This window comes from Tenacibaculum sp. M341 (assembly GCF_004337695.1).
In the GTDB taxonomy this organism is placed as follows: domain Bacteria; phylum Bacteroidota; class Bacteroidia; order Flavobacteriales; family Flavobacteriaceae; genus Polaribacter.
Map to the genome: position 1 here is coordinate 57,672 of NZ_SJXJ01000013.1, position 57,671 is coordinate 115,342.

Sequence of the window (57,671 nt, forward strand, 5' to 3'; positions counted from 1 at the left end):
TGAAATAGGATTATTATTTAACTCTAATGTTTCGATTAAGGGAGTTCCCTGAAGGTTTAATTCTGTAACATCATTATTATTACAATACAAAAATTTAAGATTGCTATTTTGCGACAAATCGATTGTAGTAATTGCGTTATCGACATAATTCAATCCAATCAAACTTGTGTTCTGAGTAACATCTAAAGAAGTTAAATTGTTATCATACAATACAACATCTTCTAAATTAGTATTTGTAGATATGTCAATATTATCTAAATCATTTTCATTCACTGCAAGTGCTAGTAGGTTTTCTAATCCCGTAATGTTGATATCTGTTAATCCCATATTCCAACAAAATACCTGGTTTAGATTTGTGTTCGCTGTTAAGTCTAAAGCACCGTTTACAGGATTTCCGTAGGCTCTAAATCTTTCTAGTGCTAAGAAATCTTCTAATCCAGTAAAATCGATGATGCTTTGTTCTTCAATAAATAAAATAGTCAAGTTTTCTATTTTTTCAGTAGGAACCAAATCATCCATAACACCATTTCCTAAACTTCTAGCATCTCCGAAAGAAACACCACCTGTGTTTTCTCGATGCGTTTCTAAATAGTTCTCAAAATTGTCATTTGGCACATAGGTAAATCGACAATATTGTGCATAACTAGCTGCCGCATCTTTAGTCCAACTTGTTAAATAACTAGCTGTTGGATCATCAACTTCGATACAAGTTAAACTTGGATTGTTATCTACTTCAAAATCAGAAATAATAGCGTTGTTTCCATTTTTCACATTCACATAAGATAAATTTGGACATTCATCCATGTACACCTCAACCAACTTAGTATTGTTACTGAAATCTATAGAAGTAATATTCGTGTTGTTTATACTAATATCTTCTAAATTTGCAAGATGACTCACATCTATATCAGTAAGAGGATTTCTACTTACAGTTAAGTTTTCTATTAACGGATTGTTCTCAATATTTATACTTGAAATTTGATTTAAAGAGATAGTTAATCTGGTTAGTAACGGATTATTGGTAACATCTACAGAGGTTAATGTAGTTTCATGTACTTGTAAATCTTCTAATAATACATTTGTACTAACATCTACTCCTGTTAAATTATTGTTTGAAAGTATTAATCTTGTTAAAGCCGCATTTGTAGTAACATTTACTGAAGTTAAATTATTTCTCGGAGCATCTAAGTCGTATAAACTAGTTAAGTCTGTTACATTTATATTTGTAAGTCCCATGTCACCTCCTTGAAATCTTTCAAGTTTGGTTAAACTGGTTAAATCTAAGCTTGAATTTATGACATTACCAAAACAGAATAATTCCTCAAGATTGGCAAAATCTTCAAGACCTGTTAAATCTGAAATACTGGCATTTGCAATAAATAATCTAGTAACATTTTCAATATTAGAAGTATATACTTTATTATCATTAGCTATTCCATTACCCATACTTGTTGGATCACCAACTGAAACCACATTATTATCTGCATCATGAGTTTCTAGGAAATTTTCAAAATTATCATCTGGTGTATATGTTTCTGTACAAGAAATAGAATATATTGTTTGTGCATCTTTTTTAGTGAAATTAGTATTCGCAAAAGTTACATCATCTACCGATACACAAGTAAGACCTAAGTTACCAGTAATATCAAAATCTCTTTCATCTAAATTAGTGTTATTTCCATTTTTAATATTTAGGTATGTAAGTGCATTACGGGCACAAGAAAGATCTTCGAGTATTGTATTTTTAGAGACATCTAAACTCATTAGTTGGTTGTCTTCGACATACAGCTCTATTAATTTTACATTTTTTGAAAGATCTAAACTCGTTAATTGATTTTCATATGCCTGTAAATATTCTAATTCTGAATTTTGAGATACATCTAAACTCGATAAATTAGTATTTACACAATCTAAGTCTTTTAATAATGGAAGATTGGTAACATTAAGATTATTTAATGTTGGATTATCGTAAATAGAAACTCGTTCTAATTTTGTATTGTTAGTAAGATCTATACTACTTAGTTCGTTGTTTGAACAAATTAAATAATTTAAATCTAAGTTGTTAGAAAGATCTAATGTTTGTAATTGGTTTCTAAAAATTGAAATTGTTATTAATTGAGTATTCTGTCTAACATCTATACTTTGTAAGTCATTTCTAAAACATAATAGTGTTTTTAAAGCAGAATTATTAGATATGTTTAATGTTGTTAATGAATTATCACTACAATCTAATGTCATTAATTTGGTAAAATCTTCGATTCCTGTAATATCAGCAATCATACTAGAAGAGATGTTTAGAGAAGTTAGATTTGAAATTTTTGAGGTAGTTACATAGTCATCGCTAGCAATACCATTTCCTAAACTAGTAGCACTTCCTAAAGTAACAATGTTTCCATTGGCATCATGAGTTTCTAAATAATTCTCAAAATTATTGTCAGGCACATAGGTTTCCTGTGCCCAAAGAAAAGAGTTAATTATAAAAAAAAGGATAAGGGAAAATTTTAGTTTCATTAAAATAACTTTTAATTAATTCTCGATACAAAGGAACCTAAATAGCCTTGTAAATACTTAATAATGTCAAGGACAAAATCAGGACAAAACAAGAATGTCATTTGAAGTTGAACTTTTCAATATTGAATTTTATAAGCTATATGTTCCCCGCTGCAATATTCTTACTTTCAATTTTTTTGAACTATTTTTTGTGGTGGCAAAAAGTGGTAGAGTTATTTATGCGTTTGTTAATGAGTGTTTTGTTTGTTGTGGCGTTTGTGCGGTTTTAAAAAGAAATAATGTTTTTTGATAGCCAAGTTTGGAGATTTAAGAGTTCTTTTTTGTGATTAGATAGGAGTATAGAGATAAAAAGATGTTGTCCTATTTTACTAATTTGTAGAGTATGATTTTCAAAATCCATATTCAGTATTATTGTAATCAGAAAAAAGATATATAGAATTATTGAAAGTTAAAAAATTCAAGAATTAGAAGAAGCAAAAGTAATTTTACTGAAGTAACATATAAAATTGAGTGAACAATTTAATTGTGTAATCAAAAATTTAAGGAACTCGATATTGATAAAATTTTACTTCAAAAAAGCAACGAGTTTATCACACCATTACGATTACATTTTCGATTTAAAAAGAGACGAAACTTCACATAAAAAAGATTTTTTAGAAGTTGTAATTTAATAGTTTTTAATTAATGATTTAAGTATTAGCATTAGAAAAAATAATATTTCAAGGAATAAGTGAATCGAGTAATAAAAGTAATGAAATCCTTTAAAATTAAGGTTTTCAGTCTTCTGCACCCTTTTTTGCACCCCTTGTTTTCTTTGCTTGTCATCAAAAATGAAATAATATTGCAGTGGGGGTAGTTAAAATAATTTATAAATAGAGCAGAAGCATTATGGAGAATAGAAATAACAAACAAGAGATGACAAGAAAAGAAGCGCTTCAAAAAATAGGAACTTATAGTAAATACACAGCATTAACAGCTTTAGGTACGTATTTAATTTTAAATCCTAAACAAGCACAAGCTGCTTCTCCAGAACCGCCAGGTGATGGATTTTAAAAAATAAATTAGGGGAGAATAATTGGGGTTTATTTTCAGAGGAGGTTGGTTTTTGGGGATAACCGACCTTCTTTACTTAAAATGACTAAATAAAATGAATGAGATTATCCAAATATCTAAGAAAAAAGAATCATTAATATATGTGTAAATATTACTTTTTCATTTTGTTAATGAATACTGTTGTTTTGTTTTCGCAACAAATCGATATTGATTTATTACAATTAGAAAAAGCATACAAAATAGCTAAAACAGACTCTCTAAAGGTTGAAGCATTGCTCAGTTTGGGAGAGTATCACAAAAAAAGAGATTTTAACAAAGTAAAAAATTACTATAATGAAATAGAAAAAATTTTAGAACGTGTAATCTATGATTACAGAAAACAACAAGCATCTTCACTTCATCAAATAGGTATTTATAAAAGGCGTACTTCAAATTATACAGGTGCACTTACAGACTATCTTAGAGCAAAGAAAATATACGTATCATTAAAAGATTCATTTGGTTTAGCACAATCTTACCACAATATAGCTATGATTTACAGATACCAAAAGGAGTATGATAAATCTGTAAAGAACTTTAAAAAAGCTGTAGAATTAAATCTACTGTTTAAAAATTATAAAAGTTTAGGTAATAATTATAGCATGATGTCTGGTAGTTACAAGCAAGCTAGAAAATTAGATTCAGCCTATTATGTGATTGATAAAGCTATTTTATATTACGATTTATCGAATTATAAAGAAGGAAAAGAACAAGCGATTAGCAACAAAGCAACTTTATTAGTAGTAGAAGGGAGGCATAAAGAAGCATTACCAATTTTATTAAAGTATTTAGATTATGTAAGGAAAATTAAAAAAAAGTTATCTGTTATATCAACACTTACCAATTTAGCAAATTCATACTTGCATTTAAAAGAGTATGAAAAAGCCTTAATATATGTAAATGAGTCTATAGAAATAGCTACAAAAGAAAATGCTAAGAAGAAAATTTTTGATGGTTATTTAATCAGAAGTAGAATATACAAAGCGATGAATAAAGATGATTTAGCGTTAAAAGATGTATTGGAATACTCAAAAATTAATCAAGAAATTTTCAATGTAAAAAATGCTAAGAAATTAAGAGAAATTGAAGTTAAATATCAATTAGAACAGCAACGATTAAAAGATAGTATTGTTCATTTAGAAGAAAAAAAGCGTTTAAGTATTGAAGCTAAAAATAAAGTTTTACAAAGGCAATTATATGCTACCATACTATTTACAGTTTTATTAATTTTAGTTTTATTTATCATATTTGGATATAAACGCTTTCAAAAAGAAACAAAATTACACGAACATAAAACAACAGAACTTTCCGGAAAAATAAACACATTAAATGAAGAGGTTGTTGATGTTCAAAAAGAAGTGAAAGTATTAAGAGATGAAACCATAAATCATTTAGAGAAGAAGGAAAAAATAACCAAAGATCTAGCCAAACTTTCCCAAAAAGATAAAAGTATATCTCTTCAAAATATTGTTAATGAATTAAAAAGTGATGAGCTAGAAGCAGATAGAATAGACGTTTTGAAAACAAATATTTCAACATTAAATAAAGAGTATTTAGAACGTTTGAAGAAGAAGCATCCAGAGTTAACCAAAACAGATATAGAAGTATGTTCTTTTATTAAAATAGGGCTTTCTCGTAAAGAAATTGCAAATCTTAGAAACACAAGTTTAGAAGCTGTAAAATCAACAAGATTTAGATTAAAAAAGAAGTTGAATTTAACTAAAGAAGATTCTTTAGATGTTTATTTACTTAATATGTAATTTTTTAAGAGAGCTTTATTGGGTAAGACACGAAGCTCTCTGATTAGTATTCAGATTGCTTCGTTTTACTGTTTTTAACTAAAGAGATTAATGAAAACATAATTATCATGAATAAAATAGTCTTTAGTTGTTGTGTTAAAACAGCTTGTCTTCCCTAATTAAGGCGGGGGAAATTTTTTTCTTAGAAGTTTATATAGTTTTAAAAAAAGCTTTTACGCTGGTTCAATACCAATAATCATCATTCTATACCCATTAAAAGCTTTTTCCAATTTCACTTTAGATAACCAATGAAGTCTACCTCTGTGAATAATAGGAAGAATTAGAAATTTGTTTGTTTTAATTCTTACTCTGTGTCTTTTTTTTCTTTTTGTAATTAGTCCCATGTTAATATTTTAATTGTTCCCCTGAGTTATTTTCAAACTCGAGGCAAAGAAATATAGAACTTGTTAAAAAGAGAAAAAATAGGGGTGGACAAAAACAGGACAAAAAATAAAAACCTGAATATTAAGGTTATATTCAGGTTTTTTTATTGTGTAAAAAGAATGTTTTTAAGAAGCTTCTAAATATTCAAGAATAGAACTTCCTCTTGGCGCATTAATTTTTTTACGTAATCTAGATCTACTTTTAGTAACACTATCATTAGAAATAGCCAACATACCAGCAATCTGTTTGGTATCTAAATAAAGCTTTTCTAAAGCTAGTAATCGTTCTTCTGCTTTCGTTAAGTTAAAGCCTTTATCTTTTAGTTTATTAAAAAAGTTAGGATGTACTCTATTAAATTTTAATTTGAAAGTGTACCAGTCTTCTTGTGTTAATATTTTTGTGGAGGTTAAATCTTGTATTTTTTCTATAGATTTTTGAGCGCCAATCTCTTCTTTTAATTTTTCTAACTCTTCAGTTAAAGATTCCTGAACCTTACTCTTATTAATAAGTTGTTGTGTAAACTCTTCTAATTCTTTTCTATTCTTTTCAATTTTAGCATTTAAAACTTTTCGTTTTATAATACCTTGTCTCCAAATGTAGTAGGAAATCAAAATAGATAAAAGTACAATAGCGCATATGGTTACCCATAAGGTTCTTCTTTTGGTATCGCTAATAATTTTATCTTTTTCTAATAATTCAATCGTAGTTTCTTGTTTGAAGATTTCATTATCCTTTCTTTCAGCTTCAAATTTTGATTGGTAATACAAGAAAGAGTTGTTTTTTATTTTAGTATCATTAACATCTTTAGCGTCAGCATACTTTTTTAAATAGTCATATGATTGAGTTAACTTACCTTGATTGGCAAGTACATCAGACATTGCTTTATTGGCTTTGATAATTAGTTGCACATCTCCAATCTGATTATTTTTATCAAGTAATTCCGCTAAATATTTTTGAGCCTTTCCGTACTCTTTTTTCTTTTGATAATAGCGTCCTTGATTGAATAATAGGTCATTATTATGATATTTGAGGTTGTTTGCTGATAGTTTTGTTTTTAAAGTACTGATATTCTCTTTAACACTATCTAATTCATTCGTCTTTAAAAAATAACTGATTTTATTTTTAAGTAAACCTATGGTTACGTGATTTTTTTCCCAAGAATTAGAAATTTCAGGAATCATGTTACTTAGTGTATCAAGGTATTTTTTAGCGGTTTTTAAATCATTTTTTTTATTGTAAGATGTAAACAAATTACTATAAGTAGCTACTAAAATTGATTTAAAACCATTCTTTTTGGCATTAGCTATAATTTTGTTTCTTTCATAAATAGCTTTATCGTTAAAATAGTTTCTTCCATAAACAATGGCTAATTCAGCAAGCGTATGATTTGCATATTCGTTATCGCCTAATTTATCGTATAAAGCATACGCCTCTTCATATCGTTTGATACATTTTAAAAAGTTGTCAGATGTAAAAAGAGCCTGACCAGCAAAAAAGCGTGCATCAGCTGCAAAAATTGAATCTCCAGATTTTAAAAATAGATTAGCAGAAGCATCATAATCTATTATAGCTTTGTCTAAAAGTTCTTTATTAAAATAAGCTCCAGCTCTTTTTAATAGTAAATGTCCTTCAGAACTCTCAGTGGTAAATTTGTTTTTCTCTTTTAATAAACGATTAACAATATATATAGCTGTGTCTGATTGACCGCTACGGATATATTTTTGAACGATAAAACGAGTTTTGGCAGCTGCTAAATCATAGTCATTTAACTTTTTTGCTAAAGAAACGGTTTGATTCAAATATTTCTCCTGATCAGGAGCATTCTTCCGAATCATTTGTTTCGTTAATTTGTCTAGAATAACTAGCTGTGATTTTTCGTTCTTTTCATTTGATAACTCTTGTTTTAAAGAGTCGATTTTAGTTTGAGAGAAACCAAATATTGTAATGTGTAGTAGTAGAATAAAGAAAATGAGTCTTGTATTCATATAGTTTTTTAGTGGTGGTTATTTAACTTCAACAAAACTAATATAAAAATAATTTAAAGCTATGCTAATTATTAGCATATTAATGTAACATTTTAAAAAAATTATAGCGATTGAATAAATCGTTCCAGTTCTTCCTTCGGAGAAAGTTGCATTTTCTTTCTAATTCTGTATCGTGCTGATTTAACAGAGTCTAAAGAAGCATTTCTCACAGTCATAATTTCTTTAATAGACAAGTTTAAGCGAAGTAAGGCACATACCTCTCTTTCAGTTTTAGTTAAAGAGGGGTAAAGCTCTATAAGTTTACTGTCAAACCCTTTGTTAACACTTGTAATTCTATTTTGTAAATCTGATAACTTACTTTCAGTTTGTAGTTGTTTTTGTAGCTCTGAGGTTAAAGAGTTGATTTTTTCTTTATTTTCTTTAGAAGCTTCGGGTAAAATTTCTGTTTTTATCTTATTCAACAACTCTTGCTTAAACTCAATACGCATTGTGTTATCAGCAATAAGTCTTTTAGTTTCCTCTTCATTCACTTTAATTTTCTGATCTAACAATTCTTTTTGAATTTGTTCTTTCTCAAATTTCTCATTTAAAGCTTTGGTTTTATTCTTGTAATTTAAAAAAACTAAAACACCAATTATACAGCTACTTACAATGGTAATAATTAATAAAAGTAGATAGAACCATTTTTCAGCAGCTTCTTGTTGAGTAATTAAATCAATTTCTCTTTTTTCTTGATTAAACTTATGCGTTAATTCTAGTTCTTGAATTCGTTTTATATTTTCAACATTAAAAATAGAATCAGAGTGTCTATTAAAAATTCGGTAATCGAAATAAGCTTTTTTATAATCACTTAGTTTGTGAAATAAAAAGCTTCTTCTTAGGTATGCTTTGGAAATTTCTTTTCTAAAGTTTTCTTGTTTTGCAAGCGTTAGCGATGAATCAACATATTGTAAAGAAAGTTGATATTCCTTTTTTAACTTATAAGTAGTAGAAGTGTTGTAATACGCTACTGCCAAAGAAAATATCTTATTCAGTTTTTTAGAGTGCTCAATGTTTTCTAAGTTTAATTTTAAGGCTTTATCGTATTGTTTTTGATCTCTAAAAACGGCGGCTAAATTATTATTAACTCGTTGTACATTTTTAGCACTTTTAATAGTATTAAACAAGGTTTTTGCTTTAGCGTAACACATTAAAGCGCTATCTAATTGTTTGCTCTGTCTAAAAGAAACTCCCATCATATTATAGCCAGAAGCCAAACCTAATGTATCTTTAATAAGTGCTTTTATTTTTATAGATTCTTTGTATAAATCTATAGCTTTATTATGGGCTTTTTGCGATCTGTAAATCATACCCATGTTGTGCAAAATATCGGCACTGTGTGATGAGTCATTAAGTTTTCTATAAATTTCTTTGGCTTTTAAATTGTAAGCTAATGCTTTCGGATATTTTCCTTCTCTTCTGTGTATAATACCTTCAATAATAAGAGCTTTTCCTAATAAATGCGATTGATCTTTTTTTAAATTGGTAGTGTCTAATAATTTAAAAATTTGATTCATTAATTTTTTAGAAGAAGAAAAATCATGTTCGTATTGCAATTCTGCTAATGATAGCATTAATGATATTTTCTTGTTTTTATTAGAAGCTTCATTAATCTGTTTTTCTAGAGAATCTATGGAATCAATAGTTTGTGCAATACCAGAAAAAAATAGAAATAAGAAAAGGGAAATACATAAAACGACTCTCATACTACAAATGTAATTATTTTGTTTACTTTTTACGTTTATTAGATTTTGTAGAAATATTAATTTGTAGTTCTACTAATTGAGGTTTGTAGTAAAAAGAGTATTATTGCTTAAAAGTTATTTTATAATGTTATTAATTAGAGATATTAAATTTTATACTGAAGGAGATGAAATTTTTTCTGAAGGAATGATCAAGTATATTCGAAAAGAATTTAAAATAGCAAGGAATGGACTTTCATTAGAACAGTTAGAACCTATTTTAGATCATATCGTTCTTTTTATAGAAGAAGAAAAAATTCAGTTAAAAGATGGAGAAAGATTAAGTTGTTTTACTTGGGTGATAAAAGTGATGGAGGAGGGAGACTATTTTGAAATATTAGAACCTTATCCTGAAGAGAATGGATTTGCTTTAGGTTTATCGCGTAACTATCATTTTTTTAATCAGCAGAAAACAGTATGTGAATATTTAAAAGTTGATCCTGAATTTCCATTAATAGATCAGTTAGTAACAATAGATCCAGTGATAAAACTAGGAGTTCCTGTACATTTATTTCGCTGGAAAAAGGAGGATCCTGATTCAGGTTGGTATGCAGTTACTAACAATGTAAGTGAAAATGACTTACCACTTTTAGAACATATACCTTTGGGTGAGTTTATGTTGCTTAGACCCGAATGTGTTCAGTTTTTAGCTTTACCTGCAGGTTTTAAAGTTATTTGGGAAGGAAACGATGCAAAAATAGGTTTTGATGAAAGATTGATAAATGGTGAAGTAGACTAAAATTAGTTTAAAAAATTAATAAAGAACAAAAACATCAATAATAATGTTTTTGTTCTTTAATATGAGAGTTTTATGCTTGAAATAACAAATTTGTATTCTTATGCTGTATAAAATTCATTCATCCATGCTTCAAATTTTTCTTGGTATTCATCTTGAGCGTTTTCAACAATTTCATTTGCATTTTCAGTAATCTGAATGTTGTGGTTATCCTTTAACCAATTTTTATAAGTGTCAATATATTTACTAGGTTTATAATCATTTTCATCTTTATAATAATCAATAGCATCCCAATCAATAAAAGGAGCTACGTCATAAGTTAAAATGCTAAGAAAATCTTTTATGTTTTTTGAAACAATATGATAACCACCCTCGCTACCGAAAGCTACAATTGGAGAGTTTTCCAGATTTTCATGTGGATTTCTAACTCAAAACGCATACGTTGAACCTGTTCCGTCTGCTTGAGCAAATTCAATTAAAGAATTTAAAAAATCATTTTCCTCAGAGTACGTTTTAAGCATTTGCTTTTTTTCATCGAAATAGAATTCAAAGCCATCAGAAAACCAATCATTTTTAGAATGAACATTTACAAACCCCAATAATTCAATCAATATTTTAGGAGGTTTCAAGTCGCTAAAAATCTTTTTTAAATCTTCTAATCTCATAACTAAATATTAAAGCTGTTAATTTACAGTTTTACTGACTATATTTTCTATTTTCAGAATCATTTCCATTGCATTTTTATTCGAGCTTTCTAATTCTAAGGCTTTTTCATAAGCTGATTTAGCTAAATCATATTGTTGGTTGGTAAAGTATGCTTCTCCAAGGCTATCGAATGCATTGGATGAATTTGGATATTCTTGCGTATACAGTTTAAATATAGCAATTGATTTTTTTAATTGCTTATTCAGCAAACAACAATAACCAGTAATATTAAGACCTCTTTCAAAATTAATATCTTGATGTTTTTGTTTTATTTGATGAAAAGTTTCAGCTCCGTTTTCATAACTATTTGTAAGGAAAGCCAATCTGATATCTTCATTTAAAACTCTATCTTGTCTCATTAATCGATCATCCATTATACCTGAAAGGTAAGTAATCATATTCGCAATTACAGGTCTGTTTTTAAATCCATTAGTAAGAATAATAATACTTAAATCATGGTTTACGAATTTCATTAACGCACTAACACCACCGCCTGTAAATCCATAATATTGTTTGTCAGCAGGACCATAAACTCCCCATGTATATGCAAAACGAGAACGATTATTCTTGTATGCAAAAGGCGACATCATTTTGAGTTTAGTTTCAGACTTTATGAGTTGATCTTTATCTAATTTGTTATTCCAAACAATCAGACTATTTAAAGTAGCATTTAAACCATTCCCTGCAAGTGAACGATTGCCAGCAGCGTATGTAGTTTTTTCATAAGTATTGTAAACTTTATTATATTGATATTTAGCAACTCTATTTGGGTAGTCAACCAAGCTGTTTGAGGCGAAAAGTACTTCATCTGAAGTATTGTTGAATTGATTTTCTATTACAAATTCTTCAAATTTTTGGTTGGTAACCTTTTCAATTATCATTTGAAGGAACCAATAATTTGTTTGACTGTATTCATATTTATATCCTTTTTCAAAATGTAAATCTTGTTTTGTAAGAGTATTTAATAAATCTTTATCTGAAAGATTTTGATCTAAATTTTTATAATCAGGTAAACCAGAAGAACAGCTTAATAAGTGTGCTATTGTGATATTTTTCCATGATTCAGGAAGTTCAGAAATATATTTTGATATTTGTGTATTTAAAGATATTTTTCCTTCTTCTATTAATTGAAAAACCGCTACGGATGTCATTAATTTTGTTGTAGAATAAGCTCTAAAAAGTGTGCTATCTGTTACCGGAACTTTATGGGCAATATTTGCTAAACCGTAATTTTTTTGATGTACTACTTGTCCGTTTTGCACAATTGCAACAGCCATTCCAGGAATTTCATCAGCCTTTATAATCGCATTTAAATATGCATCAACTTTTTTAATGGTAGGTTCTGACTTAGTATTTGAAGCAGTTTCTTTTTTAGAACATGAAACTAAGAGCAAAAAATTAATAGTAAGTAACAAAAAGGTATAAGTACTGTTTTTCATTCTAAATTTAGATTTAATATTGGTTGATTACTTAGATCGACTTAAATTTTAGAGAGTTGTTACAAACAAAATGAAAAAATAATATACTTGGTTATATAGAGCGTTAAGAAAGTAGGGAAGGAGTAGGTTTAAATATTTTATTTCTTGATTAAATTAATTTCTAGGATGGTTTTCGTTAAAACGTTTAATTAAAGGTCAATTTTCAGTGTACTTTTTAGAGTCAAAAAACTTAAACAGATAATTAATTATACAATACAAAACTAACTTTGCAAACATATTAAAGAAAAACAAAAAGTAAAAAGAATTAATACCAAATAAGGTTGTGTTTGTTTCGTAGTTTATCCATGTGTTTGGAATTTCATTTTTAGCTAATATGATTGCTAGAATATCGATACTTTCAATATCAAATAAAAAAAGTAAGCTTAAAAGAATTCTTAACGAGTAACTTTTCTTAATGAAAGGTATTCTGAACAATTGAGTTAAAAAGAACCATATAGTATATTGAAGAATGATTGAGCTACGATACTCTAATATATAATTGGTCTGAGACTTAGTTATATTTAAAATTAGATCTTGCGAAATAAATAATATGAACCATATAACTCCTATTTTAGGAACTGAATTAACTATTCTTTTATCAATTTCAGTAATACTTTCATCTTTCCATTTAAATAGTTTAAGGGTAAAAATCATAAATGAAAATATAGCAAACGTTGCAAAAAAGTCTATTCGAATTAAGTCTAAGATATTTTGAGTTATATTATTCAATTTGATAGTATTTATATTTTCTTAAATGAAAGGAAATGAATGTAATATTGTAATAAAATCTAAAGATGACAATACTTTTATCTTCCGTGGTATTTCATATTAGGTAGTGTAGTATCGTTTTTTAAATATTTATCAAACCATTTTAGTACCTGTTCGTTTACTTCTTTTTTATGTTCAAAAATACCATGATCACCTCCTTCAAATATTATAAGTCTGTAAGGAACTCTATTTTTTTCAAGCTCCAAGGCCAATGTTAAACTTTGTTCAGATTTTACTCTCCAATCAGAATTTCCGTGTAGCATTAAAATCGGAACGTTTTTTGGAAACTTATCAGCCCATTTGATTGCAGATCTTTTTTCTAATTCTGAATTTTTATTATTTTCATAATCAGGAATTAGTTCTGATAAAACAGCCGTTTCCATTTCTGGTCTATCTTTGATTAAACGAAAATTATCAGACACAGCTCCACCAACTACAGCTGCTTTTATTTTGTTAGACTTAGTCAATGCTATATAGGTCATCATTCCGCCTCGACTCCAACCATACATTCCAATTTTATCAGTGTCAGCATCGTTAACCTCCTTTAAAACTTCTGTTAAAACAGTGATATCATTTACATCTTTTCCTCCGAACTCTTCTTTTCCTTCACTACCTGCATTTCCTCTGTATTGACTAGCAATAACAACGTAACCTTTTTGAGCAATTTGACCAAGAGTAATTGCTCCGTGAGCAATTTTAAGAGCGCCAAAATCTCTATTTCCTCCACGATTATAAATGATACATGGATACTTTCCTTGTTTTTTAGGTTTTACTAAAAGACCATTTATTTTTAAACCATCACTTAAATATTTAATGGCATAAATATCTATACTATCTAGGTATTTGAAATTTTCTTTCCATGTAGTTTGTCCATCTACGTTTTCAGTTAGCCTTTTATAAATAGGAGTATTCTCTGGGGCAGAAATTAATTTTTGTTCTAGTAGTAATTTAGCTTCTTGAGCTTCACAGTTAGTGAAGATTAATAAGAAAATAAATATTTTAATTAATTTCATAGTTTGTGATGTAATGGATTTATGTTAAATGAATAGTAAGCTAGCTATATTTTATCTAATATTTTTGATTCTTTTGATATCTAGAAAAAGGTCTTTATTTATTATTTTTTCTATATGATTAATATCCTCTTCTGAAACAATAAATTCTTTATCACTGTTAGTTAAATTATGATGAATTTCAATAACAGACATATCTAATTCTTTTGCGATATCTTTTAACAGTTTTCTATATTTTAATTTGAGATTGTTTTTATTAAAGTTTTTTAATTCTAGGCTATAAAATTTAGGATAAGTATGTTCATATGGATCTAAAAAATACTTAGATTCTGGTGTTTCAAAACCACGTTGTTCTTTCCACCATTCTGTATCAATTTTAACTTCTTGTTCCAAGTTAATTTTTTTAGCCTTTGGAGATTTAATACAATGATCTATAAAATCTTTAGGAGGTTTAACATTATGTTCTTCTAAATAATGCAAAAAACCTTCGGACCAAATAAAATAACCATCAGATTGTTCCCGACAACCATTATCCTCTTTATTACATAATCGGCAATAACTATAACCACCAGCAACTGCAGGAAGAAAAGGAGCGTTTTTTATGTAGGCGATCACTTTATTTTTTTCTGTCTGATCCCATTTTGAATCAATAAAATTTATAGGGTGTGGAAGTTTCATCTGAAACTGACTTTTCCAGTAACCTATTAACCTTATTGTATCTGTGTTTTTATTATTATTCATACAAGTTATAAATACCTTTCTATATTTTACTTCATTATGAGAAAATCTCCTGATGAAGGTCTTAATTCCTTATTATTAACTCTAACTTCAGTCCAATATTTTTTGTCATCAGTTTCATGATCTTCTATTAATCGATATTCAGAAGAAGGAGTTTTAGTTATTTGTTCAGGAATTACGATGATATTAAAATCTGGATGAATTTGATTTTCCATCCCTTTTTTTAGCCATTTAATAGCATTATCAATATTCTTCTTGTCATTTATAAGTTCTGAATTATTACTTATTCTAAGTTTTTCAATAATCTTATCAGATTCTAACTTTAGAAGGTCAATTATATTTTCATAATTAATATTCATTTGGATTTATTATTTGGTTTTATTTTTAATCGAATGCATCTCCAATTTTCTCAAAATTGTCATTATTCCAATACCAATTATCTCCTTTACCATTAGAACTGTAAAGATTCCAGAGTAGTTCTGTAAAACTCTTAGCTATTATTTCAGACATTCCTTCTTCACCATGAGTAGGTAAATAGCTGTCGTAACATTTGCCAAGGCGTTGGCTTGTTAAATCGATACTAATATATTGATCTAATTCAGGATTTTTTGCAATTAAAAACCATTCATTAGTTATATCACCATCTAACTCTTCCCAAATAATATCATCTTCAGGATATAGATATCTATTAGTAGATATAAATTCTTCTCTTCCTATTATTTTGATTCCAAAAGACTCGTTTTCAAATAAACTAACTCCGTTTGTTAGTTTGAAAAATAAATCTAAATCATCAGGGATTTTTCTATTAATAACGAATTCACTATTGGTTTTATAAACTATACAGTTTGGATCTCTAGAAATTAATTCAATAAGTTTTTCTAATTCTTTCATCTTTTATCTTGTCCATTTTGTTTTTTTGAGTTCTTAATTTTTACAAAAGAGAATAGTGAAGTAGGAGGTAAACACATTCACAGCTCTTTTGCTTGTAAATTTATAAAAATTAAAAATTATCAGTAATGATAAATTAAAGTAGTTCTTTTAAAAACAAAAAGCACCTTTAAAAGGCGCTTTCTATATATTATTCTGTTAATTCTTGTTGTAACTGTTTACTAGTTTTTGAACTTCCGTCATGACTCCAACCTGGAGGCATAAACACATATTTTATTCGAGTAAAAAATGGTAAGTCCTTTTTTCTAACAAAAAAGTCTTTATAAATTTCTTTCCATTCATGGAAAATAATATTAATAGGACCTTTATCTTCAATATTTGTAGTTAAACCAAACTTTAATTTTTCGTATTCAGTTTCATCTTCTTCAGCTTGAAAAGTACCAAACATTCTATCCCAAATAATTAAAAACATTCCCATGTTTTTATCTAAATATTTAACATTAGATGCATGGTGTACTCTGTGGTGAGATGGTGTAACAAAAATGTATTCCCAAACACTTAATAAGAATCCAACAACTCCTTTTTTGTTGTTCTTTTTAATAAAGTTGGTATGACATAAAGTACCATAATTTTGATTCATTGCATAAGCAAACATGATGTGCAAAGGTTGAATTCCTATTAAAATTAAAGGAATTAAAAACATAAATCGATAAAATGGTTGTAATACAGGAGACCTAAATCCTGTTGAAATATTATAGTATTCTGAGTTATGATGCGTTACATGTACTGCCCAAAAGAATCTCGAATGATGATCAACATAATGGTGAATGTAGTATAAGAAATCTTGCCCTACAAAAGCAATAAACCAGTATAAGAAGCCAGTACCTTCCCAATTAATAAATCGATATTCAAAGAAAAAGTCCATTACAATATACGAAACTCCGTACATTAAAGTATCTAATAAAACATTTACTAAGGCAAAATATACATTTGTTGAAACATCTTTAAACTCATAATTTTTAGCTTTTCTTTTGTAGCTAAAGTACATTTCTAAACCAATTGCTATAGCACAAATAGGAACAAACCATTTATAAGCATTCTGATGAGTAAAAATATCCATATTAAAATTTTTAAGTGAAAAAAGGTTTTTTAGCACCCGCCTTTAAACGGGTACAAATTTAAACGATCTATATTTAAAAGAATTTTTCAAACATAGAATTTGTTTATGATAAGATAGATTACAGTCGTTTTTCTATCCAATCTTTAAAACTATAAAAGTTTTGTGGTGCTACTCCATGTCCTACAGGATATTCAGAATACTCGTGACTTAAAGAAAGTTTGGTAAGTAGTTCTGGGGATTTTCTAGCCCATGAAACAGGGATAACTTGATCTACAGATCCGTGAGAAACATAGTAATCAGTAGCAATATCTGTTGAAATTTCTTTCGGAAATAAATCTACATTCATATAACCACTTAAAGCAATTACATGTGCTACTTTATTCGGATAATTTAAACTTAAGGCATAACTTAAAATTGCTCCTTGACTAAAACCTAATATAAATGTTTTGTTAACCGAGTATTTTTGTTGAATCTCATCAATAAAATCGTGTATAAGTTTTAAAGAAGATCTAGCTTGATCTAAATCTGAAAACTTTTCATTTTCAGCAGTAAAATTAATTGCATACCAAGCATAACCGCCATAGCCCATTTCATAAGGCGCTCGAGCACTCACAATTAATAATTCATCCGGAAGCTCTTCCGCAAATGAATATAAATCTTCTTCATTACTTCCGTAACCATGTAATAATAATAACAAGTTCGGATTTTCTACTTCAGTTTTTGGAGGTCTTACTTTATAAAATAAACTCATTCTTTAATGTTGTAAAATCTAGTTTTTTAGAAAAGTGGATTAAAATGTTTTAAACCATTCTTGGAAATGATCACCAAAAATAGGGATTTTTCTTTCTTCATCTTTAATAACTCCTATAAAGCCAATAAACCAAAGTACTAGTGTTATTCCACCAATAATATAAAAGGCAAGGTAGCCAAAGTATTGAAAAATAATCCATTGATTTAAAAATGATAAAATATTCAAGCCAATCATTTGACGAATATGAAATGATGCAAATTCGTTTTTTTTAGAATGATTTAAAATAATAGCTACCACTGTACCAATTATGGTTAGGTAACTAATTACGGCATTGGTTTTACCTTCTTCTATAGAAGTTAAGTTTTTCATAAGATTAAGAATTTAAAACAAGTTTAGCATTGGCATAAATACCGTATGCTTTACCTTTTAACTGATTTCCTATAAAAATACTGTTTTTTGAGGTAGATTGTATGTCATCTAAAGAAAACTCATATGAAGTATCAGGATTAAATAAACTTAAATTAGCCTTTTGGTCAACAGAAATACTTGTTTTTTCTTGCTTAAAAATATGTTTCGGATTATCACTTAAACACTTTACAATAGTCTCTAAATCGAAAATAGAATGTAAAGCACCAAAAGCACTTTCTAAGCCAATACTACCATCTTTAGCAATAGAGTATTCTACTTTTTTATCTTCAATATCTATCGGATCGTGATCAGAAGTAATAATATCAATAACACCATTTTTTACTCCTTCTTGTAATGCTTTTACATCATTTTTGGTACGTAAAGGAGGATTTACTTTTACTTTAGAATCAAAACCAAATAATAAATCATCAGTTAAAAGTAAATTATGTACAGCTACACTACAACTAACGTTTAAGCCTTTTGCTTTTGCCTCTTTGATAAGTTGTAATGATTTGGCAGTAGAAATTGTTGGAATGTGTAATTTACCGCCTGTGTATTCTAATAGAAATAAATCTCTAGCAATTTGAATTTCTTCCGCTAAAGCAGGAATTCCTTTTAAACCTAATTTAGTAGCATTTACACCTTCGTTCGCAACACCTTCACCAGCTATCTTTTTATTTTTAGGAAAGCTTAGTACCAATCCGTCAAAATTTTGAGCATACAACAAGGCTATTTTTAACAAGTTATCGTTTTCAACTGGTTTTTTATAGTCACCAAAAGCAATAGCTCCAGATTGTTGCATATCAAATAATTCAGCCATTTCTACACCTTTACATTGTTGCGTTAAAGCACCAATTGGTAATAATTGTGTTGCTGAGTTAAAAGACTTATGTTTTAAATATTCTACAGAAGATTTAGTATCAGTAATTGGAGAGGTGTTCGGATTTACAGCTACTTTGGTAAATCCACTTTTAGCGGCTACAGATAAACCATTATCAATAGTTTCTCTTTCTTCATAACCAGGTTCACCAAAAGAAACACTAGTGTCAAACCATCCTGTAGAAACATGAAGATTTTCAAGTGAAATTACTTCATATTCATTTTTAACTTCAATAGTATCACTAATTTCAGTAATTACACCATTGGTAATAAGAATGTCTTTTTGTTGTTTATGAAAAGGACTATTTGCATCAATAATAGTAGCCGATTTTAAAAGCGTGCTCATACTTTAAAGTATTTTAAAATCAAAATTTCTGCAAGCAAAGATACAATGGCTATTATTAAAAACCATTTCCAAAGCCAACGAACTTTGTTTTTATCGTCAATTTTTTCAATTGTATTGGTTACTGAATTAGAAACAGCAATGTTATTGTATTGATCTGACAGACTTTTCACGTTTAAAAATTGAAGCGAACTTTCTGTTTTCGGATTGTTATACGCAATTTTTTGTATGGTATCTTTTTCTTTTAAAATAGCATAAAAACCATTTTTTTCTGGCTGATCTTCTGTTGATAATCTTACTTTATTCTGAAAACTTTGTTGCAAAGGAATAAAAGAACCCTCATTATTTTGAATGGAAAGTATGGCATCTTTTTTCAAAGAAGTATTAATTTCAATAGTATTTGGTTTTTTTACGGTATAATACAATTGTGTTAATTGTAAACTTTTTTGAGCTATGTTATAAAAAACAGGTACAATTAAAGGAGAGTTGGTAAAATTACTATTCTCTTTGTTTAAAGGAGAAGCAAACCAATAAATGTTAGCGTTAGCAGCAGAAACTTGTTGTAAAAAGCTAGTGTTATTTTCAAATGTAATAGCGTTACTAGCACTTTTAAACGAAGTAACATATGAGTTGTTAGTGTATGGATATTGAAAGTTACGAACCTTTTTATCGAATACATTTTTAAATAAAGGATGATTAAAATTGATATTCGTAATTTTTAACGAATCTTTCTTTTGAGAAACGATACTTCCTAAACTCATGTTTTTTAAGAAAGCGTTGTAAGAAGTAAGGTTGATTTCTTTATTAGGAATAATTACTAAATGTCCACCTTTACTAACAAAATCACGAATACTAGTAGTTAAACTGGTAGGAAATTCTTTCAGTTCGTTTAAGATAATTAATTGTTGTTCGTTAATTCCGTTGTAGTTGGTGTTTAAAAGAGTTGTAGTTATGTAGTTGAACTCATCATTATTGAATAAACGATCTAAATAATCTGTAGGTTCACCTATAGATAGAACGTTTATTTTTTTGTTGGTGTTGATAGAAAAGTAAAAAGAATTATCAAAATCATAAGCATCAGCATTGTTAAGCACCAGTTTACCTAAAAAAGTATCCGCTTTTTCAACAGTAAATTCTACTGTTTTTTGCTGATTTTCTTCAATTTCAAAAGTTTGTTTACTAATCAATTTATTGCCATTGTAAATAGCTAAAGGAATATTTTTTGCAGCTTCTCCTTGATTTTTGATGATGGCATTGATTTTGAAACCAGCAGCGGCAGTTTGATCAACATAAACACTATCAATTGCCAAATTAGTTCTCTTTTCTGGAACAATTTGTACCAATGATAAATTGGTCTTCCTATCTTTAAAATTATCTTCAGAAAAACTCTGAAAATCAGAGATTAAAATATTTTCAGTAGTGTTTTTTAAACTTTCTATTTTTAGAAGAATTTCTTCAGCAGAAATATTTGTTGTGGTATAACTGATCTTTTTTAATAAATCTTTCAACTCACTACCGCTAATACGTTGATAAAAGTTAGCGTTAGATAATAAAGAGTAGGTGTTCGTTTCAGAAATAGTTTCTATTAAGTTTTGAGCAGCTACCTTTAAAATATTTCCTTTGCTACTTTTTGTATTTGTACTTAAAGAGTTATCTAAGTATACAAAAACATGATCTTTACTTTCAATATTATTTTTATTAGCAAAATAAGGTTGAGCAAAAGCCAATATTGCAGCGGCTAACATTAATAAACGTGTACATAAAACCAGCCATTTTTTTAATTGAGAACTCTTTCGATTTTTAATTACCAAGTTTTTTAAAAAAGCCACATTGGTAAATGGTGTTTTTTTAAACTTACGTAATTGAAACAAATGAACAATTATTGGTATGATTAAGAGTAATAAAAAATATAAAAATTCAGGATACTTAAATTGCATATTGGGTCAATTATTTTGTAAAAATAAAGAAATAGATTAATAAAGTTTTGTTAAGAAGAAAGCGAAGTTGTTTTCAATACATTAAATTTGTTCTTCTAGTCAAAAAAATATTTAGCAAATGTCGTTGATCGATTCTGATTGTAGCACGTATATTCCATTTAAAAAAACAGGTTTTTTCTCAACAATGATGTGTGATTACATCGATAAATCTAAGAAAATTGAACCGTATTATCACAATTTTCCAGATATAAATGGATTTAAAAGTCAGATAGAAGAAAAGCAACAATCTTTTTCAAAAGAAAATAGAACAGTTTTAGTTGCCGCATTAAAAGATCAATACAAAAACATTAATGTTTCTGATAAAACAATGTTTCATATTGATTTATTAGCTGATGAAAATACTTTTACAGTTACTACAGGACATCAATTAAACTTATTTACAGGACCTTTATATTTCTTATATAAAATTATATCTGCAATAAATTTAGCTGAAGAGTTAAAGAGTCAGTTTCCAGAAAAAAACTTTGTGCCGATTTATTGGATGGCTACAGAAGATCATGATTTTGAAGAAATCAATTTTTTTAATTTTAGAGGAAAAAAGATTCAGTGGAATTCAGAGCAATCAGGAGCCGTAGGACGATTTTCAACTGAAGGACTAGAAGCTATTTTAGATGTTTTTAAACAAGAAATTGGAAATTCTGAAAGAGCTAAATATTTACAGAATCTTTTTGAAGAAGGGTATGTAAAACATACTACGTTAACAGAAGCGACTCGCTACATAGCAAATGAGTTATTTGCAGCCTACGGATTGGTAATTGTTGATGCAGATGAGCGTAGTTTAAAGCAATTATTTGTTCCGTATGTAAAGAAAGAATTGTTAAATCAAGTTTCTTTTAACTCGGTAACTAGCACAAGCACAGCCTTAGAAAAGGTGTATCATGCGCAAGTAAACCCTAGAGAAATTAATCTTTTCTACTTAACTGATGAGTTAAGAGAACGCATTGTTTTAGAAGAAGGAGTTTACAAAGTGAACAACACAGATATTCAATTTACAGAAAGTCAAATTTTAGCAGAGTTAAACGATTATCCGGAACGTTTTTCGCCAAATGTAATTATGCGTCCGCTATTACAAGAAGTAATCTTACCTAATTTATGTTACATAGGTGGAGGAGGAGAGATGGCATATTGGATGCAGTTGAAGAGTTACTTTGAAACAGTATCGGTACCTTTTCCAATTTTATTACTTCGTAATTCAGTGCAAGTAATTAGTGAAAAGCAATTTAAAAAATTAGGAAAGCTATCTATTTCTGTAGAGGAATTGTTTTACAAGCAAAATGATTTATTAGCAGAAAAAGTATTAAGTAATTCTGAATCGAACTTCGATTTTAAAGCACAAAAACAAGTTTTAGAAGATCAATTTGCGACGTTAAGAGACTTAGCAAGTAAAACAGATGCTTCTTTTGTAGGAGCAGTTAACGCTCAAGAGAAAAAACAATTAAAAGGATTACAGAACCTTGAAAAACGTTTTTTAAGAGCAGAAAAAAGAAAACAATCAGATTTAGTAACAAGAATTACATTACTTCAAAATGAAATATTACCAAATCAGAGCTTAGAAGAACGTCAACGCAATTTTTCTGAGTTTTATTTAGAGTATGGTAACGATTTTATAAAGGAGTTAAAAAAAGAACTCAAACCATTACAGCTTGAGTTTTTTGTGTTAGTTAAATAAAAGTATTTATAGAATTAGTTTCTGACCGATTCTTAAGGTACTTGTTCTTCTGATTCTATTTGTTTTACATATTCGAGCTATAGGAACATGGTTTCTATAAGCAATTCCTGATAAGGTATCACCACTTTTTACAATGTAAATAGTACGTTTACGCTTTTTGTGTGCTACAGCCTTTTCATGAGAATCTAAGAGAACTAACGGAGTTTGCCTTTTACAGCTATGATATAAAGCATCTGCCCAATCTTGCGTTATCCATATATTTTGAGCTCTAATTTTAAAATCATTTTTAAAGTCAAATAAGTATTCAGGATTAATAGCAACACCTTCATAATGAAGTTCTAAGTGTAAATGACTTCCACTAGATCTACCAGTGCTACCACCAAAAGCAATCACTTGTCCTTTTTTAACGGTATCATTTTCTTTTACCGCATAGCCAGATAAATGTGCATATCGTGTTTCTAAACCATTATAGTGTCTTACCACAACAGTTTTTCCATATCCAGAGCTATACCCTACATAACGTACCTTACCACTAAGTACACTAAAAACACTATCACCTGTGATAAGATCAATATCAATTCCTCTGTGAGGTCTATTTCTTCTCCATCCATATCTTGATGTAATTACATGTTTTCTCGGAATAGGAGAGGCGTAAGTACTATCTGTAAAAGAAATTTCAAAAGGAAATTTTACTTTAGAATCTCGATAAGCGTTTACTTTATCGGTGTTCCAGTTTTCATTGAATTTCTTGTAAATAATATGTTTCTGAACTAAGGAATCATTTAAAGAATCTGTTTGTTTAGTAATAATAGAGTCTTTAATAATTTCGGGGGTTTCTTTAATCTCCTGTGCATTTGCGAAAAAAATGTTACATGCAATGAACAAGGAACTAAGAATGTTTTTTGATTTCATTTTCATTTGAGAATTAAGCGTATTATACCTTTCTAGCGCTTGTGCTAGGTTTACTGTTGATTAGTTTGATTGTGTTATTTTAAAAGTTTCATCGGATTTATAAATTTACCATTGTGTTTAATTGCATAGTGTAAGTGTGGACCTTTAGTATAACCTGTATCACCAGAGTACCCAATAATTTCTCCCTTTTTAACAAATTCACTTTTTTTAGCATTAAAAGAATCTAAATGTGCATACCAGGTTTCGTAACCATTATTATGTGTTACTACAATTAAATTTCCCCAATTACCTTTGTATGAAGCATAAGCTATTGTACCATCTGCGGTAGCAATAATAGGAGTATTAATTTTAGCTTTTAGGTCTATACCATTATGAATTTTAGCGATGATATTTTCTCCAAATTTTCTAGAGGCACCAAAATGAGATGTGATATCTTTTTCAGATGTGTTTAGAATTGGTAAAATAGAAGGAATAGCACTTTCTGTGTTTTTTATGTTCTCATGTATTACTTTGGTAATATTAGGTTTTGTATAGGATAGCATACACAATAAGCAAACAGGTACTAATATTAGATACTTTATTTTAACAATATTATTTGTTTTGGGTTTGAATATCATTTCTATCCTCTTTTTTGCTATCGGATTTTTGAAATAACTATAGATTTTTGTGTTAGATGTTTTTTCGATATTGCTTTTAAGCAGCTTTAAATATTCAGATAAATTATGCTTTTGATACCTTAAAACAGTGTCGTCAGCTTGAAACTCGTGTACAGATTTTAGAGATTTACGATACAAAAACACAAACGGATTAAACCAAAAGAATAGAATGTACAATTCAATAAAAATAAGATCGTAAGTATGTTTAAAATCCACATGCTTTTTTTCATGTTCAATAATCAAATCATGAATATCATATTCCATGTTTTCAGGTATAAAAATCCAATTAAAACATGAAAATACTTGGGAATGTTTGGTATGATAAAATCGATATTTTCCTACTTTATTAAAAGATGATTTTTCTTTAAGAATAAAGAGCTTATAAAGAGATTTAACAAAAGAGAACAGGAAAAAAACGATTCCTAAAAAATAAATAGCTGCGAATATTTTATAAAAGTTAAAGCTATTTTCGGTTAGCAAAGAAGCTTCATTTTGATTGCTAGTATTGTCAAACTCTATTAATATTGGAATATCAATAGTGTTAACTTGAATAGGTGAAAAAACATCAACATAAGTAATAATTAAAGATAAAGGAATAAAGAATAGTAAAACCCATCTGTTAAGTTGATAAAAAGTTAGTTTGCTTAAAACCAACCGATATACCAAGTAAAATAGCGTAAAAATTCCACTAGATTCTATAAGAAAGGAAAAGAAACTATTCATTGTTATCTTTTATATTTTTAATTTTTTCATCTATTAATTGCTTTATTTCTTCTAATTCTGAAAGATTTAAATCTTCATTTTTAGTAAAATATGAAGCAAATTTTCCAGCAGAACCATTAAAAAAGCTAAAGATTACATCGTTCATATAGTCTTTAAAATATTTACTTTTACTAATCAAAGGATAATATTCTCTAGTTTTACCATACGTTTTGTAAGCTATAAACTCTTTTTTTACAAGTACTCTTACTACAGTTGATATTGTAGTATAAGCAGGTTTAGGTTCAGGGAACTCTTCAACAATGTCTTTTAAGAAAGCTTTTTTAAGCTTCCATAAGTAAAGCATTATTTGTTCTTCAGGTTTAGTTAGCTTGTTCATGCGACAAATATATAAAAAGTTATTACTATAACTATAGTTGTAGTAATAAATAGTAAAACATTAACATTTTAAGTTTTTTAAAAGAAAGTAATATGAAGTTTTAGATGTTGATTGTTAGTTTTTTGACTTTCTGTTAAATGTAGCTCTGAATTTTTCATGCCTAGGGTCTGTCAGTTGGTATTTTTGTGAAAGTTCTAAAGGAATTTGTTTATAGTGACCTTCAGGGATTTGTTTTTTCTCTAAATCTACAACACCAATTTTTGAAGATTCAATTTTTCTTTGAAGTTTATTTAAAAAATGTAATTGAGTTTGATCTATTAAAAGCCTACTATGACCAGAATAATATGGGGTTCGATTACATAGTGCTTCTATATCTAGTTTTTTGATTTCTAAACCTTTGTTTGAAAAAATATGAAGCTCAGCTAATTTTTTCATTGAATTTAAATCAAAATCAATTTCTTTTATGTTATTAAAAGATACATTCAATCTTATGAGTTGAGTAAGTTTATTGAGTGTTTTAGGTATTGTTTTTAGGCTGTTCTCGTAAAGAGAAAGTATTTCTAATTTTTTTAAGTTTCCAATAGTTTCAGAGATATTTTCTATGTTATTAAAACTAAGTTCTAAATATTTAAGAGAGGTTAGATTGCTTACATCAAAATCAAAGTTTTGAATTTGGTTATTAAAAAAGTTCAAATGAAGTAGCTTTTTTAAGTCCCCAATTTCTTTCGGCACTTCAGTAAGTTTATTAGCATAACAGTACAAGTGCTCAAGATGATGCAGTTTACCTATGCTTTCCGGTAGTTTTATGATGTTGTTTTTAGATAAATGTAACCGTTTTAAACTAGTACAACTACCAATATTATTAGGAATAGATTTTAAACTATTGTTACTAAGATTCAACACAGTTAAGTGTTTTAGATCAAAAAGTTCAGCTGGAATTTCTGTAATATTATTTCCGTCTAAGTAAATTACTTTAAGTTGTTTTAATTTTGAGATTTCTTTAGGAAGACTTGTTAATGAGTTGCCTCGAAGATTTAAGTTTGTTAAATGCTCAAGTTCGAAAACTTCTTTTGGAATTTGATGTAAACCTTCAGCATTTAAACTCAAAAGAGAAGATTTTTGAATTTTAGCCTCTTTTATTTTTAACTGTACTTTTTTTGTCGTTTTTTCTTGTTGCATTTTATTAAAAAACGTTTCTGGATTGGTAACTCCATCAGCATATTTTTCTTTTAATTCATTAGTTTCTTTAATAGGAATAATTTTGTTTACAAAGTTTTCATCACACCAACCTTTTGGGTAATTAGGTAAATGCTCTATTCTTAAAGCTGATTCTTTTCCATTATAGCCAAACCATTCATAAATTAGAGGTAAGTACTGTAAAGAGTTTGTGATTAGCTTGTATCTAATTGCATCTTCTGAATTCATATTGATACCGTAACTATCAGTGATATCTCCATTTTTTATTCTAATAAGTCCCGCAGGACCGCCCAGAAATTCAGGACAACTAGCTAAAATTGTAAAAAGTACGTTTTTGTGTTCTTTTGAAATCTCTTGAATAATCCAATAAGGCGCATACTTTCTTCTTTCATAATGATATATTAAAGTATTTGAGTTGATAAAGAAAACAGAACTTTTTCCATAACTTTTGGCATCTTTTTCAAAGATTTTATCAGTAATAGAATTGATTTCTTTATCATCATTTACCTTTTCGGCAAGAATTATAATATCAGTATCCCATCCCATTTTTTATCAATTTCATTTTATTCACCACTCCAAAAATAATAGAGATAGTAATTATCATTATCAACAAATAAAACTTTTTTTTCATTCCAATTAGGAGACATAACTAAATACTCCGTTGTAATTTGTTGATTTAAAAGTTCAGATATTCTTTTGTCAAGAGATTCTTTTTCTCGAGAATTAGCCATTTTACATACGCCAACTCTATTAGGATTTTTTGTCCAAAGTGAATAACTGAAAATATTATCAATTACTAAATCTTCAAAAAAGTAATCTTCACCATCGCAATTATACCAAACTAATACAGCAAGCCAAAAATCAATCAAATTATCATAAGTTTCTTTAGAACCTTTGAGTATTAATGTTTGACTAGAAATGTATTTTGTTTTTACAATTTCAACAGGTATTTTATGTTGATAATCACTCAACTTTTTTTGATGAACGCAAGTTATAATTGCTGATGGTGATATGTTATTGAATTCGTGATTTTTCATGCAATAGCTTTTTATGATTTATAAATACTAGGGCTTCTGTTTATTTTTTCATATGAAATAATTCTGGCTACAGTTATACCACCAAAAACCAAAGGTCTTACTTGAAAACTGAATTGTATTGAATAGTTTTTTTCTTTCATTTTTAATGGACTTTCAGGATGAAGCTTTTCAAAATCATCTTTACTTACGTATATCCAAGTTATATTTTTGATAGGAGTTTTTAAATGAATTCTTTTGTTACCTAGAGAAGATTCAAACGAATATCTAAAAGAATCAGCTTGTCCTAAATCAATCATTTTATATTTCACTTCAGATGTTGCTTTACTTGCTTTATGAAAACTCAATCTATATCGAATTAGCATAATAATAAAGGTTATTATAATAATGAGGAATATGTAAATAATAATTTTCATTTAAGTTGTAGGGTTAGCTTAATTACTCAATATTTTTTATTGTAGGAAGTGTTTTACTTAAATCAGTATATCGATCTTGTTTTTTCAAGCTATCACAAACATTTTGTAACTTATTGATAAATAAAGCATCAAAAAGATAACCATCATCATAAAACGAATATTTATTAATGTCTTTTTTTATTTTAGCTTTATTTACATAAAGAATCATTTCTTGTAAAACATTAAAAAGTTCTTTTGTTTCAGAAGTGTTGGATTTATAAAAATTGAGTTGGTTTAAAATATTTTTGGGTAAAGGATAGTTCCAGTATTTATGAGAAGGAGATAAAAAATAGTACCAATTGCTATAATCTTTTTTAGAGTTATGAATGATAATCTTTTGAAGAATGATAGTATCAAGCGGTATTTTTCTACCAGAAGAAAAAGCTCTTTTTATGTTACTAACTTGCCATATAGATTTATTTGTACGTGGCTCTTTAAGAGTTTTAATAGTTAAAGAATCATAGGTAATTCCGTAATTGTTTTTAGCTTTCTCAGTTGCTTTATCTACATATTGGTATGATTTTAAGTATTTTTTCCAGTAAAGTTGAGATACTTTTTTAGGATTACTAGAAGTAGTATTGTAGAGCGTAAAAGTTGATATGATTACAATTAATAAAGATGAAAATATCCATTTTTCTGCTCGATACACCATACGCACGAAAAACCAACTTTGAGCAAAAATGACAATAGGGATTAGTATAAATAGTACAGCATGATCTTTGTATAAATTAAAATTAAGATCATCCATATATAATTGACCAAATACACAAAATAAGCAAAAACAGCAAAATTGACCTATTAAGAACATAGTAAACCAAAAAGCGAACAACGAATTTGTTCTTGATTGTAATTTGTATAAGCGATGTCTTTCTCTTTGATCTATGCTATTTCCCATCCAAATCCAAATGCAAATAGAAAGTCCTAGTACAGTTGCTAAAGCAGCAAAAAAGTAATTGAAAAATTGTAATTCATCTTTTTCAAATATTAATAGTTCTGTTGAAATACTTACAAAAAAGCGAATTGATTCTCTCATTTTATTGAAGATTAAAGAGAGTGCTATTGCAGAAGTTAAACCAGCAATTACGCCAAACCAAAATCGTTGTTTTCCAATTTTTTGAATTGAAATTTTACTTTTTTTTAAACTCTTTCTTTTCATATAGTACTGTTTAATAGCAAATACCTTTGGTAAATTTAGTGAAATTTTAAAGAAGAGTAGGGCAGGAATAATGTTAGATAAATAAAGTCTTATAGATTAGTTTTAGAATATATTTAAATAGAAATTATTCTTTTTTAAAATCAATATAGGAATATCATTTAACCAATACATGTTTTTGTTACATACTAGTATTGCCCAGTTATATTCTAATTCGTGAGTAATTATGTTGAATTTGTGAAAAGAGATTAATATTGTTTTTTGTTTTTTTGGATGATAGATAATGTTTATAACTGCGTAAACAACTTTAAAACGGGGTTTACGCAGTTATAAGACATTACGATTAGTTCTTATTTCTTAATATTTTTTGGATTAAAGATTCAAGTTTTTCGATTTTTTTCTGCTGTTGTTTAATTTCAGATTTTTGTTTTTTCAGCTCTTCAATCTCTTTTTTTTGAGAGTTAATTTCTTTTTGCTGGTCTATAGTATATAACGTTAACTCTTCAATCTTTTTAAGAAGATTCATGTCCATTTCTGCTTGCATAACTCCGTTTTTAGCAAATTCTTCAGCAGAAGGTATTTCAGGTAAGTGGCTATGTTTATTTATAAAATGTTCAATTTCCTCAATACTTCTTAAATTATAATCTGATTTAAATACGTAATCTGGTGCTGGCACAGCTAAATCAATTTTCATTTCCTTAGCATGAATTTTCCCGTTTACAGTTAATTCCATATCAGGAGAAAATGTACCAATACCGACATGACCATTTTGGTTTATAATCATTCTTTTTTTAAGCCCACTCTTATAAGTATAAAAATTTAAGACTGATTCTGTAGAAGTTCCGATTTGCTCTGTTTGTATTTTACCTGTTGGTGACCAATTCGAGTTATTATGAAAATCAATAGAAGTTGAAGGGTTAGAACCGCCTCCAGAATTTACTAAAGATAAAACTCTTGCTTCTCCATCAGGTTTATAACTACCAAATTGTGCTATGTCTGATGGACTATTTGATGTTTGAGTACCAACAGTTAATTTTGAATTTGGGCTTATTGTTCCAATACCGACATGACCATTTTGGTTTATAATCATTCTCTTTTTGAGTCCACTATTATAAGTATAAAAATTTAAAACTGATTCTGTTGAAGTTCCAACTTGTTCCGTTTGTATTTTACCGGTTGGAGACCAGATAGAGTTATTATGAAAATCAATTGACGTTGACGGATTTGTTCCTCCCCCAGAATTTATCAGTGATAGAACTCTTGCTTCTCCATCAGGGTTATGACTACCAAATTGAGCTATTAAAGATGGGCTATTTGATGTTTGAGTGCCCACAGTTAATTTTGAACTAGGATTTGTTGTTCCAATTCCAATATTTCCATCATGATTAATTAAAAAACTAAGTTTCTTACCATTTCCATGTGTTCCGTCTGAGACATAAAACTGATATTTTCCTGTAGCATAGTAATTTCTGAATTCCGTATTTCCTTCTGAACTAAATGGAATCATTTCAAACTTATAAGGTTCAGCCGAAACACTATACAATTTTTTCTTGTAGCCTATTTGAAGGTTGTTGTTAGAGTCTAATTGAGCATTTACTCCTAAGTTCATTCCTACTAAAGCAATGACAGCAATTTTAATTGTATTTTTCATTTATATTTATTTTTAATTTGTTTTCTTTTTTTGATTTATAGCGTTGGTTATAATAATAAGATAGAGATTAGCATTATATTTACAACGATGCAAATATAATATTTTGTGTTTATCATTAATATTTAAATACCGAGTTTTATGTTTGGCGTAATAGCGGATTAGTTCAAGTCTTTTGAATAGTTTCAATCGCATCCTATCTTTATATGGTATTTGGTGTAGTTGTTTTTTATGGTCAGTTTTGTCTCTATTTAGAGACCTCTTTTAAGACTAATTAGACCAATTTTTAATTAGTAACCATAGCGATTATAAATATTTTAAGTGTATCAAAACAAATAAACTTTGAGTTATACACAGCTGTTTTATCAACAGCTATAACATCAACCTAAGCATCAAAACAGTAATTAAATGAATTTATACTCCTCTGGACTATTAGATATTTTAGTGTAGTAATATCTATCAACGGTAATAATAACTTTTGGAAATTTAATAACGTATTTATTTCCATATGATTTAATAAGCTTTACTAATATAGGTTTAGATTTCATAATTATAAATTTTACTTATTCAATATAATTTTTGAAATCTAATTATTTTAAAATTTTAGATAAAACTATAACAACATTAGGTAAAAAACGCAAAACGAAAGATTAATCAAACCTTATCAGCTATCTGTGTAAGTATCCAAAAAAGGAGGAAAAATCCTCCAACAAGAATTAAGTCTTTAAAAGAAGGAAATAATTTAGAAACATAGTTAGCAATGAGCACACTAATACAAAATCGAAAGAAAATATTTTTAATAATTCTCATTGTGAAAATAAAATAGTAGTTAAGTAAAGAGTTGAGTAATCAGTAATATAAGTGAAAAAATTACACCGAATATTAATATTGGTTTTACAGTAGAACGGTCTTTTAAAGGTATTTCCAAATTGTCAAATAAATCATTGAGATATTCGGGATCTGTTAAAATTGAGATTATCGTTTTAATAAACGTAATTAACGCAATAATCAAGATAAAAACCACAAATAAACCAATAATCGTTTCTATTGAGGACAAAATTAAGCTATAAATTTAATTTTAAGCTGTTAGAAAGTATTGTTTATATTCAATCGGGTAGTGGAGTACTATTAGAAATAACCAATATTTAATTTACTATATATCCCAATAATTTTTTCCTTCAAGATTGAGCTTTGAAACAAAATCTTTAGCCTTTTTTCTAGAATTTTTCCAAAAAGGATTGGATTCAAATTCGGTATGCGTCCATTTATCAGAGGGAAGATTCAATAAGTGTTTTAAAAAGATGTCAATTTCATGAATGATACTTTTAGGAATAGCATTCGTATAGCTTTGTGACGAAATGATGTTGAGAGTTCTTTGAGTTTCACTCCAAACTTCAAAGTCAATAGGAAAAACAGCAGTATCTAACTTTAATAATTCAGAATAATCTAAAGAATGTAAAATAACAATACTTAATATATCATCATCACATTGTTTTAAGTATTCATCATTTGTAAGTTCGTTTGTCATCAATTTAAAAGTTAAAACTAACGATACAACTATTTACATTTCAAAAAAACTAAAAACGTTTCCTCCGTAACGTTTTTCATAGCTAAATTTTGGGTGATTAGCTAACGTTGTGTGTTTTGAATGTTCTATAATTAATACACCTTCTTCGTTTAATAAACCACGTTCAAAAGTACTATTAGCAATACTTAAAAACTGTTTTTCATCAAAGTCATATGGAGGATCAGCGAAAATAACATCTGTTTTTAAAGCTGTTTTCTCTAAAAATTTAAAAACATCACTTTTAAAAGTAGTAATATTTAAATCGAGTTCATCAGAAATTTTGTTGATGAACTTAATACAAGCATAATGAGCATCTACCGCATAAATAGTTTCAGTGCCTCTTGAAGCAAATTCATAACTAATATTACCAGTACCAGAGAATAAATCTAATACCGATATAGAATCAAAGTAATATAAGTTATTTAAAATATTAAATAGTGATTCCTTAGCCATGTCTGTAGTAGGACGAACTGGTAAATTTTTTGGAGCACTTATTCTTTTGCTTTTATATTTTCCTGATATGATACGCATTTATGACAATAATATATAATTTGAATGAGGGAAAAAGTATTCAGATTTTTCTAAAAAATCATGATTTGGTTCTAAAAAACGAATGTTTTTTATGTAATCTTCAACAGCTTTATAAATAGAAAATTCTGTTGTTATATTACCTAAAAATACAAGTATTAATTCCTCTAGTTTTAAGTTTAACTGCTCAGAAGTAAAAAGAATATAGTACAAGAAATCTTCTTTTGTTTTAAAAGTAAATGAGTTGTATAAATGGAATACACCTTTTTTAAAAACAACCATTTCAATGGTATTATATGCTACATTAACCGTAATAACATCTTCAGTGCTGTTGTTAAATTGTTGTGTTAGTTCATTAATTAATAATGTTGAATGATGCTCATAAGTAAATTCACCAAAGTTTTTAAATAAAAAATTATTGATGTTTACGTATGGAATATACACATTATTAGCATTTAAACTAGGAAGCTCATCATAAGTAATATAATCAGAACTTAAGGTTTTAATGTTGTAATTTAAATATGATTTTAAGTTGTTTTCATCAAAATAAGCTTTAGGTATTTGGCTAGCTAAATTATTTTGATGAATTGCTCTAACACTTTTAAAACTTCCTTGCAACGCTTCATCGGTTTCAAAGATTGTTTTTACTTTTTCTAATAATAGAAAAGGAGTGTTTACAGCAGTTTCAAAAACATATTCTGAAAGTTGTAAAATCTCTTTTGACTCGTCATCTTTAATACAAAAAGAAAATCCATCCAAACTAAATTGGATGGATAAATTTTTATTTTGAGATGCTGTACTACTACTCTGCGTCAGCTTTTGCATCACCTTTATCGTAAAATGGAGGCCAGTTACCACCAGTTGATACTTCTTGTAATGATCCTACAGATACGTTTGGACCTTTAATTTGGTCTGTTTCAACAGCTTCTAATTCTTGCTTTACTAAGTGAATTGGTAAATCTTTTAAGATAGATTTTTTATCAATTTTAGCTTCAAAAACAGGAACAAATAATCCAGTTATTTTTTCAATTTCACCAATACCAAGTTCAAATTCTTTATCAGTACCTGGTACTTTGAACATGTTTGTGTAATCTTTGTTTTTGAAATATTTTAAAACAGGCTCTTTACCTATTGTATCAATTCTTTTCTTAGAAACATCAACCTGAATACCTCCTCCTTTGTCAACTTTTTCAGTGTAATTTACTGTTTCAGTTAATACTAAAGAATCGTTTTCGATAAAGTTGATTAATTTATCTTGTTTTTTAGTATAAACACCTTTTGCTTCTTTATACTTAATTTGAGCGTCTCTTATTAATTTAAGATTTTTAATGACTTTAGCATAACGAACTTTCTTTTCTTTGTTAAATTTAATAGGCTCCATTACTCCATTGTAAATTAAGTAGCCTAAATAAAATGAAACTAATAGTAATAAAATTGAAATAAGACCTCTTAATTTTAATGGGACAAACTTCACAATTACGATTGCTAAAAGAACAGCGACAACGACAGCAGCTAAAATCGTTAATATTAAATTCATTGTTTTTAGATTTTTAAAAGTATGATAGTCGCAAATCTACAATTTTTTTTCAATCATAAAAACAATTTTTATAATTACATTTATCTTTGACGTTTTATTTGAAATATGATTCAATCTGCTAAAGAATTTCACAAAGAACTTATTCAGAAGTTTTCTTACGATCCAACGTCAAAACAACTAGAGCTAATTAGCGAGTTATCAGACTTTATGTTCGATAAAAACAATAGATCATTGTTTTTATTGAAAGGATATGCTGGTACAGGAAAAACAACTGTGATTAGTACTATTGTGAATAATATGTGGAAAATTGGAAAGAAAGCAGTTTTATTAGCACCCACAGGTAGAGCAGCAAAAGTAATTTCAGGGTATTCAAAAAGACAAGCATTTACCATTCACAAAAAGATCTATTTTCCTAAAAAACAATCAAATGGTGGTTTAAGTTTTGTAATGCAGCCTAACAAACATAACAATACGGTTTTTATTGTAGATGAGGCTTCTATGATATCTGATCAGGTACAAAATGCAAAGCTTTTTGAAAATGGATCTGTACTAGATGATTTGATTTCTTTTGTATATTCTGGTAAAAATTGCAAACTAATTTTTATAGGAGATACAGCTCAGTTACCACCTGTAAAATTAAATGTTAGTCCGGCTTTAGATGCAGATAAACTTTCATTAAATTTTAATAAAGATGTTTCTGAAATAGAATTAGATGAAGTAGTACGTCAACAAAAAGATTCTGGAATATTAGAAAATGCTACCGATTTACGTTTGTTAATTCAGAATGATGGTATCGATTTTAAGTTTGATGTAGATTATCCTGATATTATTCGTTTACAAGATGGTTATGAAATTCAAGATGCTATTACAGATGCTTATGATGGAGAGATAGGAGTGGAAGATACAGCAATAATTGTTAGATCAAATAAAAGAGCGAATCAATACAATCAACAGATAAGAACCAAAATTCGTGGTCAAGAAAATGAAATTTCTACAGGAGATTATGTAATGGTTGTAAAAAATAATTATTTCTGGTTAAAAGATTCTTCTTCAGCAGGATTTATTGCAAATGGAGATATTTGTGAAGTCATGAGAATTCATGAAGTTAAAGAGTTATACGGATTTAAATTTGCGGAGGTTGAGGTAAGAATGATTGATTATCCGGATATGAAACCTTTTGAAACTGTTTTACTTTTAGACACACTAACAAGTGAAAGCCCGTCTTTAACTTACGAAGAATCGAATAGACTGTATGAGGCAGTAAAAGAAGATTTTGCACACGAAAAATCGAAGTACAAACAGTTTATGGGGGTGAAAAAGAATAAATTTTTTAATGCGCTACAAGTAAAGTTTTCTTACGCAATGACTTGTCATAAATCGCAAGGAGGACAATGGAAAACTATTTTTATTGAACAACCATACTTGCCTGACGGAACTAGTGTTGAGTATTTGCGATGGTTGTATACGGCAGTTACCAGAGCCCAAGAAAAACTGTATTTAATAGGTTTTAAAGATGAAAACTTTGTTTAAGAGTTGATTATTAACAGTCATTGCTCAATTTAAATTAATAATTGTTGAATCATTATTGATGAATTGAACTAAATGTTAGCATTTTGTTAAACTCAACCAAAAAAAACGTAAAAAGATTACATTTGTTGTACGATTAATTGATCATTTTAAGCAAATCTGTAAAAAATATTCAGTAGCAGAAGCTTAGTTTGATGTATTATGCATATCAAATGAAAAAACAACTCACATTAATTCCGCTTTTGGGATTATTTATTGTCACTTCAGTTTTTGCACAAAAACCACAAAAACTAACAACAAACGAAATTTACGAGAAAGTTCAAAAATTAAACTTTTTAGGTTCAGCTTTATACGTTGCAGCACATCCAGACGATGAAAATACACGCTTAATAGCCTATATGGCAAACAAAGTAAAAGCAAGAACAGCTTATTTATCGTTAACAAGGGGAGATGGAGGACAAAATTTAATTGGTCCAGAGATTAGAGAATTGTTAGGAGTAATTCGTACACAAGAGTTATTGGCAGCAAGAGGTGTAGATGGAGGAGAACAACGTTTTTCTAGAGCTAATGATTTTGGGTATTCAAAACATCCAGATGAAACTTTTGAAATATGGGACGAAGATAAAGTTTTAGCTGATGTAGTTTGGGCAATAAGAAAGTTTAAACCAGATGTTATTATCAATCGTTTTAACCATAGAACACCAGGAACAACTCATGGACATCATACGGCATCGGCGATGTTAAGTGTTGAAGCTTTTGATTTAGCTGCTGATAAAACAAAATATCCTGAGCAATTACAATACACAGAAGCTTGGCAACCAAATCGTTTGTTTTTTAATACTTCTTGGTGGTTTTATGGAAGTAGAGAGAAATTCGAGAAAGCTGATAAAAGTAAAATGTTGAATTTTGATATCGGTGTTTATTATCCACTAAAAGGAGTATCTAATAACGAATTAGCATCAATTGCAAGTAGTCAACATTTATGTCAAGGTTTTGGGCGTTTAACAACAAGAGGTGAACAAACAGAATACGTAGAGTTTTTAAAAGGAGAGTTTCCTAAAGACAAGAAAGATATTTTTTCAGGAATAAATACTAAGTGGAACAGAGTTGCAGGCGGAGATAAAATTGGAAAGATTTTATACGATGTGGAAAAGAACTTTGATTTTGTAAATCCGTCAAAGCATCTACCAAATTTAATGAGAGCTTATAGTTTAATTGAAAAATTAAAAGATAGTCATTGGAGAGAAATCAAATCAAAACAAATAAAAGAGATTATAGAAGCATGTGCAGGTTTGTATTTAGAGGCATCTGCAAAAACATCAAGTACAACTCCAAATTCATCTGCAAAAATTGATTTTGAGGTATTAAATAGAAGTACTATTCCTATGGATTTAGTTTCTATTGGATGGTATCCGTTTGAAAAACTAACGATGAAAGATGTAAAATTAACAGCTAACAAGAAAGAAAATTTCACCGAAGATGTACGTTTATTGCAAATGGATTACTCTTCTCCGTATTGGTTAAATGCAGATTGGGGATTAGGAATGTACAAAGTAGACAATCAAGAGCTGATAGGTGATCCTGAAACGAAAAGACCAGTTAGAGTTACTTTTAATTTAAAAATAGATGGTACTCCAATATCGTTTACTAAAAATGTTATCAGAAGATATTCGCAAAGAGATAAAGGAGAAATTTATGAGCCTTTTGAGATTTTACCAAGAGTAACTACTAAATTAAAAGATAAGGTGATTATTTTTTCTGATGGTGCATCTAAAAAGATAGCTGTTGAAGTTCGTTCTGGAACTCAAAATACTAAAGGATCTGTTGCTTTAAAAGTACCTAACGGATGGACAGTAACTCCAAGTAATATTAATTTTGATATTGCACAAAAAGGAGACAAACAAGTTGTTGAGTTTACAGTTACACCATCGTCAAATCAATCTGAAGGATATATTCAAACAGTAGCTACTAGTGAAGGAAAAACATACGATAAAGAGTTGATTGAAATTAATTACAATCACATTCCTAAACAATCTGTTTTATTACCATCTAAAGCAAAAGTTGTACGTTTAGATATTAAAAAAGAAGGAAAATCAATTGGATATATTCAAGGATCTGGAGATGCAGTTCCTGAGAGTTTGCGTCAAATTGGATACTCGGTTACAGAAATCAAGCCAGATGCTATTAATGAAAATAGCTTAAATAATTTTGATGCAGTAGTAATTGGTATTAGAGCCTACAATACTAAAAAAGAGCTTCAGTTTAAACAAAAGTACATTTTAGATTATGTTAAAAACGGAGGAAATGTTATTGTACAATATAATACGAATAGAAGAGTAGATGTGAAGGCTCCATATGATTTAACCTTATCTAGAGACAGAGTAACAGATGAGTTTGCAAAGGTGACAATGTTAGCCAAAGATCATTCAGTATTAAATTATCCAAACAAAATTACTACGAATGATTTTGAAAATTGGGTACAAGAAAGAGGGTTGTACTTTCCAAACAAATGGAGTAGTGAGTATACCCCTATTTTATCAATGCATGACAAAGGAGAATCGGCTAAAGAAGGAAGTTTGTTGGTAGCTAAATATGGTAAAGGAAATTATATCTACACAGGTTTAAGTTTCTTTAGAGAATTACCAGCAGGGGTACCAGGTGCGTATAAGTTATTTGCTAATTTATTATCAGTAAAACAAAATCAGATTAAATAATAAGTTGATTCTTTTAGTTAAGGATTATTTTGAATAATTTAATGTATTCAAACCTCACAGGTTTTTAAAACCTGTGAGGTTTTTTAATTAGTAATATTTATAACTAAGTTAAACAGTCAATTTTAATTAATTTGAATCTGTAAAACTTTTCAATATTTTAATTTTAGAACAGGATCCGATTCCAATATTCCACTAATTGGCATCTGACTTAGTATATCTAAATCTGGATTCCAAAATTCAGGATGCATTAAGTCAGCAATATCTAAATTTTCACCAGAACATGGAGAACAAGATACAGGATTACAACACGATATCGTCCAACAGCCATTGCACCCTGAGCCAGATCCAGCTTGTGTCATTGCTAGACATAAATCCGTACAATTTTTTGTAAAAGGGCTATTGTCAACAATTAATCCTGGACTAGCCTCAAAGAATTCTTGAGCTATAGATTCCTTTGTAAAAATCAATGAAATAACATCTGCATTTTTACCTTCCACTTTTATAGGATGACTAAAAACAATTATACTGTTCTTTTCTATGTCTTTCGCTAAATATTCTTTAGCCTTTGTACTTATGTCTAATTTACCTAAATCAAAGTTTTCAAAAAACCAAGAGCTAGGTTTTCGAATAGGAAAACTGCTATAACCATCTTTAAAAAATGTAAATTGAGGTTCTATTAACTGACTATATTTGTAATGAACATCAATAAGTTCCAGGATGTTTAAATCGTGTTTAGGAATAAATAAATCAGTAGTAACACAGTTATCTCCGATACAAATATTATCAGCAAGAGGTTTGCAAGTTGCTGGAGGAGAGCATTCATATCCAGCATAATCATCAGCAAGCTCATCGAAATCAAAGCCAAATCCTGCGGCTAATTTTTGATTAATAAGTTGTACCTTTTCAGGATAATATTTGTTTAGTTTAGCATAATTATATGTCATTAAACCTAATTTATTAAAGCGAGTTTTATACATATAATCAATTAATAATTCTTCTTTTTGAAATACTTCTGATAACAATTCATCCTTTTTAATATAGGCAAGAAGATCACTATGATTTCTAACAATTTTCGCATCTTTTTTTTCAAAAAGTCCTATTAGTTCTTGTGGGGTTGAGGCAACATTTTTAGTATTAATAGTTTCATTTTTTGTACAACTCCATAAAATAATTAGTAAAGTGATAGATGTAATAATTTTTTTTAGCATGATTAGATTTTTTTTGGTGTTAATGTATATCGCTAAATTATTTATGGACATTATTTTATTTGCTAGTTGTTTGCCCCATATTTTTTAGGAAATTTCCCTCTCCTTAATAGGGTAAAATCCTTTGTTAATCATAAGTAAAGGAAACTACGTTTTGCAAAAAAAAGATTATAACCTTACACAAATAAGAAGGTGTTGATTCTAAGTTTCCTATTGAAGTAAAAGAAGATTATGAAGTGATATATTTTATTCTCTAGTTGATGAAGTAGGGAATTTTTTGGGTTTAATAGAAGATGATAATAATTGCATGCAATTTATAAATGAAGATAAAGGTTGATTACTAGGTGTTTGTAAATCAATAGATTTTCAAAATTTACAAACATATTTTAGTGATAAAGATTGTTTGTCTTTAATAATAGATATTTTTAGAAGAAAGACGATTGTAATCACATGAATATTTTAAAGAGTTAAAGTAAATAACATCTACTCTTTTTGATAAATTTCTAATCGATCTTAGAAATTTAAAACTTGTGAGGTAGTTTTTGTTTGTCCTTATAAGTAAATGATTTCATATACTTAATAAGTATATTTACAAATTCAAAAAAAACAATTCAACGATTTTGAAAAAAGCGATTTATTACATGTTGTTAAGTGCGTTAAGTTTCACTTTTTTAAACGTATTTATAAAGTATTTATCCGATTTTTCAACGTATCAAAAAGTATTTTTTAGAGGATTGGGATCTTTGTTTTTTACTATGTGCTATCTTATGTATCACAAAATTCCAATGTTAGGAAACAAGAAAAAATTACTAATTACACGAGGAGTATTAGGAGTAACTTCTATGAGCCTGTTTTTTGCGGCTACAAATCATTTAACTATTGGAACTGCAGTTTCTTTACGCTATACAGCTCCAATTTTTGCAGCTATTTTAGCTGTTGTGTTTTTAAAGGAGAAGATTTATAAATTACAATGGGTATTTTTTTTAGTAGCCATGTTAGGTGTGTTTTTAATAAAAGGATTTGCAGCAGAAATAAATACAATAGGTTTAATTTTAGTAATGTCTTCAGCTTTTTTTAGTGGTTTGGTGTATGTAATCATAACCAAAATTGGCACAAATGATCATCCAGTAGTTATTATCAATTATTTCATGTGGATATCGGTTTTGATAGGTGGAGTTTTGTCTATTAACAACTGGAAAGTACCCCAAGGAAACGAATGGACCCTATTATTTAGCTTAGGAATTTTCGGTTATTTTGGTCAGTTGTTTATGACAAAAGCCTATCAATTAGGCACTGTAAATAAAATTGTTCCTTTAAAATATGTGGAAGTAATTTTTACAATGATTTTAGGAGTATTGTGGTTTGGAGATGTGTATCCTGTATTGAGTTTGCTTGGAGTTTTAATGGTGATTGTAGCATTGGTATTAAATGTTTTTTACAAAAAGAAAGCAAAAATATAATCGTATTCTAAAACGAAAATAGATTGTAATACTATAAAAATAGATTGATAAGTAAGTGAATGATACAATCTTTTTAGTTTTGAATCATTATTAGATCTAATATTTTAATATTAATCAAGTTTACTTATGAAGTTGAAGCAATTTAAATTCTTCAGTAAAAACAATAAAAGATGAGTTTTTTCAAAAATATTACCGTGTTTCATTGTATAACTTTGTTTTTTAGTGTTTTCATTTTTTATGCTTTGTTTAATGTGTACTTCAAAGTACAAGAACATAAAAAGTATGATATGGAAAGAATTCTGTCGGATATCAAAAAGAAATATCCAAAATCAGAATTAACATTTCAAAATATCATAATAGAAGCAAACCATCCTAAGAAAACATATTCAGAAAATGGAGCTTTAGAATATTATTATGAGAAGAAATATGTATACATAAAGGATAATCAACTTCAGAAAGAAGCGAACTATATTTGGATGTTATTTGCATTTCCTCCATTATTATTTTTAACCATTTTTCATCAAAATCCAAGAACATTAAAAGTTAAAGATTTGCACCAGGTAAGTTTGCATACTTGGTCGTGGATTATTGGAAGCATTTTTATAACAATGATTATGTTTATATCTCCATTATCAGAAAACAGATATGTAAGTCCATACAGAGATGTTAACGAATTTAATAGAGAGACTACAATTTTATTAGGTGAATTAAATTTAGACAACTATAAAATACAAACAAATGATTGAGATGTATAGATACATACAAGCTGAAGAAGTTTGTGATGAGTATATTTTAATAAATCACACTCATAATAGATTGATTTCTTTTGATTGGATTTTGTTTTTCTCAGTAGGAATACTTTTAATTATTCAAATTTTAAGTTATAACCATCAAGATCTTGGAGAGTTTATTTTTACCTTTTCTTTATTAGCTTTTACCGTTGGATTGAATTTTTTTAGAGAGAAAATCTGTCATAAAACGATAAAATTCAATAGAACAAAAGGAACGGTAACATTTAAAAGAACTTTACTTGCCATAAATGAAACCTATGCTTTTTCTAACATTGAAATTAATTTAAAAAATGTAGATTTTGTAGATGAAGATGGTTACAGATTCAAACATAAATCATATTTCTTAAAGTTAAAATATGGAGAAGGTAAATATCTTATTTGCAAAAGTGGTCCCGATATGTCATTTGATAACTTCATAAAAAAGTACATGAATTCAGACGAAAGAACCCTCTCTAATTTACTCCATTATAAAAGAGAAGATGATGAAGAGCTAAAGAAGGTTTTTCATATGTAAAAAGATAATTATGATTAAATTAAAAAGTACATATATAATAATTAGTAGCTTGTTTTTAATAGCCTGTCAATCTAGGAACGAAAAAGAGAAAAATACTGAAGCAATTAAAGTTGAATATGTAAAGAAGAAACTTCAACCTACGTCAGATGATATCGTTTATTCTGGTGATCTGGTATTTGAAAAACAGATACAAATAGATAATTTCTTAAAAAATGAGAAAAAATATAGTTTTATTGATGGTTCTTTAACCATTGTTCAGTCTGATAACGTAACAAATTTAGATGGATTGATAAATATCAAAAAGATCAATGGTGATTTTATGATTTCAGTAGTTCCGAAATTAGAAAATATTGAAGGGTTAAAAAATATAGAGATAATTAATGGTGAGTTTACCATTTCTGGGACGAAAGTTTTAAATAAGATAAAAGTATTCAGTAACTTGAGAGAGATTGGAGGGACTATTGTATTTGGAAATAATTATGGACTAAAGGAGATTAGTTCTTTTGACCAATTGAAAGAAGCAAAAGAGCTATACATTTCAGGTTGTTCTGATTTAGAAGTGCTAGATGGTTTTAATAATTTAGAAAAGGTTGATAAACTTTCAATTTTCAGTACTCGAAATTTAAAGGAGATAGTAAATTTTAAAAAACTAAACTTAGTCCGTAATACTATTTCTATAGAGCATAATCAATCATTAGAAAAAATAGCTTTTGAAAGTTTACAGTCAGTTAACGAGTATGTTGCAATTCATGAAAACTTAGTGTTTAATGGAGGTATTAGTTTTAGTAGTTTAAATCACATGCAAAAATTATTTGTTTGGAATAACAAATCGTTAGTTAATTATTGCAATTTTTCTAGTGATGTACTAGCTAATAAAATTGTAGAGATAGATTGTAGTGGGAATAAATTTAATGCTACAAAACAAGATTTATTAGATGGAAATTGTAATAATGAACAAAAATAGTGATCGAAAATTAACTCATCTACAGCAAAAATGAATCACACCTAAAAAGAAAAAGAGAAACAGCATATTTTAGTACTGCAATAAAGAGTTTTATTCAGCATGAGAACAATAGAGTATTTGTATTTAGGAATGCTAATTTTAGCATTAGTTTTAATTTATTATGCCGTTAAAAATTATTATTTCACTCAAGATTTAATGAGTGATGGGTATAAAACTAGAGCAAAAGTGATTCATTTAATTGAAGTTCCTGGGGATGATGGTTATACCTATAAACCAGTTTTTGAATATACAGACAAAAGAAATACTATTAACACCTATGAAAGTGAAGTAAGTTCTAGTCCGCCTTCGTATAACATCGGAGATACGGTTGAAATTGTTTATTCTGAAGATAATGAAGAAAGAAAAGTGATTTCATTTTGGGGGTTGTACAGATGGACAGTTATTTTGTTGTGTATTGCTTCACCGTTGCTAATAATAGGCGGAGGTTATTTCTTATATGCTAAAATGTAAGTGAAATTCATTATGAAAAAGTATATGTTACTATCCATAGTTTTGGGAGTTTTTTTACTTGTGTATTCTAACTCTCCGTTTTCTTACAGGCAATTAGTTCCCTTTTTTAAAAAGTTACCTAAAGAATTTAAAAATTATAAATATGCAAGAGAAGGAATTGATACAGAAAATCTTGTAGTTGAAAAACTTATCAAAGAAGGAACTTATGAAGAAATATCATTGGAATATTACAACAAGAAAGATTCCACGGTTGTTATAAAAACTCAAAATTATTCAGGACAAAGCACAAATAATCCAGATGTATATACGAATACTTATTACAAGTTAAATTCCAGAGGAGCTATAATAGATTCATTAGAATTGAAGGAAGATGCGATTGCTCGCTTGTACAATGGATATTTAGTAAACGACGACTCTTATTATACATGGATTTTAGATGGAAATAAAGTCCCTAAAAAATGTGAAATTATCAATAGAGAAAATGTATTTACGAAAAGAGAAGTAACACAAAAATTTAAGGAGTTGTACGCAAAAGCAACAGTTATGGTAAATAATCATAATGTTTTTTACGAGAACAATTCGCAATATGTATCGATCTTTTTTACAGATACAAATTGTTACATGCTTTTTGGTGATGATGATTTAATTTATACTGAAAGCAAAGAATATCCTGATAAGTACCAAAATGAGATTGAATTACATAATGTAATAGAGGAAAAAAATGTATGGAATAATACTAACGATTATATAAAATTATTGCATTACCAAAAAGAAGGATATCAAAAATCATATAGTTCTTTTTTTAGTTTGAATTTAAATGGAATTCGATCTGTAAATAAATGGGAGGGTACAGGGTATATGCAATTAAATTTTAGAGGTTTTACAATTCCTTTTAAAATGAATTTAAATTACGAATTAGAAAATGTAGATACATACAAAGTGCCTTTTAGAGGGGAACTTGAATTTTTTACCAATGAAGAGTTAAGTTACGGATTGCTCAGGTATTATGGAAATGGAAGAATTTGTATAGTGAAACAGAAACAGCATAAAAATAATTGATACATTAGCTATACGATTAAAATACTCTAAAATGAAGATAAGAAAGTACCTATTTTTTATAGCAACAATCACTTTTGTATTACAGTATGCTTGTGTCTCAAACAAAGAAATACAACAAAAAACTACACCTCAAAAAGAGGTAACAACTAAACCCGCAAAAGAAGAGGTTGTTGAAACACCTATAAAAAAAGTGTTTAAAAAGAAAGTTGTCCCTAAAAAAGATGATGAGATAAGTTTACTTTTTATAGGAGATTTTATGGGACATATGGATCAAATAAAAGCGGCTTACAACAAGAAAACTAAAAAGTATGAGTACGATGAATGTTTTTCTAAAATAAAACCAATTTTAAGTGATGCAGATGTTACATTAGGTAATTTAGAAGTTACTTTAGGAGTAAAACCATATTCAGGATATCCACAATTTAGTTCGCCACCATCATATGCATCTGCTATTAAAAATGCAGGAGTAGATATCTTAACTACTTCAAATAATCATTCGTGTGATAAGCGTAAAAAAGGAGTGGAGCGAACTATTAAAATTTTAGACTCGTTAAACATTGGTCACACAGGAACGTTTATAAATCAAGTAGAAAAAACTAAAAATCCTGCGTACGTTATTGAAAAAAATAACTTTAAAATCGCAGTGATTAGTTATACTTACGGTACGAATGGATTAAAACCAACGCCACCAAATATTGTAAATTATTTAGATAAAGCAACCATAAAAAAAGATGTGGATTATGTAAATAGTAAGATTAATCCTGATCAAATTATTGCTTTTGTACATTGGGGAGATCAATACAAAGACTTACCAAACAAATCACAAAAAGATATGTTTGCCTATTTTAAATCGTTAGGTGTAAATATTGTAATAGGTGCACATCCACATGTGTTACAACCAATGAAATGGAATAAACCTACAGCTGAAAATCCGAAGGAAGATTTTGTTGTGTATTCATTAGGGAATTTTGTTTCACATCAACGTACATTTCCAAGAGATGGAGGAGCAGTTTTAAAACTATCATTACGAAAAGATAAAGATCAAAAAGTTCATATTAAAAAAGCAGATTATTTTTTAACCTGGGTCTACGAGCCTATTGTAAATGGGAATAAAGAATACTATGTGTTACCTGCAGATGAATATTCAAAAAAGCCAGAATCTTTTACCAAAAAGAAAGATTACGATAAAATGATGCGTTTTATAAAACATGCAAGAACTTTATTAGGAAAGCATAATGTAAATATTAACGAATACAAATAGAAAAAGAACTGTTTTAGTTTTTGCTGATACTGCTACTTTTTTTATTAAAGAATTTTGAAATAACATTTAAAAATAACTAGAAATGAAAAAAGTAGTAGTAATAATTATGGTTGTAATGTTTTTGTCATGTGAAAAAGGCATTCATAAAACATATACAAAGACATCTAAGGCAAAAGATTTTACAGAAATGTCATCACAAATTTCTGATGAAGATAAAAACCTTCTAGAAAAATACATTGAAGATAAAGAAAGTAAAAATGAAGTTTTAGAAGGTACTATTTATGCTCAGTTATTGAAAGAAGCCAAAGATAAAGAAGCAAAGATACAAGAGGAATTAGTACTGATAAAAGAAAGAGAAGAAAGACAAAAACGAGAAAAAGAGAAAGCAGAAAAGAAAAAATTAGAATCTGAAGCTATTGCAGCCATACTTTGTAATAAAAAATGGAAAATAAAAGAGTATGCTCTTCAGTTGGAAATACAAGAAAATAGTACTGAAAATATTGAGCTGGCTCAAAAAGTCTTAGATAGAGCGATGTTTATTAAAGACTCTAAGTTAGCTTACTCGATAGTATATGATGATAATAAAACGTATGTAAGAGGAAAGGTAGATGAAAGAGTTACAAAATTTTTTAATGGAAACAACAAGAACTGGAAGCAGTATTATGAAGATGGAACCTATGTAGAAAAATCAGGAAATATTGAAGAAAAAGGTACATGGGAAGTAGTGAATAGTGAAATGATTAAAGAGTTAAGACCAGCAGAAAGTAATATAAGAATACGAAGAAAAAAATACACTTACGTTAAAATTAAGGAGTTGAATAATAATGTTTTTCAGTTTTTTGAAGGAGAAACAGCAATGTATAATTCAGAAGTTGATTTTAATACAGTAGTTTTAATGACAGCTAAATAGTATATAATCCCAACAATGAAAAAAGAAAACTTAGAAACACATCAGTTTTTACCAAGTGGAGAATGGGAAGGCTTTTATCGTTACAGTAATTCTCAAGGAAAACACGAAATGTCTATAGAATTGAGTTTCAAAAAAGGAAAGGTGTTTGGATCGGGAACAGATGATATTAACTATTTTTCTTGGAAAGGAAATTATAGTTTAGAAACATTTAAAATCTCAATGATAAAAACATATCCGAGTCATACGGTAAACTATCAAGGAGATATTGATGAAAATGGTATTTGGGGAATATGGACTATCCATGAAAATTGTAGAGGAGGTTTTCATATTTGGCCTAAAAAGCAACAATCGAATAAAAATTCTGAAGCGTTAAAAGAAGAAATAACGAAATCAAAAAAGCTGAAGAAAATCAATGGGTAGTTTTAAAAATTATAGTTTACTCGTTTTTGTGCTGTTTTTTATTTCGTGCAATACCAATAACAGTCATAATACCAAATTTCAATTTTATCATTGGAAAGCAAATGCTACCTTGTCTAACAAAGAAAAAGAAGCATTAAATACTGTAGATAATACAAAGATTTTTATACATTATTTTGATGTAGTTGTCTCTGATGATATAGCGCGTCCTGTTGCCGTTCTTCAAAATATGGATACTGTTTTTCAAAATAAAAAAGTAGTTCCGGTAGTATTTATTAGAAATTCAGTTTTTAAAAATGATAATGTGTCTGTAGATCAACTAGTAGTAAAAATTAAAAAGCTAGTACAGCAAATTCATCATAAATATTTAGGAGAAAACACTGATGAAATTCAAATAGATTGTGATTGGTCAGGAAGTACTAAAGAAAAATATTTTCAGTTTTTAGAAGTCTTAGAGCAGCAAGTAAAAACAAGTGTTACTATTCGATTGCATCAAATAAAATATAAAGATAAAACAGGTGTGCCGCCAGTTAATTATGGAGTGTTAATGTTATATAATGTTGGTGATTTAAGTGATTTTAAACAAAATTCTATTTTAAAAAACACTACAGTTAAACAGTATGTAAACAATAGTACGAATTACCCTCTAAGTTTAGATGTTGCACTGCCAATGTTTTCTCAAGTAGTAGTAAAAAATAATGAAGGTCGTTTAAGATTGATCAATCGTGCGGTTACCAGCGATTTTGATAAAGATACTGTACATTTTGATAAAATATCAACAAACCTTTATAAAGTAAAAGAGAAGCTTTTATATAGAGGTCAGTATTTATATAAAGACTTTTTACTGAAAATAGAGAAAAGCGAGCTAGAGGAAACATTAAAAAGTTACCAAGTTATTACGAAAAGTAAGTTAGAAATTAAAAACATAATTCTATATCATTTAGATGAAGAAGAATTAGGAATACATAATTATCAAGAATTAATAAGTAGACTTCAACAAGAAAAGGAATAATGAAAAAATATATAGTATTTATAAGTGTTTTACTGAGTTTTGTAACTCAAAAGATGTATGCAAACGATGAAATTTACTTTTGCGGAGGTTGGTCTTACGATCCTGATTATTATTACTATAATTTATTTAATCAAGAAAATATTTCTCAAAAAGCATTTTATCCTTTTTTAAGAACTGAAGAAAGTAATTTTTATGGTAATGTTAAGTTACATGAAAGTGAAAATATACGATTATGGTACGACTTTTTTAATGGAGAAAATTCAATAGAAGTTTTAACAAAAGTAATCTATCAAAAAGATGAAATAGTTGATGTTTTAAAAGGAGATAAAAGAGTAGCGGGAATCAAGTATTTAAAGTTTGCAAAGTCTGTTGAAGAGGTAGCGGTAAATGATTCTAAAAACTATTGGGACTATGATGAACTAATGAAAGTTAGAAAAACAACAGCTCCTAAACTTATTAGTAAAGGCTTAAAGCTATTTTCAGAAGAGAAAAATAAAGAATTGAAACTTCGTTACGGATATCAATTAATTCGTTTATTCCGTTACAGTCATCAATTTACGCAAGCATTAGAGTTTTTTAATAATGAAATTCTACCAATGCAGTTAAAAAACGAAATTTTTTACTACATATTAGATCAAGTAGGAGGTTGTTATTACAAAACAAAACAATATGAAAAAGCTGCATATGTATTTTTAACAGTGTTTGATAAAAGTATCGATAAGAAACAGTCTGCTTTTGTAAGTTATAAGTTTTGTACTTTCAAGAAAGCAGAAGGGAAGTCGTTACTAAAGACAAGAGAAGAAAAAGCAAATCAAATATTTATTACGGCTTTGCGTAGTTTTTCTGATACCATGGGCGATTTAGAAAGAATTTTGGAACTTGGTATTGCTGAAGATAAACAAGAATTATTGGCTATTCGCATTATCAATAATTTTGAACGATCGATTTTAAATATTGATTTTGATAAAAATATATTTCAGAAGAGAGAAGGAGTAAATAATAAGCTTGCGCAGTTACAAAAGTTTATAACTAAAAAAACACAAGGAAATAACAATGTAGAATTCTGGAAGTTGACAGATGCATATGTTTCTTTTTTAAAGGAGAATATCTCAGAAGCAAAAGAAAAATTAAAGAGTATAAATACCAAAAAGTTCCGTCAACAAAAGGAAGATTTAGCATTGCTATTTGAAGTGTTTTCATGGGATAAAATAACATCAGATAGAGAGATTTGGTTAGCAAACTTATTATCAAAAAGTACCAAAGGACTTACTGTAGTTGGACAATGTTATTATACTAAAGATACTCAACAGAGAATAAGTTGTAGTTTAAAAAATATTATAGTAGAACAACTAAGTCATTTGTATTTAAAAGAAGGAAAAATAGCGCAATCTTACTTACTACATAATTATCTAAAGAATGTTAAAGAAATATCTTCTCATAAGCTGGTTGATGATATAGCTCGTTTTGTAAATAAAGAAAATAAAAACTCTTTCGAAAAACTATTATTGAAAGATTTAACAGATAACTTTAGTTTAAAAACAATTAAAGAGATCGTGTCTAATGCCAAGGGAACAATGTATTTTAGAAGTGGTGACATTGATAATGCATTGCAATATTTAAATCCTTCAGAAAAGAAAGATATAGATCCGAAAGTTTTTAGTAATAATATCGTAGAGTGCTTTGAGTGTCATTCAAATTATGTAATGGAAGATGAGGTGTATAAAGCAGATGTGTTTTCATTTTTAAATAGTAAAATGAATAAATACGATCTTTTTTCTAACTTAAAAAAGCTAGAGGAAATGACAAATGATCAAACTATAAAACAATGGAAACGTAAATTGGCGAATTATTTATTAGGAAATTACTTTTTCAATGTATCCAATACAGGATATTATAGAACTATTGTATATCCTGGACAAAAGTATTGGTATCGTTACTATTTTGGAAGTACCCGACCAGATATTTCAGAAGTAATTGATGAAAAAAAGACCTATAGTTTTCCTACTGGAGGTTACGCAAATTTATATAACGGATTGGCAGATAAAGCAAAGGAGTATTATAAAAAAACAATAGCAATGTCTACAGATAATGAGTTAAATGCACGTTGTTCTTATATGATTGCTAAATGTGAATTAAACGATTATTATAACAATCAATCAACAACTTCTAGATGGAGTTGGGATGGGTATGAAGGAGACGAGTATAAAAAGCATAGCACAGAAGGATTTGAAGCCTTAAAAAGAAAGTATAGGAATACTAAGTTTTTTCAAAGAATACGAAGTAAGTGTAGTTTTTTTAGATCTTATGATGCGAATTAATTCTTGAAATGTAAGAAATGAAGTTTTATCAAAAAGAAATAGCATTACCAGTTTTCAGTAGAGGATATCATTTAATTACAGATATTATTACAGAGGCTATTCCTGAGTTGCAAGAAGTAAAAATAGGACAGTTACAAGTGTTTATTAAGCATACATCAGCAAGTTTAACAATTAATGAAAATGCTGACCCGACGGTTCGTATGGATTTTGAGTCTCATATTAATAAAATGATTCCTGAAAACATGGCGTATTATAAACATGATTATGAAGGAGCAGATGATATGCCAGCGCATATTAAAAGTTCTATGTTGGGTTGTCAAGTACAAATACCTGTAACCAACGGACGTTTAAATTTAGGAACTTGGCAAGGTGTGTATTTAGGTGAACATAGAAATTATGGAGGAAGCAGAAAATTGGTATTGACACTTTTTGGTAATTAATAAATAAAATATTTTTTGTGATGAGAAAAGTCTCTGTATAATTATTTGTACAGAGACTTTTTCAAATGAATTTAATTCCAATTACCATCATCATCGCATAAGTTAGCGCAGTCGTCTAAAAGAAAACCATTACCATCTCTTAAAGCGGTTTGTGTACACAGGTTTTCATAGTGTTGACAATTTCTAGTACTACCATTTAATCTTTTTAAATCAGTATTACTAATTTTAAATTCTTGGAATCTTTTTAAGGAGTTCATTTTAATTAAGTTTTTGGTTAATAACACTTTAAATTTAATAAAAATGATTAAGTAGCTGTTTTTTAAGGTGTTAAATAAAAACTAAAAAAATAAAATCAGCAATTAAAAATAGTTGACAAATGTATTTAACAGTATGGTTTCTGTCTTTAAAAAAATAAAGAGCAATTAATGAAATAATAGGAATGATAAGTCCTGTTAAAAATCTAAGAGAATACGTTTCTTTATAATTCAATTCTGTCAACTTGTAATTATTGACTTCATTAAAAAGTTTAGACGTTTTGTAAATAATTTGATCGCTTTTTTTTGCTTTTAAAGCAAATTGCTTCGATACATGAAAGTTTCTGTTTTCAGTTGAAACTTTGTAAGTATTGTGGCTGTTTCTTGCAGCATTATAATATTGTTGCTTTTGTTGTGAAATACCAACGATTTCTTCATGATACGTTTTACCGGGAACTAGAAAATCAAAAAGTATAACTAAAGCAATAATAATTAAAAGCTTATCAAATAAATAAAGTAATAATTTTCTGTTCATATTGTAAAACTTATTAGAGCTTGTAATTACAAGCTCATTATTAATTAAATATTATCTCTACCAATAGCATCCACTCGTTTTAAAATATTTGGAATTCGATATTCGCCATTCATATTTTTAATTTTATCAGCGGCTACAGTCAAATCAACCCCTTTGGCAGTTATGTATAAAGGTTTTTTACTTTCGCCTCTTAAAACAGCTTTTTTAAGCGTTTCAATTTGAGAAAAGTTGTTTTTAGCAACTCCAATAATCGGAATGTTTTCTTCTAATGCTTCATGTAAATATCCACCCAAACCTAATTTACCAATGTCATCCAGTACAACAAAACCGTCAATGATGATCGCTTCACAATTAGTTAAGTCTATTTGTTTTAACAGACTTAAAATACAAGGTAATTCACGTTTGTAAAATTCACCAGAAACATATTCACTAATACCAGAAAGTGTTTCATCAAATATTAGAGACTCTTGTTCATCATTCCAGTTTTCAAATTGTAAAGCAATAGTTCTGGCTTTGTCTTCAAAATAATAAGTGTCAAATGCTAGTATCATCTTATTGTTAGTATTTTCATATATATGGATTCATTTCTTCGTTTAATATAGTTAAGTCTTCTATATTTAAATTAAACCATTCACCTCTTACTCTTTTGTTATTGAATAGTTTGTGTAACTTAGTTTCTATGTTTTTATCGCATTCCCAAATTTTTATTGTGAAAATATTAGGTTCTTCGGATTGTAGTGTTTTTTCTCTAAAAATAGGGTTTTTACTATAACCAATTTTAAAAAGATTGGTATCCTCATTAAGCATTAAGTACAAATAAGTTTTACCTTCTTTTATTTCTATTTTATTAACTTTTAAAAAATTTTTTAAAAAATCTCGTTTCTCTATTGATTTAATGACTTCTATTTTTTGCTTTCCAATTAAAAACCCTTTCTGATACTTTGAAGCTTCGTGACTTGTAATAGTAAAATAACCGTTTTGTTCTAATATGGTACGAAAATATTGTGAATAAGTATTGTAAATTCCTATTGGGTCATTTTTTTGAAATTCTTTTGATAGGTAAAACGAAAATAGAAGTAGTTCATCATAAAAATAACTTTTTCCAAAATCAATTTGTATTCCTCTTCCAGTCAGATCGTTTTCGCCATTAATGTAGTCAAAACGAACTGTTTTTAATTCGTCTTCACTAATTATGATATAACATTCTTTACAAAGTCCTCTAACTACATTTCCGACTTGAGCATTATCCCAATTTGATATCTTGATGATTTCGTCTCTTTCTATATAATATATGTTTTCTGGGTATTTTGACATATTTTGCTTTTTAAAATATAGATCAATACTTTGTATTGTAGTTTATCAATATTTAAAGATTTTTATTACTTATCGGTTATGAAAGTTAGAACAAAATATTTTCTAATAAAAGAATTACGAGTTAGAAAAAATCCTAATTCGTAATTCATAATTTCAAATTTGTAATTAAAAGTCTATTTTTCCAGTCCCTTTTGTAAAGCATTTTTAATGCCTTCTAAGTTTTCAGAAAAAGCCATCATTTGACTTAATATTTGAGCCATTTCATTCTTATCACCAAAACCTTTTAGTTTATTGTTTTTTACAAAAGTATTTTTAATCATATTCCATCTATCTACTTCTTCATCTGATAAATTATTGATTAACTCTTTGTATTTTAAAAGATTTCCTTCTGCAGCAGAAGTTAATGTTTGTGATTCACTTTCGTAATGAGATAATAACAAACGATTCAATTCATCATCATTCATTATAGGAACAACTTTGGCAACCAGTTTATTCATATCACGATACGAACCTTGTAATTTAAACGAAGGTTCTGTACGATAGTCGTCTTCCATAGCAGCAGACTGAATATATGCCTGATTCACTTTTAAAATAGTATCTCTAACCGTAATTACCTTTTCTAAAACAGCTGTATAGTCTTGAATTTCTTGTTTGGTATGATTTCCTTTTAAATTAACATCCGCAGTATTATTTTCTACTTTATCAATCAACGTATATACATCTTCAAAATACTTACTGCTTAATTGATGTAAAACAGGATTTGATGTTAATGCATTTTCAATTAAACTCAACTTAAATAAATGAGCTGTATCTCCAATAATATCACCTAAATTATAAATATCTGCACGGTTCGCTAGCATATCAGGAATCTGGAAACGATCACCACTTTCAGTATATGGGTTTCCAGCCATAATTACACAGAATTTTTTTCCACGTAAATCATATGTTTTAGGTTTTCCGTTGTACACACCTTCAATTTTTCGAGTACCATCTGAAAGTGAAATGAATTTCTGTAAAAACTCAGGGTTACAGTGTTGTATATCATCTAAATATAGCATCACATTATCGCCCATTTCAAAAGCAAGATTTAATTTTTTTAATTCTTCTCTTGAAGCTGAATTGTTAGCCGCCATAGGATCTACAGAAGTAACCTCATGACCGATAGCTGGACCGTTAATTTTCATAAATACCAAACCTAAACGATTAGATAAATATTCCATTAAGGTTGTTTTACCATAACCAGGAGGAGAAATTAACAATAACATTCCCATTCTGTCGGTTCGTTTGTTATCTCCAACAGTACCCAATTGTTTAGCTAAGTTATCTCCAATCAAAGGAAAATAAACCTGATCTATTAATTTATTTCTAACAAAAGAAGACAACACACGAGGCTTGAATTCTTCTAGTTTTAAATTTTCTTTTAATTGTTCTGTAACTGCTTGTTTAGTTTCTTTATACTGATTAAAGTTAGGAACTTCAATAGTAATAAACTGTTCTAGTTCATTTATAAACTCATGGTAGTTGAATTCTAAGTTTCCATCTGTGATACTAGAGTGCGTTCCTTTAATATTTTTAATAGTTTCTATTGGGTGTACTGCTTTTATTTCTGAATTAGATTCGTGTTCAAATAATAGGGTACACACAATTTCATCTTCATAGTTTTTATAAACAGCTTCTTTGGTAGCCAAAAAAGAAGAAACCCATTGTTTTGTTAAATGAATTTTATCGGTATAATTTGTTACCTTTTCTATGCTAGCTTTAAATTTTCTTAAAGCACTTTGTTTTTTTAAAGCCTTTACAAATTCTTCCTTTAAACTAAAGGCATCCGTGCTAATTTGAAACGTATTATTTAATTGTAATTCTTCAAAGATATAATTGGCTATTTCAGTAGTTTCATTTTCACTGAATAATAAAGATTCAAATCCTTGCACTGATTTTGAGATGTTTTCAGTCACAAAATCAAAGCTGTTACTGTCAGGAAAAACATTTAATACTTCAGCAGAAGCTTTAATGTTTGTATTAAAACTTTCTTGAACTTCTTTTGTTAAAGAGTTCCAGAAATATTGTGCATAAGCACGAGTAGTAGGAGAGTAGGTAAGTAAACCTAGTTCGTGATGTTTATGAACCAATGTGTGTAAAATGGTGCTAGCATCTACATCATGTACACCTTTAATATATCCTTCAGAATACAAATTACTACTTTCCTTTTGAACCAATGCTAATAATTCCTTTTCAGATTTATTAATCAGGTCTTTTTCGCTGTACGATTTAAAAATTTTATAAGCTAAATAAGATGATCGGTAAACGATTTCATTTTCTGAAACTAACTCTTGATTCCAGTATTTTTTAGATTGCAACAAGATGTCATTTTCAATTACTTCATAAAAATCAGTACCTGTTAAATGATAGTATAGTTGCTCATCTTTAAAAACAATGGTTAAATCTAACACCTGTTTGTTAACACCAAATTTATGTTTACCAAGTTTAATTACATTTTCACCATCTTCATATAAATCTTGTTTGTCTTTTAGTTTTCTTAAAGCATCTTCTTTGGCAACTTTTAATTGCGTTTCAATGGCTTCCGCTTTACCAGCATCATCTAATTCTTTTAATTGACTAATAATGTCTCTAACTTTATTAATCATTAAATCAGCCGCAAAATATCCATTGATATCTTCAATGGTATTAAAAGATTGTGCTTTTTTAGCAGCTCCTTTTAAAATACGTTCAGATGCTGTTTGTAACGCAACTGCTTTTTTGTTACGTTTTTCAATTAAGTTGTTTTTACGTGTATCAAAAGCACTGTGAATTTCTTCACGTTTTTCAATAATCTGACCAATAAACTCTTCAAAATCGGCAAATTTCCCCTCTAATTCTTCTAATTGAATAGAGGTTTTAGTTAAGAATTCATCACACTTTTCTGGTGTGGTTGCCATATCAATGTAGTTGATAATACTTTGATCAATCAACTTTAATTGCGCAATAAAATCAGCTTTAGCCTCTGTGCTACCTAAACTCTTAATTTTATTTTTTATTCCTGCTTTTTGCTGATTCAGCGTAGCAAAAATCAAAGAAATATTATCGATTATTTTAGTTGATTGAGAAGTGTCTTCAATTTCTAAGTTCGATACAATATCAATCAACATTTCTAAATCGGCGGTAATTTGATTTACTTCTTTTTCTAAAGCTTTCGCATCAATTACTTTTTTTATTTCAGGTAATTCCTTTTCCTTTTCAGTTACTCTAGCATGGTAAGGAGCTAATGCTTTATCGTTTAATAAAAATTGTACACAACGTTTAGAAATTAAGTTGTTTTGTTCTGCAACTTGTGCTTCTAAAGCATCTAAATGTGTTTTTTGAATGTAACGAACATCGTGTAAACTAATAACTTCTCCGCGTAAAGTACGTAGTTGACTTAATAAAGCAACAAAGTCGTCAATAGATTTAAAAGAAGTACTTTTTATTTTGCTAAAAAGTTCATCTGATTTTTTGTTGATTTCCTTTGTTTCCTTTTCTGCTTGTTTTTTTAATTGTACTACTTTCTCAAATTCATCAATGGCTGCATTTGCAGCTTCGTTTATTTGAGAAATAGGTAAATTAAGTTGATGTGTATCTTCTTCTGGTAACCAGTAATACGT

52 protein-coding genes (2 of these 52 cut by a window edge) are annotated in these 57,671 nt (G+C 28.3%); 18 read left to right on the top strand and 34 right to left on the bottom strand.

The genetic code is table 11. The annotated features are described in order from the left end of the window. On the bottom strand, nucleotides 1-2,511 hold the 5' portion of the coding sequence (locus EYW44_RS15040) for a T9SS type A sorting domain-containing protein (RefSeq protein WP_132724515.1). It extends 4,326 nt beyond the left edge of the window; only the first 2,511 of its 6,837 coding nucleotides appear in the window; its start codon is at nucleotides 2,509-2,511; its stop codon lies beyond the left edge, outside the window. Between the two features lie 888 nt (nucleotides 2,512-3,399). Between EYW44_RS15040 and EYW44_RS22290 the strand changes: the two genes are divergently transcribed. After that, nucleotides 3,400-3,564: a hypothetical protein gene (locus EYW44_RS22290; protein ID WP_165872240.1), complete on the top strand. Its 165-nt coding sequence runs from the start codon at nucleotides 3,400-3,402 to the stop codon at nucleotides 3,562-3,564. 170 nt (nucleotides 3,565-3,734) lie between these two features. Beyond that, nucleotides 3,735-5,363 (top strand): tetratricopeptide repeat protein, encoded by a 1,629-nt coding sequence (locus EYW44_RS15045; RefSeq protein ID WP_165872241.1) that lies wholly within the window; start codon nucleotides 3,735-3,737, stop codon nucleotides 5,361-5,363. A gap of 212 nt (nucleotides 5,364-5,575) precedes the next feature. On the opposite strand, the gene EYW44_RS22295 is transcribed toward EYW44_RS15045, so the two are convergent. The 3 genes from EYW44_RS22295 to EYW44_RS15055 form a co-directional block, all read right to left on the bottom strand. Then, complete coding sequence (locus tag EYW44_RS22295) at nucleotides 5,576-5,746, bottom strand: hypothetical protein (RefSeq protein ID WP_165872242.1); 171 nt, start codon at nucleotides 5,744-5,746, stop codon at nucleotides 5,576-5,578. 165 nt (nucleotides 5,747-5,911) lie between these two features. Continuing rightward, nucleotides 5,912-7,771 (bottom strand): tetratricopeptide repeat protein, encoded by a 1,860-nt coding sequence (locus tag EYW44_RS15050; RefSeq protein ID WP_132724519.1) that lies wholly within the window; start codon nucleotides 7,769-7,771, stop codon nucleotides 5,912-5,914. 101 nt (nucleotides 7,772-7,872) lie between these two features. After that, nucleotides 7,873-9,516 carry a tetratricopeptide repeat protein gene (locus tag EYW44_RS15055; protein ID WP_132724521.1) on the bottom strand — a complete coding sequence of 548 codons (1,644 nt, stop codon included), beginning with the start codon at nucleotides 9,514-9,516 and terminating at the stop codon, nucleotides 7,873-7,875. A gap of 124 nt (nucleotides 9,517-9,640) precedes the next feature. Between EYW44_RS15055 and EYW44_RS15060 the strand changes: the two genes are divergently transcribed. Further along, nucleotides 9,641-10,291, top strand: coding sequence for an immunity protein Imm33 domain-containing protein (locus EYW44_RS15060; protein ID WP_132724523.1), 651 nt, complete (start codon nucleotides 9,641-9,643; stop codon nucleotides 10,289-10,291). Nucleotides 10,292-10,716: 425 nt separating this feature from the next. Here EYW44_RS15060 and EYW44_RS15065 read toward each other — a convergent pair whose 3' ends face one another. From EYW44_RS15065 to EYW44_RS15115, 11 genes are all read right to left on the bottom strand, one after another. Continuing rightward, nucleotides 10,717-10,953 carry a hypothetical protein gene (locus EYW44_RS15065; protein WP_132724525.1) on the bottom strand — a complete coding sequence of 79 codons (237 nt, stop codon included), beginning with the start codon at nucleotides 10,951-10,953 and terminating at the stop codon, nucleotides 10,717-10,719. 18 nt (nucleotides 10,954-10,971) lie between these two features. Then, on the bottom strand, nucleotides 10,972-12,432 hold the full coding sequence (locus EYW44_RS15070; RefSeq protein ID WP_132724527.1) for a serine hydrolase: 1,461 nt from the start codon (nucleotides 12,430-12,432) through the stop codon (nucleotides 10,972-10,974). A gap of 845 nt (nucleotides 12,433-13,277) precedes the next feature. Beyond that, entirely contained in the window at nucleotides 13,278-14,252 is a 975-nt protein-coding gene (locus tag EYW44_RS15075; protein ID WP_132724529.1) for an alpha/beta hydrolase family protein, read from the bottom strand. A gap of 51 nt (nucleotides 14,253-14,303) precedes the next feature. Then, entirely contained in the window at nucleotides 14,304-14,990 is a 687-nt protein-coding gene (locus EYW44_RS15080) for a hypothetical protein (protein ID WP_165872243.1), read from the bottom strand. A gap of 26 nt (nucleotides 14,991-15,016) precedes the next feature. Continuing rightward, nucleotides 15,017-15,346, bottom strand: coding sequence for a hypothetical protein (locus EYW44_RS15085; RefSeq protein WP_132724533.1), 330 nt, complete (start codon nucleotides 15,344-15,346; stop codon nucleotides 15,017-15,019). Nucleotides 15,347-15,371: 25 nt separating this feature from the next. Beyond that, on the bottom strand, nucleotides 15,372-15,878 hold the full coding sequence (locus tag EYW44_RS15090; RefSeq protein ID WP_132724535.1) for an SMI1/KNR4 family protein: 507 nt from the start codon (nucleotides 15,876-15,878) through the stop codon (nucleotides 15,372-15,374). A gap of 187 nt (nucleotides 15,879-16,065) precedes the next feature. Continuing rightward, the gene (locus tag EYW44_RS15095) at nucleotides 16,066-16,995 is read right to left on the bottom strand and encodes a sterol desaturase family protein (RefSeq protein WP_132724537.1); all 930 of its coding nucleotides are present in this window, start codon (nucleotides 16,993-16,995) and stop codon (nucleotides 16,066-16,068) included. Between the two features lie 118 nt (nucleotides 16,996-17,113). Beyond that, complete coding sequence (locus EYW44_RS15100; RefSeq protein WP_132724539.1) at nucleotides 17,114-17,746, bottom strand: alpha/beta hydrolase; 633 nt, start codon at nucleotides 17,744-17,746, stop codon at nucleotides 17,114-17,116. A gap of 39 nt (nucleotides 17,747-17,785) precedes the next feature. Continuing rightward, the gene (locus EYW44_RS15105; protein WP_132724541.1) at nucleotides 17,786-18,115 is read right to left on the bottom strand and encodes a hypothetical protein; all 330 of its coding nucleotides are present in this window, start codon (nucleotides 18,113-18,115) and stop codon (nucleotides 17,786-17,788) included. Between the two features lie 4 nt (nucleotides 18,116-18,119). Then, nucleotides 18,120-19,379: a dihydroorotase gene (locus tag EYW44_RS15110; protein ID WP_132724543.1), complete on the bottom strand. Its 1,260-nt coding sequence runs from the start codon at nucleotides 19,377-19,379 to the stop codon at nucleotides 18,120-18,122. Further along, entirely contained in the window at nucleotides 19,376-21,313 is a 1,938-nt protein-coding gene (locus EYW44_RS15115; protein WP_132724545.1) for a BatA domain-containing protein, read from the bottom strand. The genes EYW44_RS15110 and EYW44_RS15115 overlap by 4 nt, the downstream gene beginning before the upstream one ends. 118 nt (nucleotides 21,314-21,431) lie before the next feature. Here EYW44_RS15115 and bshC point away from each other — a divergent pair, with 118 nt between their 5' ends. Next, nucleotides 21,432-23,042 (top strand): bacillithiol biosynthesis cysteine-adding enzyme BshC, encoded by a 1,611-nt coding sequence (gene bshC, locus EYW44_RS15120; RefSeq protein ID WP_132724547.1) that lies wholly within the window; start codon nucleotides 21,432-21,434, stop codon nucleotides 23,040-23,042. Nucleotides 23,043-23,048: 6 nt separating this feature from the next. Here bshC and EYW44_RS15125 read toward each other — a convergent pair whose 3' ends face one another. The 13 genes from EYW44_RS15125 to EYW44_RS15180 all read right to left on the bottom strand — a co-directional run bounded on the left by EYW44_RS15125 (nucleotide 23,049) and on the right by EYW44_RS15180 (nucleotide 34,828). Beyond that, nucleotides 23,049-23,954 (bottom strand): M23 family metallopeptidase, encoded by a 906-nt coding sequence (locus EYW44_RS15125; RefSeq protein ID WP_132724549.1) that lies wholly within the window; start codon nucleotides 23,952-23,954, stop codon nucleotides 23,049-23,051. 74 nt (nucleotides 23,955-24,028) lie between these two features. Next, a complete protein-coding gene (locus EYW44_RS15130; protein WP_132724551.1) occupies nucleotides 24,029-25,333 on the bottom strand; it encodes a peptidoglycan DD-metalloendopeptidase family protein in 1,305 nt (434 codons plus the stop codon). Continuing rightward, nucleotides 25,326-25,709, bottom strand: coding sequence for a BlaI/MecI/CopY family transcriptional regulator (locus EYW44_RS15135; protein WP_132724554.1), 384 nt, complete (start codon nucleotides 25,707-25,709; stop codon nucleotides 25,326-25,328). Before EYW44_RS15135 ends, EYW44_RS15130 begins: the two co-directional genes overlap by 8 nt. Nucleotides 25,710-25,823: 114 nt before the next feature. Continuing rightward, complete coding sequence (locus tag EYW44_RS15140) at nucleotides 25,824-27,452, bottom strand: leucine-rich repeat domain-containing protein (RefSeq protein WP_132724556.1); 1,629 nt, start codon at nucleotides 27,450-27,452, stop codon at nucleotides 25,824-25,826. Between the two features lie 17 nt (nucleotides 27,453-27,469). Continuing rightward, nucleotides 27,470-27,943, bottom strand: coding sequence for a hypothetical protein (locus EYW44_RS15145; RefSeq protein ID WP_132724558.1), 474 nt, complete (start codon nucleotides 27,941-27,943; stop codon nucleotides 27,470-27,472). Nucleotides 27,944-27,954: 11 nt separating this feature from the next. Further along, complete coding sequence (locus EYW44_RS15150) at nucleotides 27,955-28,287, bottom strand: hypothetical protein (protein WP_132724560.1); 333 nt, start codon at nucleotides 28,285-28,287, stop codon at nucleotides 27,955-27,957. A gap of 91 nt (nucleotides 28,288-28,378) precedes the next feature. Next, nucleotides 28,379-29,551: a hypothetical protein gene (locus tag EYW44_RS15155; RefSeq protein ID WP_132724562.1), complete on the bottom strand. Its 1,173-nt coding sequence runs from the start codon at nucleotides 29,549-29,551 to the stop codon at nucleotides 28,379-28,381. A gap of 340 nt (nucleotides 29,552-29,891) precedes the next feature. Then, complete coding sequence (locus EYW44_RS15160) at nucleotides 29,892-31,199, bottom strand: tail fiber protein (protein WP_132724564.1); 1,308 nt, start codon at nucleotides 31,197-31,199, stop codon at nucleotides 29,892-29,894. Nucleotides 31,200-31,600: 401 nt separating this feature from the next. Next, nucleotides 31,601-31,744, bottom strand: coding sequence for a hypothetical protein (locus tag EYW44_RS22300; RefSeq protein WP_165872244.1), 144 nt, complete (start codon nucleotides 31,742-31,744; stop codon nucleotides 31,601-31,603). Between the two features lie 605 nt (nucleotides 31,745-32,349). After that, a complete protein-coding gene (locus tag EYW44_RS15165) occupies nucleotides 32,350-32,724 on the bottom strand; it encodes a hypothetical protein (protein ID WP_132724566.1) in 375 nt (124 codons plus the stop codon). Nucleotides 32,725-32,757: 33 nt separating this feature from the next. Further along, nucleotides 32,758-33,294, bottom strand: coding sequence for an RsmD family RNA methyltransferase (locus EYW44_RS15170; protein ID WP_132724568.1), 537 nt, complete (start codon nucleotides 33,292-33,294; stop codon nucleotides 32,758-32,760). Further along, nucleotides 33,295-34,116 (bottom strand): DUF3822 family protein, encoded by an 822-nt coding sequence (locus EYW44_RS15175; protein WP_132724570.1) that lies wholly within the window; start codon nucleotides 34,114-34,116, stop codon nucleotides 33,295-33,297. Next, the gene (locus EYW44_RS15180; RefSeq protein ID WP_132724572.1) at nucleotides 34,094-34,828 is read right to left on the bottom strand and encodes a hypothetical protein; all 735 of its coding nucleotides are present in this window, start codon (nucleotides 34,826-34,828) and stop codon (nucleotides 34,094-34,096) included. The genes EYW44_RS15175 and EYW44_RS15180 overlap by 23 nt, the downstream gene beginning before the upstream one ends. A gap of 105 nt (nucleotides 34,829-34,933) precedes the next feature. On the opposite strand from EYW44_RS15180, the gene EYW44_RS15185 reads away from it, so the two are divergent. Beyond that, the gene (locus EYW44_RS15185) at nucleotides 34,934-36,358 is read left to right on the top strand and encodes an ATP-dependent DNA helicase (RefSeq protein ID WP_132724574.1); all 1,425 of its coding nucleotides are present in this window, start codon (nucleotides 34,934-34,936) and stop codon (nucleotides 36,356-36,358) included. 209 nt (nucleotides 36,359-36,567) lie between these two features. After that, nucleotides 36,568-39,069, top strand: a complete 2,502-nt coding sequence (locus EYW44_RS15190; protein ID WP_132724576.1) for a PIG-L family deacetylase — start codon at nucleotides 36,568-36,570, stop codon at nucleotides 39,067-39,069. Nucleotides 39,070-39,218: 149 nt separating this feature from the next. Here EYW44_RS15190 and EYW44_RS15195 read toward each other — a convergent pair whose 3' ends face one another. Further along, nucleotides 39,219-40,277, bottom strand: a complete 1,059-nt coding sequence (locus EYW44_RS15195; RefSeq protein WP_132724578.1) for a hypothetical protein — start codon at nucleotides 40,275-40,277, stop codon at nucleotides 39,219-39,221. Nucleotides 40,278-40,861: 584 nt separating this feature from the next. On the opposite strand from EYW44_RS15195, the gene EYW44_RS15200 reads away from it, so the two are divergent. The 12 genes from EYW44_RS15200 to EYW44_RS15255 all read left to right on the top strand — a co-directional run bounded on the left by EYW44_RS15200 (nucleotide 40,862) and on the right by EYW44_RS15255 (nucleotide 51,930). Continuing rightward, nucleotides 40,862-41,734 (top strand): DMT family transporter, encoded by an 873-nt coding sequence (locus tag EYW44_RS15200; RefSeq protein WP_256369381.1) that lies wholly within the window; start codon nucleotides 40,862-40,864, stop codon nucleotides 41,732-41,734. Nucleotides 41,735-42,021: 287 nt separating this feature from the next. Beyond that, nucleotides 42,022-42,480, top strand: coding sequence for a hypothetical protein (locus EYW44_RS15205; RefSeq protein ID WP_132724580.1), 459 nt, complete (start codon nucleotides 42,022-42,024; stop codon nucleotides 42,478-42,480). A gap of 1 nt (nucleotide 42,481) precedes the next feature. Beyond that, on the top strand, nucleotides 42,482-43,039 hold the full coding sequence (locus EYW44_RS15210) for a hypothetical protein (protein WP_132724582.1): 558 nt from the start codon (nucleotides 42,482-42,484) through the stop codon (nucleotides 43,037-43,039). A gap of 10 nt (nucleotides 43,040-43,049) precedes the next feature. Then, nucleotides 43,050-44,003, top strand: coding sequence for a hypothetical protein (locus EYW44_RS15215; RefSeq protein ID WP_132724584.1), 954 nt, complete (start codon nucleotides 43,050-43,052; stop codon nucleotides 44,001-44,003). 99 nt (nucleotides 44,004-44,102) lie between these two features. Then, on the top strand, nucleotides 44,103-44,513 hold the full coding sequence (locus EYW44_RS15220) for a DUF3592 domain-containing protein (RefSeq protein WP_132724586.1): 411 nt from the start codon (nucleotides 44,103-44,105) through the stop codon (nucleotides 44,511-44,513). 12 nt (nucleotides 44,514-44,525) lie between these two features. Further along, the gene (locus EYW44_RS15225) at nucleotides 44,526-45,572 is read left to right on the top strand and encodes a hypothetical protein (protein ID WP_132724588.1); all 1,047 of its coding nucleotides are present in this window, start codon (nucleotides 44,526-44,528) and stop codon (nucleotides 45,570-45,572) included. Nucleotides 45,573-45,603: 31 nt separating this feature from the next. Further along, entirely contained in the window at nucleotides 45,604-46,833 is a 1,230-nt protein-coding gene (locus EYW44_RS15230; protein WP_132724590.1) for a CapA family protein, read from the top strand. A gap of 82 nt (nucleotides 46,834-46,915) precedes the next feature. After that, nucleotides 46,916-47,743 (top strand): hypothetical protein, encoded by an 828-nt coding sequence (locus EYW44_RS15235; protein WP_132724592.1) that lies wholly within the window; start codon nucleotides 46,916-46,918, stop codon nucleotides 47,741-47,743. A 15-nt stretch (nucleotides 47,744-47,758) separates the two neighbouring features. After that, a complete protein-coding gene (locus EYW44_RS15240) occupies nucleotides 47,759-48,163 on the top strand; it encodes a hypothetical protein (RefSeq protein ID WP_132724594.1) in 405 nt (134 codons plus the stop codon). Next, nucleotides 48,156-49,172, top strand: coding sequence for a hypothetical protein (locus tag EYW44_RS15245; RefSeq protein WP_132724596.1), 1,017 nt, complete (start codon nucleotides 48,156-48,158; stop codon nucleotides 49,170-49,172). Before EYW44_RS15240 ends, EYW44_RS15245 begins: the two co-directional genes overlap by 8 nt. After that, nucleotides 49,172-51,490: a hypothetical protein gene (locus EYW44_RS15250; RefSeq protein ID WP_132724598.1), complete on the top strand. Its 2,319-nt coding sequence runs from the start codon at nucleotides 49,172-49,174 to the stop codon at nucleotides 51,488-51,490. Before EYW44_RS15245 ends, EYW44_RS15250 begins: the two co-directional genes overlap by 1 nt. Nucleotides 51,491-51,507: 17 nt before the next feature. Next, nucleotides 51,508-51,930, top strand: coding sequence for a secondary thiamine-phosphate synthase enzyme YjbQ (locus EYW44_RS15255; protein WP_132724600.1), 423 nt, complete (start codon nucleotides 51,508-51,510; stop codon nucleotides 51,928-51,930). Between the two features lie 71 nt (nucleotides 51,931-52,001). Here the strand turns inward: EYW44_RS15255 and EYW44_RS15260 are convergent, their stop codons facing one another. From EYW44_RS15260 to EYW44_RS15280, 5 genes are all read right to left on the bottom strand, one after another. Further along, complete coding sequence (locus tag EYW44_RS15260; RefSeq protein WP_132724602.1) at nucleotides 52,002-52,187, bottom strand: hypothetical protein; 186 nt, start codon at nucleotides 52,185-52,187, stop codon at nucleotides 52,002-52,004. Between the two features lie 70 nt (nucleotides 52,188-52,257). After that, the gene (locus EYW44_RS15265) at nucleotides 52,258-52,719 is read right to left on the bottom strand and encodes a hypothetical protein (protein ID WP_132724604.1); all 462 of its coding nucleotides are present in this window, start codon (nucleotides 52,717-52,719) and stop codon (nucleotides 52,258-52,260) included. A 44-nt stretch (nucleotides 52,720-52,763) separates the two neighbouring features. Then, nucleotides 52,764-53,270 (bottom strand): endonuclease V, encoded by a 507-nt coding sequence (locus EYW44_RS15270; protein ID WP_132724606.1) that lies wholly within the window; start codon nucleotides 53,268-53,270, stop codon nucleotides 52,764-52,766. A 16-nt stretch (nucleotides 53,271-53,286) separates the two neighbouring features. Further along, the gene (locus EYW44_RS15275; RefSeq protein WP_132724608.1) at nucleotides 53,287-54,033 is read right to left on the bottom strand and encodes a GIY-YIG nuclease family protein; all 747 of its coding nucleotides are present in this window, start codon (nucleotides 54,031-54,033) and stop codon (nucleotides 53,287-53,289) included. 173 nt (nucleotides 54,034-54,206) lie between these two features. Further along, nucleotides 54,207-57,671: the 3' portion of a DNA repair ATPase gene (locus EYW44_RS15280; RefSeq protein ID WP_132724610.1), read on the bottom strand. 1,386 nt of this gene lie beyond the right edge of the window; only the last 3,465 of its 4,851 coding nucleotides appear in the window; its start codon lies beyond the right edge, outside the window — the gene reads right to left on this strand; it ends in the stop codon at nucleotides 54,207-54,209.

Excerpts from the sequence above, each read along its gene's own strand:
- EYW44_RS15230 (WP_132724590.1), top strand. The coding sequence starts at position 45,604 with ATGAAGATAAGAAAGTACCTATTTTTTATAGCAACAATCACTTTTGTA.
- EYW44_RS15115 (WP_132724545.1), bottom strand. The coding sequence starts at position 21,313 with ATGCAATTTAAGTATCCTGAATTTTTATATTTTTTATTACTCTTAATC.
- bshC (WP_132724547.1), top strand. The coding sequence starts at position 21,432 with ATGTCGTTGATCGATTCTGATTGTAGCACGTATATTCCATTTAAAAAA.
- EYW44_RS15195 (WP_132724578.1), bottom strand. The coding sequence starts at position 40,277 with ATGCTAAAAAAAATTATTACATCTATCACTTTACTAATTATTTTATGG.
- EYW44_RS15085 (WP_132724533.1), bottom strand. The coding sequence starts at position 15,346 with ATGAATATTAATTATGAAAATATAATTGACCTTCTAAAGTTAGAATCT.
- EYW44_RS15180 (WP_132724572.1), bottom strand. The coding sequence starts at position 34,828 with ATGAATTTAATATTAACGATTTTAGCTGCTGTCGTTGTCGCTGTTCTT.
- EYW44_RS15270 (WP_132724606.1), bottom strand. The coding sequence starts at position 53,270 with ATGATACTAGCATTTGACACTTATTATTTTGAAGACAAAGCCAGAACT.
- EYW44_RS15100 (WP_132724539.1), bottom strand. The coding sequence starts at position 17,746 with ATGAGTTTATTTTATAAAGTAAGACCTCCAAAAACTGAAGTAGAAAAT.
- EYW44_RS22290 (WP_165872240.1), top strand. The coding sequence starts at position 3,400 with ATGGAGAATAGAAATAACAAACAAGAGATGACAAGAAAAGAAGCGCTT.
- EYW44_RS15080 (WP_165872243.1), bottom strand. The coding sequence starts at position 14,990 with ATGAATAATAATAAAAACACAGATACAATAAGGTTAATAGGTTACTGG.
- EYW44_RS15170 (WP_132724568.1), bottom strand. The coding sequence starts at position 33,294 with ATGCGTATCATATCAGGAAAATATAAAAGCAAAAGAATAAGTGCTCCA.
- EYW44_RS15255 (WP_132724600.1), top strand. The coding sequence starts at position 51,508 with ATGAAGTTTTATCAAAAAGAAATAGCATTACCAGTTTTCAGTAGAGGA.
- EYW44_RS22295 (WP_165872242.1), bottom strand. The coding sequence starts at position 5,746 with ATGGGACTAATTACAAAAAGAAAAAAAAGACACAGAGTAAGAATTAAA.
- EYW44_RS15090 (WP_132724535.1), bottom strand. The coding sequence starts at position 15,878 with ATGAAAGAATTAGAAAAACTTATTGAATTAATTTCTAGAGATCCAAAC.
- EYW44_RS15165 (WP_132724566.1), bottom strand. The coding sequence starts at position 32,724 with ATGACAAACGAACTTACAAATGATGAATACTTAAAACAATGTGATGAT.
- EYW44_RS15190 (WP_132724576.1), top strand. The coding sequence starts at position 36,568 with ATGAAAAAACAACTCACATTAATTCCGCTTTTGGGATTATTTATTGTC.
- EYW44_RS15275 (WP_132724608.1), bottom strand. The coding sequence starts at position 54,033 with ATGTCAAAATACCCAGAAAACATATATTATATAGAAAGAGACGAAATC.
- EYW44_RS15060 (WP_132724523.1), top strand. The coding sequence starts at position 9,641 with ATGTTATTAATTAGAGATATTAAATTTTATACTGAAGGAGATGAAATT.
- EYW44_RS15105 (WP_132724541.1), bottom strand. The coding sequence starts at position 18,115 with ATGAAAAACTTAACTTCTATAGAAGAAGGTAAAACCAATGCCGTAATT.
- EYW44_RS15205 (WP_132724580.1), top strand. The coding sequence starts at position 42,022 with ATGGAAAGAATTCTGTCGGATATCAAAAAGAAATATCCAAAATCAGAA.
- EYW44_RS15065 (WP_132724525.1), bottom strand. The coding sequence starts at position 10,953 with ATGAGATTAGAAGATTTAAAAAAGATTTTTAGCGACTTGAAACCTCCT.
- EYW44_RS15260 (WP_132724602.1), bottom strand. The coding sequence starts at position 52,187 with ATGAACTCCTTAAAAAGATTCCAAGAATTTAAAATTAGTAATACTGAT.
- EYW44_RS15250 (WP_132724598.1), top strand. The coding sequence starts at position 49,172 with ATGAAAAAATATATAGTATTTATAAGTGTTTTACTGAGTTTTGTAACT.
- EYW44_RS15265 (WP_132724604.1), bottom strand. The coding sequence starts at position 52,719 with ATGAACAGAAAATTATTACTTTATTTATTTGATAAGCTTTTAATTATT.
- EYW44_RS15235 (WP_132724592.1), top strand. The coding sequence starts at position 46,916 with ATGAAAAAAGTAGTAGTAATAATTATGGTTGTAATGTTTTTGTCATGT.
- EYW44_RS15050 (WP_132724519.1), bottom strand. The coding sequence starts at position 7,771 with ATGAATACAAGACTCATTTTCTTTATTCTACTACTACACATTACAATA.
- EYW44_RS15145 (WP_132724558.1), bottom strand. The coding sequence starts at position 27,943 with ATGAAAAATCACGAATTCAATAACATATCACCATCAGCAATTATAACT.
- EYW44_RS15135 (WP_132724554.1), bottom strand. The coding sequence starts at position 25,709 with ATGAACAAGCTAACTAAACCTGAAGAACAAATAATGCTTTACTTATGG.
- EYW44_RS15245 (WP_132724596.1), top strand. The coding sequence starts at position 48,156 with ATGGGTAGTTTTAAAAATTATAGTTTACTCGTTTTTGTGCTGTTTTTT.
- EYW44_RS15225 (WP_132724588.1), top strand. The coding sequence starts at position 44,526 with ATGAAAAAGTATATGTTACTATCCATAGTTTTGGGAGTTTTTTTACTT.
- EYW44_RS15075 (WP_132724529.1), bottom strand. The coding sequence starts at position 14,252 with ATGAAATTAATTAAAATATTTATTTTCTTATTAATCTTCACTAACTGT.
- EYW44_RS15055 (WP_132724521.1), bottom strand. The coding sequence starts at position 9,516 with ATGAGAGTCGTTTTATGTATTTCCCTTTTCTTATTTCTATTTTTTTCT.
- EYW44_RS15210 (WP_132724582.1), top strand. The coding sequence starts at position 42,482 with ATGTATAGATACATACAAGCTGAAGAAGTTTGTGATGAGTATATTTTA.
- EYW44_RS15185 (WP_132724574.1), top strand. The coding sequence starts at position 34,934 with ATGATTCAATCTGCTAAAGAATTTCACAAAGAACTTATTCAGAAGTTT.
- EYW44_RS15155 (WP_132724562.1), bottom strand. The coding sequence starts at position 29,551 with ATGAAAAGAAAGAGTTTAAAAAAAAGTAAAATTTCAATTCAAAAAATT.
- EYW44_RS15160 (WP_132724564.1), bottom strand. The coding sequence starts at position 31,199 with ATGAAAAATACAATTAAAATTGCTGTCATTGCTTTAGTAGGAATGAAC.
- EYW44_RS15220 (WP_132724586.1), top strand. The coding sequence starts at position 44,103 with ATGAGAACAATAGAGTATTTGTATTTAGGAATGCTAATTTTAGCATTA.
- EYW44_RS15070 (WP_132724527.1), bottom strand. The coding sequence starts at position 12,432 with ATGAAAAACAGTACTTATACCTTTTTGTTACTTACTATTAATTTTTTG.
- EYW44_RS22300 (WP_165872244.1), bottom strand. The coding sequence starts at position 31,744 with ATGAAATCTAAACCTATATTAGTAAAGCTTATTAAATCATATGGAAAT.
- EYW44_RS15140 (WP_132724556.1), bottom strand. The coding sequence starts at position 27,452 with ATGGGATGGGATACTGATATTATAATTCTTGCCGAAAAGGTAAATGAT.
- EYW44_RS15095 (WP_132724537.1), bottom strand. The coding sequence starts at position 16,995 with ATGGATATTTTTACTCATCAGAATGCTTATAAATGGTTTGTTCCTATT.
- EYW44_RS15130 (WP_132724551.1), bottom strand. The coding sequence starts at position 25,333 with ATGAATAGTTTCTTTTCCTTTCTTATAGAATCTAGTGGAATTTTTACG.
- EYW44_RS15045 (WP_165872241.1), top strand. The coding sequence starts at position 3,735 with ATGAATACTGTTGTTTTGTTTTCGCAACAAATCGATATTGATTTATTA.
- EYW44_RS15125 (WP_132724549.1), bottom strand. The coding sequence starts at position 23,954 with ATGAAATCAAAAAACATTCTTAGTTCCTTGTTCATTGCATGTAACATT.
- EYW44_RS15240 (WP_132724594.1), top strand. The coding sequence starts at position 47,759 with ATGAAAAAAGAAAACTTAGAAACACATCAGTTTTTACCAAGTGGAGAA.
- EYW44_RS15110 (WP_132724543.1), bottom strand. The coding sequence starts at position 19,379 with ATGAGCACGCTTTTAAAATCGGCTACTATTATTGATGCAAATAGTCCT.
- EYW44_RS15175 (WP_132724570.1), bottom strand. The coding sequence starts at position 34,116 with ATGCAAAAGCTGACGCAGAGTAGTAGTACAGCATCTCAAAATAAAAAT.
- EYW44_RS15215 (WP_132724584.1), top strand. The coding sequence starts at position 43,050 with ATGATTAAATTAAAAAGTACATATATAATAATTAGTAGCTTGTTTTTA.